Source organism: Chelatococcus sp. XZ-Ab1 (assembly GCF_029309855.1).
Taxonomy (GTDB): domain Bacteria; phylum Pseudomonadota; class Alphaproteobacteria; order Rhizobiales; family Beijerinckiaceae; genus Chelatococcus_A; species Chelatococcus_A sambhunathii.
The window spans coordinates 1-54,645 of record NZ_JARKII010000005.1; the positions used below are offsets into that span (position 1 = coordinate 1).

General features: G+C 68.2%; 58 protein-coding genes and 1 pseudogene (1 of these 59 only partly in view). 21 read left to right on the forward strand and 38 right to left on the reverse strand.

Going from position 1 to position 54,645, the window contains the following annotated elements; genetic code table 11:
- Positions 1-208: 208 nt before the first annotated feature.
- From P2T65_RS09190 to P2T65_RS09210, 5 genes are all read right to left on the reverse strand, one after another.
- Positions 209-2,512, reverse strand: coding sequence for an NADP-dependent malic enzyme (locus tag P2T65_RS09190; protein ID WP_276199642.1), 2,304 nt, complete (start codon positions 2,510-2,512; stop codon positions 209-211).
- A gap of 44 nt (positions 2,513-2,556) precedes the next feature.
- A complete protein-coding gene (locus P2T65_RS09195; RefSeq protein WP_055458121.1) occupies positions 2,557-3,201 on the reverse strand; it encodes a methyltransferase domain-containing protein in 645 nt (214 codons plus the stop codon).
- Positions 3,202-3,264: 63 nt separating this feature from the next.
- Positions 3,265-3,888: a CatB-related O-acetyltransferase gene (locus P2T65_RS09200; protein ID WP_276199643.1), complete on the reverse strand. Its 624-nt coding sequence runs from the start codon at positions 3,886-3,888 to the stop codon at positions 3,265-3,267.
- 10 nt (positions 3,889-3,898) lie between these two features.
- A complete protein-coding gene (locus P2T65_RS09205) occupies positions 3,899-4,777 on the reverse strand; it encodes a glycosyltransferase family 2 protein (RefSeq protein WP_276199644.1) in 879 nt (292 codons plus the stop codon).
- A gap of 140 nt (positions 4,778-4,917) precedes the next feature.
- Positions 4,918-5,178: a hypothetical protein gene (locus P2T65_RS09210; RefSeq protein WP_055458119.1), complete on the reverse strand. Its 261-nt coding sequence runs from the start codon at positions 5,176-5,178 to the stop codon at positions 4,918-4,920.
- 120 nt (positions 5,179-5,298) lie between these two features.
- On the opposite strand from P2T65_RS09210, the gene P2T65_RS09215 reads away from it, so the two are divergent.
- Entirely contained in the window at positions 5,299-6,000 is a 702-nt protein-coding gene (locus P2T65_RS09215) for a TetR/AcrR family transcriptional regulator (protein ID WP_157672571.1), read from the forward strand.
- 1 nt (position 6,001) lies between these two features.
- Here P2T65_RS09215 and P2T65_RS09220 read toward each other — a convergent pair whose 3' ends face one another.
- A complete protein-coding gene (locus tag P2T65_RS09220; RefSeq protein WP_055458118.1) occupies positions 6,002-6,415 on the reverse strand; it encodes a GFA family protein in 414 nt (137 codons plus the stop codon).
- Entirely contained in the window at positions 6,405-7,301 is an 897-nt protein-coding gene (locus tag P2T65_RS09225; RefSeq protein WP_276199645.1) for an NAD(P)-binding domain-containing protein, read from the reverse strand. The genes P2T65_RS09220 and P2T65_RS09225 overlap by 11 nt, the downstream gene beginning before the upstream one ends.
- A gap of 126 nt (positions 7,302-7,427) precedes the next feature.
- Between P2T65_RS09225 and P2T65_RS09230 the strand changes: the two genes are divergently transcribed.
- A complete protein-coding gene (locus tag P2T65_RS09230; RefSeq protein ID WP_276199646.1) occupies positions 7,428-7,769 on the forward strand; it encodes a helix-turn-helix domain-containing protein in 342 nt (113 codons plus the stop codon).
- A 74-nt stretch (positions 7,770-7,843) separates the two neighbouring features.
- Here P2T65_RS09230 and aspS read toward each other — a convergent pair whose 3' ends face one another.
- Positions 7,844-9,652 (reverse strand): aspartate--tRNA ligase, encoded by a 1,809-nt coding sequence (aspS, locus tag P2T65_RS09235; RefSeq protein ID WP_276199647.1) that lies wholly within the window; start codon positions 9,650-9,652, stop codon positions 7,844-7,846.
- Between the two features lie 151 nt (positions 9,653-9,803).
- On the opposite strand from aspS, the gene rnd reads away from it, so the two are divergent.
- The gene (rnd, locus tag P2T65_RS09240; protein ID WP_055458114.1) at positions 9,804-10,949 is read left to right on the forward strand and encodes a ribonuclease D; all 1,146 of its coding nucleotides are present in this window, start codon (positions 9,804-9,806) and stop codon (positions 10,947-10,949) included.
- Here the strand turns inward: rnd and P2T65_RS09245 are convergent, their stop codons facing one another.
- The 6 genes from P2T65_RS09245 to P2T65_RS09270 all read right to left on the reverse strand — a co-directional run bounded on the left by P2T65_RS09245 (position 10,950) and on the right by P2T65_RS09270 (position 17,510).
- The gene (locus P2T65_RS09245) at positions 10,950-11,114 is read right to left on the reverse strand and encodes a hypothetical protein (protein WP_157672315.1); all 165 of its coding nucleotides are present in this window, start codon (positions 11,112-11,114) and stop codon (positions 10,950-10,952) included.
- Positions 11,115-11,241: 127 nt separating this feature from the next.
- Positions 11,242-12,711, reverse strand: a complete 1,470-nt coding sequence (gene ppx, locus P2T65_RS09250) for an exopolyphosphatase (protein WP_096335163.1) — start codon at positions 12,709-12,711, stop codon at positions 11,242-11,244.
- Positions 12,712-12,748: 37 nt separating this feature from the next.
- A complete protein-coding gene (locus P2T65_RS09255; RefSeq protein WP_072249428.1) occupies positions 12,749-14,992 on the reverse strand; it encodes an RNA degradosome polyphosphate kinase in 2,244 nt (747 codons plus the stop codon).
- A 138-nt stretch (positions 14,993-15,130) separates the two neighbouring features.
- Positions 15,131-15,817 (reverse strand): DnaA/Hda family protein, encoded by a 687-nt coding sequence (locus P2T65_RS09260; protein ID WP_055458112.1) that lies wholly within the window; start codon positions 15,815-15,817, stop codon positions 15,131-15,133.
- An 8-nt stretch (positions 15,818-15,825) separates the two neighbouring features.
- On the reverse strand, positions 15,826-16,920 hold the full coding sequence (locus P2T65_RS09265; RefSeq protein WP_055458111.1) for an AI-2E family transporter: 1,095 nt from the start codon (positions 16,918-16,920) through the stop codon (positions 15,826-15,828).
- Between the two features lie 59 nt (positions 16,921-16,979).
- A complete protein-coding gene (locus P2T65_RS09270; protein ID WP_055458110.1) occupies positions 16,980-17,510 on the reverse strand; it encodes a CDP-alcohol phosphatidyltransferase family protein in 531 nt (176 codons plus the stop codon).
- Positions 17,511-17,673: 163 nt separating this feature from the next.
- On the opposite strand from P2T65_RS09270, the gene purM reads away from it, so the two are divergent.
- Both purM and purN read left to right on the forward strand, forming a co-directional pair.
- Complete coding sequence (gene purM, locus P2T65_RS09275; protein ID WP_055458109.1) at positions 17,674-18,747, forward strand: phosphoribosylformylglycinamidine cyclo-ligase; 1,074 nt, start codon at positions 17,674-17,676, stop codon at positions 18,745-18,747.
- Entirely contained in the window at positions 18,744-19,424 is a 681-nt protein-coding gene (purN, locus tag P2T65_RS09280) for a phosphoribosylglycinamide formyltransferase (RefSeq protein ID WP_055458108.1), read from the forward strand. Before purM ends, purN begins: the two co-directional genes overlap by 4 nt.
- A 237-nt stretch (positions 19,425-19,661) precedes the next feature.
- Here the strand turns inward: purN and P2T65_RS09285 are convergent, their stop codons facing one another.
- The 3 genes from P2T65_RS09285 to ndk all read right to left on the reverse strand — a co-directional run bounded on the left by P2T65_RS09285 (position 19,662) and on the right by ndk (position 22,705).
- Positions 19,662-20,021, reverse strand: coding sequence for a hypothetical protein (locus P2T65_RS09285; RefSeq protein WP_141659654.1), 360 nt, complete (start codon positions 20,019-20,021; stop codon positions 19,662-19,664).
- A gap of 25 nt (positions 20,022-20,046) precedes the next feature.
- Entirely contained in the window at positions 20,047-22,152 is a 2,106-nt protein-coding gene (locus P2T65_RS09290) for a molybdopterin oxidoreductase family protein (RefSeq protein WP_276199648.1), read from the reverse strand.
- 130 nt (positions 22,153-22,282) lie between these two features.
- Positions 22,283-22,705 (reverse strand): nucleoside-diphosphate kinase, encoded by a 423-nt coding sequence (ndk, locus tag P2T65_RS09295; protein WP_055458105.1) that lies wholly within the window; start codon positions 22,703-22,705, stop codon positions 22,283-22,285.
- Positions 22,706-22,876: 171 nt separating this feature from the next.
- Here ndk and P2T65_RS09300 point away from each other — a divergent pair, with 171 nt between their 5' ends.
- Positions 22,877-23,332, forward strand: a complete 456-nt coding sequence (locus P2T65_RS09300; protein WP_276199649.1) for a DUF2147 domain-containing protein — start codon at positions 22,877-22,879, stop codon at positions 23,330-23,332.
- 109 nt (positions 23,333-23,441) lie between these two features.
- Here P2T65_RS09300 and P2T65_RS09305 read toward each other — a convergent pair whose 3' ends face one another.
- Complete coding sequence (locus P2T65_RS09305; RefSeq protein ID WP_055458103.1) at positions 23,442-24,152, reverse strand: glutathione S-transferase N-terminal domain-containing protein; 711 nt, start codon at positions 24,150-24,152, stop codon at positions 23,442-23,444.
- A gap of 317 nt (positions 24,153-24,469) precedes the next feature.
- Here P2T65_RS09305 and P2T65_RS09310 point away from each other — a divergent pair, with 317 nt between their 5' ends.
- Positions 24,470-24,745: a hypothetical protein gene (locus P2T65_RS09310; protein ID WP_055458102.1), complete on the forward strand. Its 276-nt coding sequence runs from the start codon at positions 24,470-24,472 to the stop codon at positions 24,743-24,745.
- 10 nt (positions 24,746-24,755) lie between these two features.
- Here P2T65_RS09310 and P2T65_RS09315 read toward each other — a convergent pair whose 3' ends face one another.
- From P2T65_RS09315 to gatB, 3 genes are all read right to left on the reverse strand, one after another.
- Positions 24,756-25,214 (reverse strand): GNAT family N-acetyltransferase, encoded by a 459-nt coding sequence (locus tag P2T65_RS09315; protein WP_055458101.1) that lies wholly within the window; start codon positions 25,212-25,214, stop codon positions 24,756-24,758.
- 73 nt (positions 25,215-25,287) lie between these two features.
- Entirely contained in the window at positions 25,288-26,262 is a 975-nt protein-coding gene (locus P2T65_RS09320; RefSeq protein ID WP_276199650.1) for a GNAT family N-acetyltransferase, read from the reverse strand.
- A complete protein-coding gene (gene gatB / locus P2T65_RS09325) occupies positions 26,259-27,743 on the reverse strand; it encodes an Asp-tRNA(Asn)/Glu-tRNA(Gln) amidotransferase subunit GatB (protein WP_276199651.1) in 1,485 nt (494 codons plus the stop codon). The genes P2T65_RS09320 and gatB overlap by 4 nt, the downstream gene beginning before the upstream one ends.
- Before the next feature lie 405 nt (positions 27,744-28,148).
- On the opposite strand from gatB, the gene P2T65_RS09330 reads away from it, so the two are divergent.
- Positions 28,149-28,406, forward strand: a complete 258-nt coding sequence (locus tag P2T65_RS09330) for a YjhX family toxin (protein WP_055458098.1) — start codon at positions 28,149-28,151, stop codon at positions 28,404-28,406.
- A 39-nt stretch (positions 28,407-28,445) separates the two neighbouring features.
- On the opposite strand, the gene P2T65_RS09335 is transcribed toward P2T65_RS09330, so the two are convergent.
- The 5 genes from P2T65_RS09335 to P2T65_RS09355 all read right to left on the reverse strand — a co-directional run bounded on the left by P2T65_RS09335 (position 28,446) and on the right by P2T65_RS09355 (position 31,892).
- Entirely contained in the window at positions 28,446-28,745 is a 300-nt protein-coding gene (locus tag P2T65_RS09335; protein WP_055458468.1) for a chorismate mutase, read from the reverse strand.
- Between the two features lie 2 nt (positions 28,746-28,747).
- Positions 28,748-30,229, reverse strand: coding sequence for an Asp-tRNA(Asn)/Glu-tRNA(Gln) amidotransferase subunit GatA (gatA, locus tag P2T65_RS09340; protein ID WP_276199652.1), 1,482 nt, complete (start codon positions 30,227-30,229; stop codon positions 28,748-28,750).
- Positions 30,230-30,290: 61 nt separating this feature from the next.
- On the reverse strand, positions 30,291-30,578 hold the full coding sequence (gene gatC / locus P2T65_RS09345; protein ID WP_055458096.1) for an Asp-tRNA(Asn)/Glu-tRNA(Gln) amidotransferase subunit GatC: 288 nt from the start codon (positions 30,576-30,578) through the stop codon (positions 30,291-30,293).
- 104 nt (positions 30,579-30,682) lie between these two features.
- On the reverse strand, positions 30,683-31,045 hold the full coding sequence (locus tag P2T65_RS09350; protein WP_055458095.1) for a hypothetical protein: 363 nt from the start codon (positions 31,043-31,045) through the stop codon (positions 30,683-30,685).
- 148 nt (positions 31,046-31,193) lie between these two features.
- The gene (locus tag P2T65_RS09355; protein ID WP_276199653.1) at positions 31,194-31,892 is read right to left on the reverse strand and encodes a metal-dependent hydrolase; all 699 of its coding nucleotides are present in this window, start codon (positions 31,890-31,892) and stop codon (positions 31,194-31,196) included.
- Between the two features lie 125 nt (positions 31,893-32,017).
- Between P2T65_RS09355 and P2T65_RS09360 the strand changes: the two genes are divergently transcribed.
- From P2T65_RS09360 to P2T65_RS09370, 3 genes are all read left to right on the forward strand, one after another.
- Positions 32,018-32,482, forward strand: a complete 465-nt coding sequence (locus P2T65_RS09360) for a hypothetical protein (protein WP_055458093.1) — start codon at positions 32,018-32,020, stop codon at positions 32,480-32,482.
- A gap of 35 nt (positions 32,483-32,517) precedes the next feature.
- A complete protein-coding gene (ruvX, locus tag P2T65_RS09365; protein ID WP_063185126.1) occupies positions 32,518-33,021 on the forward strand; it encodes a Holliday junction resolvase RuvX in 504 nt (167 codons plus the stop codon).
- Positions 33,022-33,328: 307 nt separating this feature from the next.
- Positions 33,329-33,457, forward strand: a complete 129-nt coding sequence (locus P2T65_RS09370; protein ID WP_276199654.1) for a hypothetical protein — start codon at positions 33,329-33,331, stop codon at positions 33,455-33,457.
- A gap of 12 nt (positions 33,458-33,469) precedes the next feature.
- Here the strand turns inward: P2T65_RS09370 and dprA are convergent, their stop codons facing one another.
- The 4 genes from dprA to P2T65_RS09390 all read right to left on the reverse strand — a co-directional run bounded on the left by dprA (position 33,470) and on the right by P2T65_RS09390 (position 37,800).
- Positions 33,470-34,708 carry a DNA-processing protein DprA gene (dprA, locus tag P2T65_RS09375; protein ID WP_071923885.1) on the reverse strand — a complete coding sequence of 413 codons (1,239 nt, stop codon included), beginning with the start codon at positions 34,706-34,708 and terminating at the stop codon, positions 33,470-33,472.
- 105 nt (positions 34,709-34,813) lie between these two features.
- On the reverse strand, positions 34,814-35,428 hold the full coding sequence (plsY, locus tag P2T65_RS09380; RefSeq protein ID WP_063185132.1) for a glycerol-3-phosphate 1-O-acyltransferase PlsY: 615 nt from the start codon (positions 35,426-35,428) through the stop codon (positions 34,814-34,816).
- A gap of 85 nt (positions 35,429-35,513) precedes the next feature.
- The gene (locus P2T65_RS09385; RefSeq protein WP_071923886.1) at positions 35,514-36,833 is read right to left on the reverse strand and encodes a dihydroorotase; all 1,320 of its coding nucleotides are present in this window, start codon (positions 36,831-36,833) and stop codon (positions 35,514-35,516) included.
- Positions 36,834-36,846: 13 nt separating this feature from the next.
- Positions 36,847-37,800: an aspartate carbamoyltransferase catalytic subunit gene (locus P2T65_RS09390; protein ID WP_055458467.1), complete on the reverse strand. Its 954-nt coding sequence runs from the start codon at positions 37,798-37,800 to the stop codon at positions 36,847-36,849.
- A 147-nt stretch (positions 37,801-37,947) separates the two neighbouring features.
- Between P2T65_RS09390 and P2T65_RS09395 the strand changes: the two genes are divergently transcribed.
- Together P2T65_RS09395 and rpmG are read left to right on the forward strand one after the other, a co-directional pair.
- Positions 37,948-38,304: a DUF1236 domain-containing protein gene (locus P2T65_RS09395; protein WP_063185137.1), complete on the forward strand. Its 357-nt coding sequence runs from the start codon at positions 37,948-37,950 to the stop codon at positions 38,302-38,304.
- 232 nt (positions 38,305-38,536) lie between these two features.
- Positions 38,537-38,704 (forward strand): 50S ribosomal protein L33, encoded by a 168-nt coding sequence (gene rpmG, locus P2T65_RS09400; protein WP_055458087.1) that lies wholly within the window; start codon positions 38,537-38,539, stop codon positions 38,702-38,704.
- Positions 38,705-39,080: 376 nt separating this feature from the next.
- Here the strand turns inward: rpmG and P2T65_RS09405 are convergent, their stop codons facing one another.
- A complete protein-coding gene (locus tag P2T65_RS09405; protein WP_276199655.1) occupies positions 39,081-40,466 on the reverse strand; it encodes a PleD family two-component system response regulator in 1,386 nt (461 codons plus the stop codon).
- 18 nt (positions 40,467-40,484) lie between these two features.
- Positions 40,485-40,856: a response regulator gene (locus P2T65_RS09410; RefSeq protein WP_055458085.1), complete on the reverse strand. Its 372-nt coding sequence runs from the start codon at positions 40,854-40,856 to the stop codon at positions 40,485-40,487.
- A gap of 105 nt (positions 40,857-40,961) precedes the next feature.
- Between P2T65_RS09410 and P2T65_RS09415 the strand changes: the two genes are divergently transcribed.
- Positions 40,962-41,276, forward strand: a complete 315-nt coding sequence (locus P2T65_RS09415) for a DUF3572 domain-containing protein (protein WP_082464695.1) — start codon at positions 40,962-40,964, stop codon at positions 41,274-41,276.
- A 92-nt stretch (positions 41,277-41,368) separates the two neighbouring features.
- A complete protein-coding gene (locus P2T65_RS09420) occupies positions 41,369-42,679 on the forward strand; it encodes a DNA polymerase IV (RefSeq protein ID WP_186437978.1) in 1,311 nt (436 codons plus the stop codon).
- Between the two features lie 44 nt (positions 42,680-42,723).
- Here the strand turns inward: P2T65_RS09420 and P2T65_RS09425 are convergent, their stop codons facing one another.
- Positions 42,724-43,092, reverse strand: a complete 369-nt coding sequence (locus P2T65_RS09425) for a DUF1232 domain-containing protein (RefSeq protein WP_055458084.1) — start codon at positions 43,090-43,092, stop codon at positions 42,724-42,726.
- A gap of 8 nt (positions 43,093-43,100) precedes the next feature.
- Positions 43,101-43,934 carry a cell envelope integrity EipB family protein gene (locus tag P2T65_RS09430; protein ID WP_276199656.1) on the reverse strand — a complete coding sequence of 278 codons (834 nt, stop codon included), beginning with the start codon at positions 43,932-43,934 and terminating at the stop codon, positions 43,101-43,103.
- A 243-nt stretch (positions 43,935-44,177) separates the two neighbouring features.
- Between P2T65_RS09430 and P2T65_RS09435 the strand changes: the two genes are divergently transcribed.
- The 5 genes from P2T65_RS09435 to P2T65_RS09455 all read left to right on the forward strand — a co-directional run bounded on the left by P2T65_RS09435 (position 44,178) and on the right by P2T65_RS09455 (position 49,428).
- The gene (locus tag P2T65_RS09435) at positions 44,178-44,648 is read left to right on the forward strand and encodes a RidA family protein (RefSeq protein ID WP_055458082.1); all 471 of its coding nucleotides are present in this window, start codon (positions 44,178-44,180) and stop codon (positions 44,646-44,648) included.
- Between the two features lie 10 nt (positions 44,649-44,658).
- Positions 44,659-45,402 carry a glycerophosphodiester phosphodiesterase family protein gene (locus tag P2T65_RS09440; protein WP_055458081.1) on the forward strand — a complete coding sequence of 248 codons (744 nt, stop codon included), beginning with the start codon at positions 44,659-44,661 and terminating at the stop codon, positions 45,400-45,402.
- A 69-nt stretch (positions 45,403-45,471) separates the two neighbouring features.
- Positions 45,472-46,812 carry a GNAT family N-acetyltransferase gene (locus P2T65_RS09445; RefSeq protein WP_276199657.1) on the forward strand — a complete coding sequence of 447 codons (1,341 nt, stop codon included), beginning with the start codon at positions 45,472-45,474 and terminating at the stop codon, positions 46,810-46,812.
- A gap of 53 nt (positions 46,813-46,865) precedes the next feature.
- A complete protein-coding gene (locus P2T65_RS09450; protein WP_071924475.1) occupies positions 46,866-47,294 on the forward strand; it encodes an HIT family protein in 429 nt (142 codons plus the stop codon).
- A gap of 139 nt (positions 47,295-47,433) precedes the next feature.
- Positions 47,434-49,428 carry a methyl-accepting chemotaxis protein gene (locus P2T65_RS09455; RefSeq protein WP_055458079.1) on the forward strand — a complete coding sequence of 665 codons (1,995 nt, stop codon included), beginning with the start codon at positions 47,434-47,436 and terminating at the stop codon, positions 49,426-49,428.
- A gap of 20 nt (positions 49,429-49,448) precedes the next feature.
- Here P2T65_RS09455 and P2T65_RS09460 read toward each other — a convergent pair whose 3' ends face one another.
- From P2T65_RS09460 to P2T65_RS09475, 4 genes and pseudogenes are all read right to left on the reverse strand, one after another.
- Positions 49,449-49,577, reverse strand: coding sequence for a hypothetical protein (locus P2T65_RS09460; RefSeq protein WP_276199658.1), 129 nt, complete (start codon positions 49,575-49,577; stop codon positions 49,449-49,451).
- Between the two features lie 65 nt (positions 49,578-49,642).
- Positions 49,643-52,138: an ATP-dependent Clp protease ATP-binding subunit ClpA gene (gene clpA, locus P2T65_RS09465; RefSeq protein WP_071923890.1), complete on the reverse strand. Its 2,496-nt coding sequence runs from the start codon at positions 52,136-52,138 to the stop codon at positions 49,643-49,645.
- A 13-nt stretch (positions 52,139-52,151) separates the two neighbouring features.
- Positions 52,152-52,442, reverse strand: a pseudogene (gene clpS, locus P2T65_RS09470) (ATP-dependent Clp protease adapter ClpS); the annotation flags it as partial.
- Between the two features lie 355 nt (positions 52,443-52,797).
- Entirely contained in the window at positions 52,798-53,148 is a 351-nt protein-coding gene (locus tag P2T65_RS09475) for a phasin family protein (RefSeq protein ID WP_055458077.1), read from the reverse strand.
- Positions 53,149-53,527: 379 nt separating this feature from the next.
- Here P2T65_RS09475 and P2T65_RS09480 point away from each other — a divergent pair, with 379 nt between their 5' ends.
- Positions 53,528-54,645, forward strand: partial view of a D-alanyl-D-alanine carboxypeptidase gene (locus P2T65_RS09480; protein ID WP_245280466.1) — the 5' portion only. The gene runs 232 nt beyond the window's last position; only the first 1,118 of its 1,350 coding nucleotides appear in the window; it begins with the start codon at positions 53,528-53,530; its stop codon lies off the right edge, out of view.

Below are 54,645 nucleotides of genomic sequence, written 5' to 3' on the forward strand. Positions count from 1 at the left end.
TGTGTGGGGCCCCCTCGCCCCCGCGGGGGGGGGGGGGGGGGGGGGGGGGGCGCCCCCCCCCCCCCCCGCGGCGCTGCCGCGAGGCTGGAAACCCGGTGGTCCAGCAACTCACGCTTTAGCGGTGACGAGCCCCAGCCATAGCAGGGAGAGCCGTCGTCCCCTGCTGCGCTACGCGCTTCTCTCACGGCTGGCAGCAGGCACGCAACGACTACCCAACCACCACCTGCTCGCGGTGCGCCGCCTGGGCCTCGACGACGGCGACCGCCGTCATGTTGACGATGCCGCGCGCGGTTACCGTCGGCGTCAGCACATGCGCGGGCTTGGCCGGCCCGAGCAGAATGGGTCCGACGGGCAGCGCATCGGCCAGCACCTTGGTGAGCTGGAAGGCGATGTTGGCGGCGTCGAGGTTGGGCATGACGAGCACGTTGGCCTCGCCCTTCAGCCGCGAAGACGGCAGCTTGCGGTCGCGAACCATCTGCGAGATCGCCGTGTCCGCCTGCATCTCGCCGTCGACCTCGAGATGCGGCGCCCTGTCGCGCAGGAGGCCGAGGGCTTCACGCATCTTGAGCGCCGAGCGCGTATCCGCCGAGCCGAAATCCGAATGCGATAGCAAGGCGATGTGCGGCTCGATGCCGAAGCGCGTCACGTGCTCGGCGCACAGCATCGTCATCTCGGCGATCTCTTCGGCGCTCGGGTCCGGCCGCACATGCGTGTCGGCGAGGAAGTAGTGCCCCTTTGAGGTGATGACGAGGCTCATGGCCGAGAATTCGCGCACGCCGGGCGTCAGGCCGATGATGTCGCGGATGTGCTTGAGGCGGGACTGGAAGCGCCCCTCGAGCCCGCACAGCATGGCATCCGCATCGCCGCGCGCGAGCGCGACCGCCGCGATGACGGTGGTGTTGGTGCGCACCAGTGTTTTGGCCGCATCCGGCGTGATGCCCTTGCGCCCCGCGACGTCGAGATAGGTCGCGACATAGTCGCGGTAGCGCGGATCGTCCTCGGGGTTGATGAGCTCGAAATCCTTGCCGGGCCGGATCGAGAGGCCGAAGCGCTTCAGCCGCGTCTCGACGACGGCCGGGCGGCCGATGAGGATCGGCTGGGCGATGCCGTCCTCGATCACCGCCTGGGCCGCCCTGAGCATGCGCTCGTCCTCGCCCTCGGCATAGATGACGCGCTTGGGCTCGGCCTTCGCCTGGGTAAAGACCGGCTTCATGATGAAGCCCGAGCGGAAGACGAAACGCCCGAGCGATTCCCGATAGGCCTCAAGGTCCTCGATCGGCTTGCGCGCCACGCCCGTGTCCATGGCGGCCTTCGCCACGGCCGGCGCGATGCGCAGGATGAGCCGCGGATCGAACGGGCTCGGGATGAGCGAATCGGCGCCGAAGGTGCGCGCCTCCCCTCCATAGGCACGGGCGACGACCTCCGACGGGGCCTCGCGCGCGAGGGCGGCGATCGCTTCCACCGCCGCGGCCTTCATGGCCTCGTTGATGGTCGAGGCATGCACGTCGAGCGCGCCGCGGAAGATGTAGGGGAAGCACAGGACGTTGTTGACCTGGTTCGGATAGTCCGAGCGGCCGGTGCAGATCATGGCGTCCGGCCGCACCGCCACGGCGTCCTCCGGCATGATCTCCGGGTTCGGGTTGGCGAGCGCCAGGATGAGCGGCTTGTCCGCCATCTTCGCCACCATCTCCGGCTTCAGCACGCCGGCGGCGGACAGGCCGAGGAAAACATCCGCCCCGCCGATCACCTCGTCGAGCTTGCGCGCGTCGGTCTTCTGGGCATAGGCCGCCTTCCAGCGATCCATCAGCGCCTCGCGCCCCTCGTAGACGACGCCCTCGATGTCCGTGACCCAGATGTTCTCGCGCCGGGCGCCGAGCGAGACGAGCAGGTTGAGGCAGGCAAGCGCCGCCGCGCCCGCGCCGGAAGCCACGATCTTGACGTCGCCGATCGCCTTGCCCGCAAGCTCCAGCGCATTGGTCACGGCCGCGCCGACGATGATCGCCGTGCCGTGCTGGTCGTCGTGGAAGACGGGAATGCCCATGCGGGCCTTCAGCTGCTCCTCCACCTCGAAGCACTCGGGCGCCTTGATGTCCTCGAGGTTGATGCCGCCGAAGGTGGGCTCGAGCGCCGCCACGACGTCGACCAGCTTGTCGACCGCCGTCTCGGCGAGCTCGATGTCGAACACGTCGATGCCGGCGAACTTCTTGAAGAGGACCGCCTTGCCCTCCATCACAGGCTTCGAGGCGAGCGGCCCGATGTTGCCGAGGCCGAGCACCGCCGTGCCGTTGGAGACGACGGCGACGAGGTTCTGCCGTGCCGTGACGGTGGCGGCCTCGGCCGGGTCGGCGACGATCTCGAGGCAGGCGGCGGCAACGCCCGGCGAATAGGCGAGCGCGAGATCGCGCTGGTTGCCGAGGGGCTTGGTGGGCTGGATCTCGAGCTTACCGGGCCGTGGATTGCGGTGATAGAACAGCGCGCCCGATTTCAGATCCTGCGAGATATTGTCCGCCATACCGTCCCTCCCCGGACCGCCCCTTGCCGACGGTCCCGACCCCATCACGATTTCCGCTCGGCCACCACCAGCCATTGCTTGGCGAGCAGCGTCTCCAGCCGGCCGAAGCTCAGCGCCATCAGGAGCCAGCGCGCATCGGGAAAGCGGAAGCGCTGCACCGAATGCACGCCAACCAGCGTCAGGCCGCCGACCGTCGCCAGCTCCGCCGCCGTCTCCTTGACGAAGAAGCGCAGATGCGTGCGATCGAGCAGCCCTGCGTCGCGATAGCGGAAATCGCCCTTCATCAGCAACCGCCAGATGAATTTCCAGTGCCGGATATTGGGCACCGAGACGATAAGCCGTCCTCCCGGCGCAAGGAGTGCCGACAGGCGTTTCACCATCGTCCAGGGGTCGGCCATGTGCTCGAGCACGTCGAGGCACAGCACGAGGTCGAGCGAGCCGGGCGCGATCTCGGCCTCCAGCGCCGCCGCCTGGGCATCGCCGCGCCACAGCCGGTCGAAATGCGGCTCGGCCTGCGCCGCCACGGCATCGACATACTCGATGCCGCCCTTCCACACCACGGCATGGCGAGCCGCCACGGCCCGCGTGGTCGCGCCGGCGCCGCAGCCGACGTCGAGCAGGCGCGTGACGCGCGCGGGCAGGAAGGGCAGTACCTCGGTGCGGGCGGTGTCGTAATAGCGGTCGAGCATCGTCAGCCGGTCGATCAGGGCCTTCCGCCTAGCAGGTCGTGCCGCCGCAGGCCAGCCTCAATCTCAGCCTCGCCCCCCGTCTCCAGCGCCCCTGAGAGCGGCAAGGACGGCGGCCGTATCGCCGGACAGGAGGAGCGCCATGAGCGGCACCAGCTCGGCCCGCGGGCGCTCCCACCAACGGGCGGCGACGAGCGCCTCGACCGTCGCCTCGTCGAAGCGGCGGCGCACGACCCGCGCCGGATTGCCGACGACGACCGCATAGGCCGGCACGTCGCGCGCCACCACCGCCCGCGCGCCGATGACGGCGCCGGGCCCGATGGTGACGCCGGACAGGATGGTCGCGCCCGAGCCCACCCACACGTCCGCGCCGATGACGACATCGCCGCGCGTCGCCTCGGGCGTCGGCAACCCTCGCGCCTCCGGCCACAGCTCCGGCAGGCCCGAGAAGGGATAGGTCGTCACCCAGTCGGTGCGGTGGTTGCCGCCGAGGAAGACGGTGACGTCATCGGCGAAGGAACAGTAGGGGCCGATGACGAGGCACCCGCCCTCGCCCCAGCGTCGCACGCGCAGCCGGCCATAGCTGTAGTCGCCGATCTGCCAGCCGAAGCGGGCGGCCTCGCGCGCATGGAAGAGGCGCGTGAGGTTGTGGGGATTGGTCCAGCGCCGCCACAGCTTCTCGATCCACATGGCTGTCTCCCTAGTCCAGCCCTTCGCGCGCCAGCGCGCCGCGCCCCGTCAGCCATGCCCACGCCCCGGCGGCCGAGCCGCCGTAGCGCTCGATGAGCCGCCGGTTGAAGGTGAGGCAGGCACCCGCCGCCTTGAGCGCGTTGACGGCGAACATGCCAAACGCCGGATCCGGCAGGCCGTACTTGCGCGACACATAGGCGCGCGACCACGCCTGGTGCCAGCGGGACCGGAAGATGCGGCCCGGCTCCGGCGCGCTGGAGCGGCCGCGCCCGTGCATGGCCCGCGCCGCATCGACATGGATCAGTGCCCGGCCGGAATCGGCCATGCGCCGACACAGGTCGTCATCCTCGTAGAAGAGGAAGATCGTCTCGTCGAAGCCGCCGAGCGCGAGGAAGACGTCCCGCCGGCAGAACAGCGCCGCCCCGGACAGGAAAGGCGCGCAGCAGTCCCCCTCCGGCAGCACGAGGCGCCCGGAAGGATTGTGGAGATAGGGCGAGAGCAGCGAGCGCGGCTGGAAGAAGAAGCGCCCGTCCGCCTCCTCGATGCGCGGGGCGAGGAGCCCGGCATCGGGATAGCGCTCGGCCGCGGCGAGAAGCGCTTTGACCGCACCGGCATCGAGCACGAGGTCCGGATTGACGATGAGGACGAATTCGCTCGCGGCGGCCCGCACGCCGATGTTGCTGGCGCGGCCGTAGCCCTCGTTGCGGGCGCTGCGGATCACCCGCGCGCCGAGATGCTCGGCAAGCGCGGTCGAGCCGTCGCGGCTCGCATTATCGACGACGATCGCCGCGGCGCCGCAGGCCGCGACGGCCGCCAGGCAGGTCGGCAGGCAATGGGCCGAATCGTGGGTGACGACGACCGCCGTGACGGCCGAGGCATCGAGCGGCAAGACAGAACCCGTCGAAGAAGGGCCCGGAGCCCGGAAAACAGGCGAAGGGCCGGCGGCGGCCGGCCCTTCGTCGCTTTGACGCAAATCAGGCTGCAAGACAAGTCGAGCGGACGAATGGCCGGCGTGAGGGCCGACGCGCCTCAGCCGCCGCGCCGCCCGCTCATTGCCCGCCGCACGAGCGGGATGACGGCATAGACCATGCCGAAGACCATGAGCGGCACGATGGCGAGTGTGCGCAGGAAGACCGGCCAGTCCTCCATCAGCGGCCCGAGACCGTAGAGGATGGCGGTGATCAGCACATAGGCCCCGGGAATGAGGGCGAGCGAGAAGCGCAGGCGCGACGGCTGCGCTGCAGGAGAGGCGGCGGGGGAAGGAGAAGAAGGGGAAACAGCGGAAGGCATGGGGAACCGTCTCCGTAGAAAACGAAACGATCCGTATCGTTTCGGCCATGGATATAAACGGGCCGTTTCGTTATGTTAAGGGGCGGAGCGAAAAAACCTGCAGGAAACCGGAGGAGCCCCATGTCCCGCCCCCCTCGTCCGCCGGCGGGCGTCCCGCCGAGCGAGCCGGCCGACAGGTCGATCCCGCCCGACGCGGACGATGACGACGGAGCCCCCTCCCCGTCCGGCACGGCAGGCGGGCGCGGCCGCCGCACCTCCATCGGCGCGCGGCGCAACCCGGCGAGCGAGGCGGCGGTCATCGCCGCCGCACGATCCTTGTTGCAGGAAAAAGGTTACGCGGGCTTTTCCATCGACGAGGTGGCGCGCCGCGCGGGCGCCGGCAAGCCGACGATCTACCGCTGGTGGCCGACGAAGGCCGACCTCTTCATCGCCATCTACCAGGCGGACAAGGCGGCCGCCATCGCCATGCCCGACACGGGCTCGCTGGCGCGGGACCTGCGCACGCTCGTCAACGCGCTCTGGGCCTTCTGGCGCACGACGCCCTCGGGTGGCGCCTTCCGCGCCCTCATCGCCGAGGCGCAGACCAACCCCGTCTCCCTCGCCGCCTTGCGCGACCGCTTCGTCCCCCAGCACATGTGCCGCCTGCGGGAAGTCTTCGACCGGGCCGTGGAGCGCGGCGAGATCGCGCCCGACAATGTCGAGGCGCTCGTCGAGCTCTATTTCGGCTTCAACTGGTTCCGCCTCCTGATGAACCGCATCGACGACGACCCGGACCACGTGGCGCGGGCCGTGCAGATGATGGTCGAGGGGGCGCGGCGGTAGGCTATTCCACGAGCGGGATCGCCTCGCCGAGGGTCAGCCAGTCGGGCCGACGACCGGCATTGAAGAGGGCGGCCGGCGGGCCGACGTCCGCTTGCTCGAAACACCCGGCCGACACGACGAGCCCGTCAGAGATCACCTCCGCCTCCATGTAGAGCTGCGTCCCGCAGACTGGGCAGAAGATCTGCTCCACCCAGCGCCCCGCATCGCTGCCACGCCGGAAGCGGCGATGCTCGCCAGTGGTGCGCACCACGGCGCTCTTGCCGTAGCGCGCCCGCCAGCCGAAGGCCGAGCCCGTCGCCCGCTGGCATTCGCGGCAACCACAGGCATAGACCCGGTCCGGCGGCCCGGCGAGCGTGAGGCTCAGCTGCCCGCAGGTGCAGCGGGCGGTGCGCTCCCGCTCCGCTTCAGGCGGCATGGCGCACCCCGCCCCGCTCGATGAAACGCATCAGCGCCGCGAAATCGTCCGCCGCGTGGCCGGCCGCGAGCGCGGCCTTGAACAGCCCGTCGAGTGCCGCCGGAAGCGCGCGGTCCAGCCCGTGCTCGTCGCCGATGGCCAGGAGATGATGGAAGGCGCTGTAATGCGCCTCGATGGTCGCGAGCGTCGCGGCGTCGCCGCGCCAGCGCCCCTCGCCCACCCGCGCGATGAGATCGTCGGTCGCCGCATCGACCACCGGCTGGAAGTCCCGCATGTATCGGGCATAGGCCTCCAGGCCGATGCCCTCTGCGCGGACCACCGCCAGCGCCTGCAGGGTGCCGAAGAGCTTGCCCCACATCTGCGTCAGCAGCCCCGTGTCGAGCGCGGACGCATGGCCCGCATCCTCGCCGACGAACACGCCGTTGCCGCCGAACACGCGCAGCACGTCGCGATGGCGTTCGAACGCCTGCCGCATGCCGGAGTAGAGTATCGTCGTCTCCGCCCCGCCGATGAAGTTCGGCGTCGCCATGATGGCGCCGTCGAGATAGGCGATGCTCCGCTCCGCCGCCCATCGGCCGGCCTCGCGCGCCTGCCGGGGCGAACCGGACGTGAGCTGCACCACCACCTTGCCGGCGAGCGCGCGTTCCACCGCCAGCATGCGCAGCAGCGCGTCCGCCGCCGCATAATCGATGACATTGACGATGACGACATCCGATGCGGCCACCGCTTCTGCCAGTGATTCAGGGGCGTGCGCGCCCGCCGCGACGAGGGGAGCGACCTTCTCCGGCGAGCGGTTCCATACGCGCGTTTCGATGCCCTCTGCGAGCAAGGCTCTCGCGAACGCCGAGCCCATGCGGCCGGCGCCGACGACACAAGTCTTTGTCATGACGGGAAACCCCACCTATCTTGGCGAGCAGCACCCGCCGGGTTGCCGATTGATAGGCGCGGCCTGGCGACAGTGTAAATTACGCACTTTCAAGTAAGCGCTCACCCCAAGGTAAGTGGTTTTGCAATGAAACGCCTCGAAACCGACGAATGCGGCTTCGCCAGCGCCCTCAATGCCATCTCGGGCAAGTGGAAGATGGGCATCCTGTGGGAAGTGACGCTCCGGCCCCGCTGTTTCGGCGAGCTGCGCCGGCTGCTGCCGGGCGTGAGCGAGAAGGTTCTGGCGCAGCAACTGCGCGAGATGGAGGCCGACGACCTCATCCGCCGCGAGGTCTTCCCCGGCGCCGTGCAGAAGGTGGAATATTCCGCGACCGACTTCGGCCGCAGCCTCAACGAGGCCGTCGACGCGCTGTCGCGCTGGGGCAAGGAGTTCGAGAAGCGGCAGGAGCGCAAAGCGATGGTGGCCTGACGCCTCAAGGGACCGTCTCCGCCGCCGAAAAGGAAGGGCGCCCGCTGGGGCGCCCTCGACATTGCCGGTCCGGCTCACTTCTCCGGCAGGTTCAGCCGGATGTGCAGCTCCCTGAGCTGCTTCATCGTCACCTCGGACGGCGCGCCCATCATCAGGTCCTCCGCCCGCTGGTTCATGGGGAAGAGGACGACCTCGCGCAGGTTCTGCTCGTTGCAGAGCAGCATGACGATGCGGTCGACGCCCGGGGCGATGCCACCGTGCGGCGGGGCGCCGTAGCTGAGGGCGCGCAGCATGCCGCCGAACTTCGCCTCCAGCACGTCCTCGCCGTAGCCGGCGATGGCGAAGGCCTTGCGCATGATGTCCGGCCGGTGGTTACGGATGGCGCCCGACGACAGCTCCACGCCGTTGCAGACGATGTCGTACTGGAAGGCCGTGATGCCGAGGATCGTCTTCTCGTCCGCCGGGTCGAGCGCCAGGAAGGCGTCGTGGTCGAAGTTCGGCATGGAGAACGGGTTGTGGGAGAAGTCGATCTTCTTCTCCTCCTCGTTCCACTCGAACATCGGGAAGTCGGTGATCCAGCACAGGTCGAAGCGCTCACGGTCGATGAGGTCGAGCTCCTCGCCGATGCGCGTGCGCGCCTTGCCGGCGAGCCCGGCCGCCTTGGCCTCCTCCCCCGCCGAGAAGAACACGGCGTCTCCGGCGCGCACACCGGCGGCCAGGGCGATGGCGGCCTGCGCCTCGGCCGGCACGAACTTGGCGATCGGCCCCTTGCCGACGAGTTCGCCCCCCTCGTCCTCGAAGACGATGTAGCCGAGCCCCGGCGCGCCCTCGCCCCGCGCCCAGTCGTTGAGCTTGTCGAAGAACGAGCGCGGCTGGCCCGCCGCCCCCGGCGCGGGGATGGCACGCACCACGCCGCCGGCCTTGATGACGTTCTTGAAGGCGTTGAACGTCACGTCCTCGCGCAGGAACTCGGCGGTGACGTCGGCGATGATGATGGGGTTGCGCAGGTCCGGCTTGTCGACGCCGTATTTCAGCATCGCCTCGGCGTAGGGAATGCGCGGGAAGACGGGCGTCACCGGCCGGCCCTCGCCGAATTCCTCGAAGACGCCGCGCAGCACCGGCTCCACCGCCTGGAACACGTCCTCCTGCGTGACGAAGCTCATCTCGATATCGAGCTGGTAGAACTCGCCCGGCGAGCGGTCGGCACGCGCGTCCTCGTCGCGGAAGCAGGGCGCGATCTGGAAATAGCGGTCGAAGCCGGCGATCATCGTCAGCTGCTTGAACTGCTGCGGCGCCTGCGGAAGGGCGTAGAACTTGCCCGGATGCAGGCGGCTCGGCACCAGGAAGTCGCGCGCCCCCTCCGGCGAGGAGGCGGTGAGGATCGGCGTCTGGAACTCGAAGAAGCCGCCCTCCTTCATGCGCCGGCGCAGCGAATCGATGATCTGGCCGCGCTTGACGATGTTCTGGTGCAGCTTCTCGCGCCGAAGGTCGAGGAAGCGGTACTTGAGCCGCGTCTCCTCGGGGAAGTTCTGCTCGCCGAAGACCTGCATCGGCAGTTCGCCCGCCGGGCCCAGCACCTCGATCTCCGTGATGTAGAGCTCGACGTTGCCTGTCGGCAGCTCCGGGTTCTCGGTGCCGGCCGGGCGGTTGCGCACCTTGCCGTCGACGCGCACCACCCATTCCGAGCGCAGGGTGTCGGCCACCTTGAAGGCCGGCGAATCCGGATCGACGACGCATTGCGTCAGCCCGTAATGATCGCGCAGATCGATGAACAGCACGCCGCCGTGGTCGCGAATGCGATGGCACCAGCCCGAGAGGCGAACGGTCTCGCCGACATGGGTTTCGCGGAGCGCGCCGCAGGTATGTGAACGGTAGCGATGCATGGGCACGGTGTTCCGGCTCGACGATCGGACGAAGGGTGAATGAGCGCCCGCGCGCGGCAACGGCGCGGCCGCGGGAGAAGCCCACGAGACGGCACGAATGTCAAGGATAGGCCGCGACAAGCGGCCAAGTCTGAGTTATAGCGCGAATACCATGGACTTGATTGCTACGACCGACGCCCTCGCCGCCGCCTGTGCCCGCCTCGCCAAATTCCCCTTCGTCACCGTGGATACGGAATTTCTGCGGGAGACGACGTATTATGCCAAGCTCTGCCTGATCCAGATGGCGAGCCCGGCCGAGGCCGTGCTCGTCGATCCCCTGGCGGAGGACATGGACCTTGCGCCCTTCTATGCGCTGATGGCCGATACCAACGTGGTCAAGGTCTTCCACTCGGCGCGGCAGGACATCGAGATCATCTGGCAGGGCGGCAGCGTCATCCCGACCCCGCTCTTCGACACGCAGGTCGCCGCCATGGTCTGCGGCTATGGCGACTCGGTGTCCTACGAGCAACTGGTCAACGACCTCGCCAAGGCACGCATCGACAAGTCTTCCCGCTTCACGGACTGGTCGCGCCGCCCGCTCAGCGAGCAGCAGCTCGCCTATGCCCTCTCGGACGTGACGCATCTGCGCACCGTCTATGCGGCGCTGCATGCGGACCTGGCCGAGAGCGGGCGCGAAAGCTGGCTCGACGAGGAGATGGCGGTGCTCACCGCGCCCGCCACCTACGACACCCATCCCGAGGATGCCTGGCAGCGCCTCAAGGGGCGCATCAAGAAGCCGAAGGAAGCCGCGGTGCTGATGGAGATCGCGGCCTGGCGCGAGCGCGAGGCTCGCAGCCGCAACGTGCCGCGGTCGCGCATCATGAAGGACGACGCCCTCATCGACATCGCCGTGCACGCGCCGACGACGCCGGAGGCGCTCGGCGCGCTGCGCTCCGTCCCCAACGGCTTCGAGCGCTCGCGCCCGGCCGGCGACATCCTCGCCGCCGTCGCACGCGGCGTGGCGCGCGATCCGAAGTCCGTCAGCCTCGGCGAGCGCGGCCGCAAGGCCGGCACCAACGGCGCCACCATCGAGATGCTCAAGGTGCTGTTGAAGGCTGTGGCGGAGAACGAGCGGGTCGCCCCGAAGATCCTCGCCACGGTGGATGACCTCGAGGCCATCGCCCTCGACGACGAGGCGGACGTGCCGGCGCTCACCGGCTGGCGGCGCCAGCTCTTCGGCGAGAAGGCACTCGCCCTGAAGGCCGGGCGCCTGGCGCTCACCGTGGACCGCGGGCGCGTGCGCCTCATCGAATATTGATTAGGCCGCCTCGCTGAGGAACTCGTCGAGGGCACCGACGAGGAACTGGGCCGATGGGGTGAAGTCCTGCGACAGGGCGGCGAGGCTCTGCGCGGCATCGCGCGTTTTGGCCACCGTCCCACCCATGGCCGACAGGCTCTCGTTCAACAGCGACAACGTCGCCACGCCTGCCCCCGAATCCCTATTGTGCAACGCGCACGTTGTGGAGACCCGGCATTGCGGAACCGTTACCCTTGCGTGAAACTTCTGCGACAGACCTTTGTAGTAAAATCCGTTTCCAGTCCCACGAGGCCTACCTGCCATTCTGGATGAGGGGCTCGCGGCCGACGAGGCGTGCGAGCTGTTTGACCCGGTTCAAGAGCCGGTCGCTCGCGAGCGCAGCGAGGTCGCCGGGCAGCGCCAGCACCAGCTTGCCGCCGTGCCCCGTGATCGGCGCCCGCGGCAGGACCCCCGGCATGGCCGCCGAGACGAGATAGGCGACCCGCATGGCACCGCCGAGGATGCGCGCCCGGTCGATCATCCGGGTCGTCACCAGTTCCCGGATGCGCGGGCTGATGTCGTCCACCGACAGGCCGACATGGCGGAAGAAGACCGACAGGGCCAGGAAGGCGCGGCCGGGATGGTCGACGCCGACGAAGGCGGCATGGGCGATGATGTTGAGCCCCTGCTCGCCGCGATAGTCGGGATGCGCGCGCCAGCCGATGTCGGCGAGGAGGCACGCGGCATGGCGCAGGCGGCGTTCCTCCCCCGTCTCGTCGAGGTGGAGCGAGGCAACGAGCTTGTCCGTCCAGCCGATCAGTTCCTCGCCGTGCATCGGCGCGCGCGAGCGCAGCAGGTTGAGCTCGCGCGCCGCGGAGAGCAGCGGATCCGTCCGCCGCTCCTCGTTGGACAACTTCTCGTAGAGCAGCCCTTCGCGCACCCCCTGCGCCGAGATGACGACCTTCTTGGGTTTGCCCTTGCGGATGATCTCTTCCAGCAGCAGCGCCCCGTAGCCGAGCAAGGGCCGGCGGGCCGCCGAGACCGCCTCGATCGATTCGAGCGTGTCGGCATCGACGCGCTCGACGATCTTGGCGAAGTCCGTGACGTCCTTCGGCGCCACCGTATAGCCGTGCATCACGTGCAGCGGATAGCCTTTCTGCGTCATGTGCAGGCGCGCCAGGGCGCGCCACGTGCCGCCGACGGCATAGAAGGTGCGCCCCTTCAGGCGCTCCAGCGGCTCAGCCTTGGCGAAGGCGTCGCGCACCACCTTCGAGGCCTTGCGTATGTTGCCGCCGGTCGTGTCCTGCAGCGCGAGGCCCCCGAGCGGCAGCGAGACACCCTTGCCGAGTTCGAAACCGCGCACGTCGATGAGCTCGAGGCTGCCGCCACCCATGTCGCCGACGACGCCGTCGGCATCGTGGAAGCCGGACATGACGCCGAGCGCCGAGAGCTGCGCCTCCCGGCTGCCCGAGATGAGCTCGATGGGATGGCCGATCGCCGCCTCGGCCCGGGCGAGGAAGTCCGGCCCGTTCTCGGCGTCGCGCGCCGCCGCCGTCGCCAGCACGTGCACCGAGCCGACCTGCATGAGCCCGCACAGGACGCGAAAGCGCGCCAGCGCCCTGAGCGCCTTCTCGACGGCATCGTCGTGCAGCCGCTTCGTCGTCGCCACACTGCGGCCGAGGCCGCAGAGGACCTTTTCGTTGAAGATCGGCGTCGGCGCCCGCGTCATGCCCTCGTAGGCGACGAGGCGGACCGAGTTGGAGCCGATATCAACGATGGCCACCGGTGAGCCGACGTCGAGTCGGCCCGGGGCACGCAGTTCAGGCAGAGGATCCCTTGGCGAGGGTCCTGGGGCGCGAATCCTTGAGAGACTTTCCACGTCCAGACAGACTCGGGTTCGTCATGAAGTACTGATGAGCGTTGAAGGACTGCTCCCCCTTGCCCGGGATGATGCGCTTGCTCGTCCCATCGGGCAATACAGTCCAGCTCTGCTCGTTGTCCAGCAGATTGGCGAGCATGATCTGCTCGAGGATCTGCTCGTGCACGGTCGGATTAGAGATCGGCAGCAGCGCCTCGACCCGCCGATCGAGGTTTCGCTGCATCAGGTCGGCGGAGGAAATGTAGAGATGCGCCTTGGCATGCGGCAGCCCGTGCCCGTTGCCGAAGGCGTAGATGCGGCTGTGCTCGAGGAAGCGGCCGACGATGGACTTGACGCGGATGTTCTCCGACAGGCCCGGAATGCCGGGCCTGAGGCAGCAGATGCCGCGCACGATGAAGTCGACCTGCACGCCGGCTCGGCTCGCCTCGTAGAGCGCGTCGATGATCGTCGAATCGACCAGCGAGTTGCACTTGCCCCAGATCTGGGCCGGGCGGCCGGCCTTCGCATGGGCGATTTCCTCCTCAATATGCTTGAGGAGGCGCGCCTTCAGCGTCACGGGAGACACGGCCATGCGCTCAAGCTCGGCCGGCTCGGCATAGCCGGTGATGAAGTTGAAGATGCGCGCAACGTCCCGCGCGATGACGGGGTCGGCCGTGAAGAACGACAGGTCGGTGTAGATGCGCGCCGTGATCGGGTGGTAGTTGCCCGTGCCGACATGGCAATAGGTGACGAGTTGCCCGCCTTCGCGGCGCACCACCGACGACAGCTTGGCGTGGGTCTTGAGCTCGATGAAGCCGAAGACCACCTGCGCTCCTGCCCGTTCGAGGTCCCGCGCCCAGCGGATGTTGGCCTCCTCGTCGAATCGCGCCTTGAGCTCGACGAGCGCCGTCACGGACTTGCCGGCCTCGGCCGCCTCCGCGAGCGCCTTGACGATGGGCGAGTCCGACGAGGTGCGGTAGAGCGTCTGCTTGATGGCCACCACATTGGGATCGCGTGCCGCCTGCTGCAGGAACTGCACCACCACGTCGAAGGATTCGTAGGGGTGGTGGACGACGATGTCCTTCTGGCGGATGGCGGCGAAGCAATCGCCCCCGTGCTCGCGGATGCGTTCGGGAAAGCGCGGGTTGTAGGGCTTGAACTTGAGGTCGGGCCGGTCGAGCCCGACGAGCTGGCTGAGCTCGTTGAGCGCCAGCATGCCCTCGACCACGAAGATCTCGTCCGTTGTCACATTGAGTTCGTCGGCGACGAAGGCACGCAGCCCCTCGGGCATGGCCGCCTCGACCTCGAGTCGGATGACGCTGCCGCGGCGACGCTGTTTGAGGGCCGATTCGAACAGGCGCACCAGGTCTTCCGCCTCTTCCTCGATTTCGAGGTCGCTGTCGCGGATGACGCGGAAGCCCCCCTGTCCCTTCACCGTGTAGCCGGGGAAGAGCTTGGCCGTGAATAGGACGATGAGTTGTTCGAGCGCGATGAAGCGCTGGGCCCCCGTCTCGGCGAAATCCGGCAGGCGTACGAAGCGCTCCACCCGACTCGGCACGCGGATCAGCGCATTGAGCGAGCGGTTGTCGCTCTGGCGGAAGAGTGCCAGCGCCAGCGTGAAGCCGAGGTTGGAGATGAACGGGAACGGATGGGCCGGATCGACGGCGAGCGGTGTCAGCACCGGGAAAACGTGGTGAAGGAAATAATCGTCGAGCCACAGCCGCTCGGCCCTCGTCAGTTGTCCGGCATCGACGAGGACGATGCCGTTCTCGAGCAGTTCGTCCCTGAGCTCGCGCCAGCGGCGCTGCTGGTCGCTGGCGAGCACCGACACCTCGGCGCCGATGCGCATCAGCTGCTCGGCCGGCGTCAGCCCGTCCTGCGACTGGGTCATGACGCCCGAACGCACCTGGCCCCGCAGGCCCGCGACACGCACCATGAAGAACTCGTCGAGATTGTTGGCGGAGATCGACAGGAAACGCAGTTGCTCCAGCAGCGGATGGCGCTTGTTGGAGGCCTCCTCCAGCACCCGGCGGTTGAACTGCAGCCAGGATAGTTCGCGGTTGATGAAGCGTTCGGGCGACTGGCGCAGCGCCTCGACAGCGGCCGCCTCGGCCGCAACGGCCTCGCCCTGATCGAGCTTCACCGCCTCGCTCGGCCCGCCCGCCGGCTTGATCGCCTCGAGGTTCACCGTCCGCTCCCTTGTCATGTCGTTGCCGCCCTGGCTCGTCCTTGTGCGTCCATTCCAAGACAGACGCATGACGGCCCGGAAGCGGCGCCCGGCGGCTTACCACGCCGCACCTCAGCCTCCCACCGGCACGGCCGGGATGCAACCTTCGCGGAGGCGTCAGCTTTCGCCCATGGCGAGCGTGTCGAGGACAGCAAGGGCGAGCGGCCGCGTGATGCGCCGGCCGCGGCTCAAGGCCTCCCGGTCGAGGGCGGCAACGAGGCGCTGGGCAGCGGCGAGCGACCGCTCCATGCGCGGCAGGATGGACTCGACCACATTGGTATCGACGACGAGCTGCCGGTCGACGAAGAGCTTGACGAGGACGGCGCGCAGGAGCGCCTCGTCCGGCGCGCCGATGTCGACCGCCGGCGATTGCCGCAGGCGCGAGAGGAGGTCGGGCGTGGCAAGGCCCCAGGCCTCCGGCGCCGTCCGCGCTGTCAAGAGCAGGCTGCTGCCGGTGCTGCGCAGGGCGTTGAGGAGGTGGAAGAAGGCATGCTCGTCGAGCGGGCTGCGGTCGCAATCCTCCACTACCAGAGCCGGTGCGCCGGCAAGCTCCGGCACGGCCGGAAGCGTCACGGCGGCGGCATCGGCGACAGTCGCACCGGCGCGCTCGGCCCACATGACGGCAAGATGCGTCTTGCCCGCCCCCTCCGGTCCGACGAGGCGCAGGACGGGATGCGGCCAGTCGGGCCAACGCTCGATCAGGGCATAAGCGGCCTCGTTGCACGGGCTGACGAGGAAATCCTCCGCCCCGTAGCGTGGCATCAGCGCCAGATCGAGCGGCAGTTGCCGGGGCTTGTCCGCCATGGGCCGGCTCACGCGTCCGTCTCCGGCCGGGGCGGTGGCGGCAGGCCCTCGTCATAGAGCGAGCTTGCCAGATACTGCCGCACGGCAAAGCGCGCGAGGACGCCGAGCGCCGCGGCGATCGGCACGGCAAGGAGAAGGCCGACGAAGCCGAACAGCGAGCCGAAGGCGAAAAGCGCGAACATCAGCCAGACCGGGTGCAGCCCCACCGCATGACCGACGAGCTTGGGCGACAGGATGTTGCCCTCGAGGAACTGGCCGGCGAAGAAGATGGCGAGGGTCGCGCCGATCATGATGTAGTCGGGCCAGAACTGCACGATGGCGACGCCGACGGAGAGCACGAGGCCAGTCAGCGAGCCGACATAGGGGATGAAGCTGATGAGCCCGGCCCCAAGCCCGATGAGCGCCCCGAAGTTGAGGCCGATGAGCGAGAGGCCGACGGCATAGAACGTGCCGAGGATGATGCACACCAGCGCCTGGCCGCGGATGAAGCCGGCGATTGCCCCGTCCATCTCGCGGGCGAGCTGGCGGATGGTCGGCGCGTGCCGACGCGGCAACCAGTTGTCGAGGGTCGCGATCATCCGGTCCCAGTCGACGAGCAGGTAGAAGGCGACGACCGGCGTCACGACGAGCAGGGCGAAGACGTTGACGATGGCCTGCCCGCCCGACCACAGCGATTGCAGGAAGGCGCCGAGCCAGCGCGCCCCCTCCGAGACGACGTTGCCGAGGGACTGCTGCACGTCCTGCAGCACGGCAGGGCCGCCGAGCCGCTCCAGCAGCGTGCCCCCCTGCTCGGCGGCCAGCTGCTGCAGGCGCGACACCGTCTCCGGCAGCTTGCCGATGAAGGCAGCGAGCTGGTTGGCGACAATGGGGACGAGCAGGACGAGCGCGACAATGAAGAGGAGGATGAAGATGCCGAGGATGAGGAGCGTCGCCCACAACCGGCCGAGGCCGATCCGCTCCAGCCGGTCCGCCAGCGGATCGAGCAGATAGGCCAGCGCCAGACCCGCCACGAAGGGCAGCAACATGTCGCGCAGCACGTAGAGTCCCGTGACGACGAGGATCAGAGCCACCAACCAGAAGACGACCTGCCGCTGCGCGATCATGCGATATCCCGAGCTGCCGCCGGCAGCGCCTGTTCCTTGCGGACCCTTACCGGGCGCGGTTACGTGGCCATATGCCGCAGCCACAGAGCGAGATAGGCGCCCGCCGACAGCAGCGTCAAGAGCGCCACGGCCGCGAGCGCAAGATCGTGGACAACGGCGAGATCGAGCCCCAAGGCCCTTGCGCCGAGCACGAGGCCGGCAAAGCCGATCTGCGCGACGGTCGTCATCTTGCTGACCCACAGCGGCCGGATGGCGAGCGGCCGCGCCATGAGCCACGAGAGGACGATCGCCATCAGGATCATGATGTCGCGGAAGACGACGAGGATCGCAACCCACCCCGGCAGGACGCCGACGACGGCGAGGCTCACGTAGATCGAGATGAGCAGCGCCTTGTCGGCGAGCGGGTCGAGATAGGCGCCGAGTTCGCTCTGCAGGCCGAAGCGCCGCGCGAGGAAGCCGTCGACCGCGTCGGAAAGGCCGGCGACGGCGAAGAGCACGAAGGCCGCGAGCCACTGTCCCGAACCGATCATGGCGATGACGACGGGCACGAGGATGAGGCGGGCGATCGTGATGAGATTGGGCAGGGTCATGTCGGTGGGTCGGGACGAGGATGCCCCCAATCTAGGCAGCGCGGCCGCGCTGTGCGAGCCCCGGAAGCACCAAGGGCCCGTGTCGGGTCTTGCACAGCGGCGCCCGGCATCGTACTGCCCGGACTTAAAGAGCGTGCGGCGCGCGCCCCGGAGCCTGGTCACGATGCAGAAGCCCCCGAAGAACGGTCTCACCTATGCCCAGTCCGGCGTCGACATCGATGCCGGCAACGCCATGGTCGAGGCCATAAAGCCGCTCGTGCGCGCCACGAAGCGCCCCGGCGCCGACACCGAGATCGGCGGCTTCGGCGGCCTCTTCGATCTGAAGGCGGCAGGCTTTCGCGATCCGATCCTCGTTGCGGCCAACGACGGCGTCGGCACAAAGGTGAAGATCGCCATCGACACCGGCATCCACGACACCGTCGGCATCGATCTCGTCGCCATGTGCGTCAATGACCTCGTGGTGCAGGGTGCCGAACCGCTCTTCTTCCTCGACTATTACGCCACCGGCAAGCTCGAGCCGGAGGCGGGCGTCGCCATCGTCAAGGGCATCGCCGAGGGCTGCCGCATCGCCGGCTGCGCGCTGATCGGCGGCGAGACGGCCGAGATGCCCGGCCTCTATGCGCAGGGCGACTACGATCTTGCCGGCTTCGCCGTCGGCGCCGCCGAGCGCGGCATGCTCCTGCCCCGGCCCGATATCGGCGCGGGCGACGTCGTGCTCGGCCTCGCCTCCTCGGGCGTTCACTCGAACGGCTTCTCGCTGGTGCGCAAGGTGGTCGAGACCACTGGCCTCGGCTGGGAGGACGATGCCCCCTTCGCGCCCGGGACGCCGCTCGGCCGGGCGCTGCTGGCACCGACGCGCATCTATGTGCGCTCCGTCCTCGCCGCGCTGAAGGCCGGCGCCGCCGTCAAGGGTCTCGCCCACATCACCGGCGGCGGCTTTCCGGACAACATCCCGCGCGTCCTGCCCAAAGGGCTCGGCGTCAGGCTCGACCTCTCCGCCATCGCGGCTCCGCCGGTCTTCGGCTGGCTGGCCCACGCGGGCGGCATTGCCGAGGCGGAGATGCTGCGCACCTTCAACTGCGGTATCGGCATGGTCGTCATCGCCGCGGCGGACGAGGCCGATGCTGTCGTCGGCCACCTCGCCGACGCCGGCGAGACGGTCTGCCGGCTCGGCGAGGTCGTCATGGCCGCCGAGGGCACCGAGCGGGTGGCGACAACGGGACATCTCGTCCTGTGACCGCCGCCCCGACCAAGAAGCGCGTGGCCGTGCTCATCTCCGGTCGCGGCTCCAACATGACGGCGCTGATCGCGGCAGCCGCCGATCCGGCCTTTCCGGCGACGATCGCGCTCGTCCTGTCCAACCGGCCCGATGCAGCCGGGCTCGCCGTGGCCGTGGAGGCGAACGTCCCGACGGCGGTCGTCGACCATAAGCCACACGGCAAGGACCGGGCGGCCTTCGAGCGCATTCTGGACGAGACCCTGCGCGCGGCCGGCATCGACATCGTCTGCCTCGCCGGCTTCATGCGCGTGCTGACGCCGTGGTTCGTCGAGCGCTGGACGGGGCGGATGCTCAACATCCACCCTTCCCTGCTGCCCGCCTTCCGCGGCCTCGACACTCACGCCCGCGCGCTCGCCGAGGGCGTGCGCCTGCACGGCTGCACCGTGCATTTCGTGGTGCCGGAGCTTGACGCCGGCCCGGCCGTCATGCAGGCAGCCGTGCCGGTGGTGCCGGGCGACACGCCCACGAGCCTCGCCACGCGCGTTCTCACGCAGGAGCACCGCATCTACCCGGCCGCCCTCGCGCTCGTCGCCTCGGGCGCCGTCGCGCTCGACGCTGACGGCCGCATCGCCGGCCCGCCGGCAGCGGAATTCACCACCCACGAGGCGCTTGTCAGCCCGCCGATTCCGGGGTGAACTCCAGGAACGACGAGCGTGCCGGCCTTCCCCACGTCATGGCCGGGCACGCCCCGGCCATCCGCGCCTTCAGCGTCGCACGACGTCAGGGCGTGGATGCCCGCAACAGGCGCGGGCATGACGGCGAGGACGGTTGATCGTCGCAGTGCACGTCCGCATATCGGAACCTGAACAGAGTCCTGAACGATCCAAGACGGCCGGCTGCGGCGCCGGCGAGCCGGAGCGCACCGACCGGGATCAGATAGGCCGTCTGAGATTGCAGGCGTCGAGCGCTTCGAGCGCCTTTCCACGCGCGCTGTCGTTGAAGTAGCCGGTCTGGCGGAAAGCGGCGATTTCGTCCTGCGTCATCGCCGCGATGGTGCGGCGGGCATAGCAGCGGCAGGGCTCACGCAGCGTCTCGCGCGGCGTGGCCATGATCTTCGCCTGGGTGACGAGGCAGGCGTCATAGGCCCGTTCGCGGATCTGCGCCGGCGAGAGATTGGCGGCCGTCGGGTCGGGCGGCGGCAAGGGTGCCGTCGTTCCGGAAGCAAGCGCTGGCAAGGCGGCGGTCATCGCGACCGCGAACACGAATGCACCCGAAACAGTCGCAAGACGCACGATCAACCTCCTTCTAGTCGAGACCTTACGCCCGAATCTGCTCCGCCCGTCGGAGCCAGACGCGGTTGTCGTGGAAGGCCGCGCCGCCGTAGGGCGCCACCTGGTCGGCGCCGGTCAGCGTGTTGATGCCCCTGCCGTCCACGAAGCTGGCGTTGGGCCAGATCGATTCCGCGATGAGCACGCCGCGCCGCACCCCGTCATAGAGGCGCGCATGGAGCCGCACCGTGCCGCGCGAATTGCCGATCGCAACGAGCATGCCATCTTCGATGCCGCTCGCCGCCGCGTCCTGCGGATGAATGAACAGCTCCGGCCGGCCGCCCTCCTTCTGCGCCGAGGTCGGCGTCTCGGTGAAGGAGGAGTTGAGAAAGTTGCGCGCCGGGCTCGTGGCGAGGCGAAAGGGATGGCGCTCGTCCGCCGTCTCGATCGCGGTCCAGTGGTCCGGCAGGGCCGGCAGGTGCTCGTGCGGACCGAAGAGACCGCTGCGCGGCGCCGGCACCTTCGTCCAGTCCGGCTTGAAGCGGAACTTGCCGTCCGGCCAGTTGAAGCCGTCGAGGAAGTGCGCGTGCCGGAACGGCGGCTGGATGTCGATCCACTTGTTTTCCTCGAGCTCGGCGAGCCGGCCGCGCTTCGAGTTCTCCAGCGTCCAGTCGATCAATTCGCGCGGGCTCATCGCGAAGCCCGGATGCTCGGCGCCGAGCCGTTCGGCCAGCGCGGCAATGACCTCGTGGTTGGAGCGGCACTCGCCCGGCGGCTCGACCAGCTTCGGCCCGAGCAGGATGTGCTGCTGGCCGCCCGCCTGGTAGAGGTCGTCGTGCTCGAGGAACATCGTCGCCGGCAGCACGATGTCCGCCATCAGCGCCGTCTCGGTCATGAACTGCTCATGCACGCAGACGAACAGGTCCTCGCGGGCGAAGCCGCGCTTCACCAGCTCCTGCTCGGGCGCCACCGAGACAGGATTGGTGTTCTGGATGAGGAGCGCCTTCACCGGCCCGCCGCCGCGCAGCGCTTCCGCATCCCCCGTCAGCACGCGCCCGATCTGCGACTGGTCGAGCTGGCGCACCGAGCGATCGAGGGCATCGAGCCCCTCGATCATGGTCTTGCGCCACCCATAGACGCCGCTGTTGCTGTGGAAGGCGCCGCCGCCCTCGTACTGCCAGGCGCCGAGCACCGCGGGCACCGAGAGCGCGGCATGCATGTTGACCGAGCCGTTGCGCTGGCGCGCGAAGCCGTAGCCGAGGCGGAAATAGGCCCGCGGCCGCTCGCCGAGGAGCCTGGCGAAGGCCTCGATCTCCTCGACCGCAAGGCCCGTGACGGCCGCGGCCCATTCGGGCGTGCGCGTCTTGAGATGCGCCTCGAGCTCCTCGGGGCAGTCGGTATATTGCGCGAGATAGGCTCGGTCCGCATGACCGTCGCGGAAGAGCACGTGCATGACGGCGCAGGCGAGCGCCCCGTCCGTGCCGGGCTTGACCAGCAGCGCCATGTCGGCCTGCTTCATCGTCGCATTCATGTAGATGTCGATGGCGACGATCTTCGCCCCCCGCTCCTTGCGGGCGCGCAGGGCGTGGGTCATCACGTTGACCTGGGTGTGCACCGCATTGGTGCCCCAGATGACGACGCAGTCGGACTTCGCCATCTCACGCGGATCGGCGCCGGCGAGCAGCCCCGTGCCGGCGATGTAGCCCGTCCAGGCCGAGGTGGTGCAGATGGTCGAGAACTGGCCGGAGTATTTCTTGACGTGGCGCAGGCGGTTGATGCCGTCCCGCATCACGAGGCCCATGGTGCCGGCGTAGTAATAGGGCCAAACGGCTTCCGCGCCATATTCGGCCTCTACGGCGCGGAAGCGCTCGGCCACCGTGTCGAGGGCCTCGTCCCAGGAGATGCGCTCGAACCGGCCTGATCCTTTCGGGCCGGTGCGCTTCAAAGGGTAAAGCAGCCGGTCGGGATGGTGGATGCGCTCGGCATAGCGGGCCACCTTGGCGCAGATGACACCGGCCGTGTAGCTGTTGTCGCGCGAGCCATGGATGCGGCCGATTGTCTTGCCGTCGATCACCTCCACGTCGAGCGCGCAGGTGGAGGGGCAGTCGTGCGGACAGGCGGAATGCCCGCGGGTGATCTTCGGCTGGACGGTCATCGTTCCACGAAAGCTGCGTTACGGCCTGCGATCATGCCGGGAGCACCCCGGCCCTGTCGAGTGCGCGCCCCATGAAAAAAGGCGAGCCGAGGCCCGCCCTTTCGTCATGGCATCACGCGCGACTGAGGTGTCAGCCGACGATCTCGTTGCCGGCGAAGAACTGGGCGATCTCCACCGCCGCCGTCTCCGGCGCATCCGAGCCATGCACCGAGTTCTCGCCTACGGACTTGGCGAAGAGCTTGCGGATGGTGCCCTCGGCGGCGTTGGCCGGGTTGGTTGCACCCATCACCTCGCGGTACTTGGCGATGGCGCCCTCCCCCTCGAGCACCTGCACGACGACCGGGCCGGAGACCATGAAGTCGACGAGTTCGCCGAAGAAGGGGCGCTCCCTGTGCACGGCGTAGAAGGTCTCGGCCTGCTCCCGGGTCATGCGGATGCGCTTCTGGGCGACGATGCGCAGGCCCGCCTTCTCGATGACGGCGTTGATGGCGCCGGTCAGGTTGCGCTCGGTCGCGTCGGGCTTGATGATGGAAAAGGTACGCTCGAGGGCCATCGGTCGCTCGTTTCGCTCGCTGGAGGTTGAATGAGGTGCGGGGCTTATAGCCGCCGACGCCGCAGTGCACAAGCCGCCCCACGGTTGCGCTGCCTGCGTCAATAGAGCGAAAGGCGCACTTGGCCGGAGCGGCCGACTGTCCGTAAGCTCGCCTTCCCCAGGGAGGACAGAATGAAGCACGCAGCAAGGAGCCTCGGAACGAACGTTGCGTCTCTCGCCGGCCTGATCGGCCTCACCCTCGCTGCGCCTGCCGCATCGGCGCAGGAGGTCAACGGCCAGTGGCTCACCCAAGGCGGCAAGGCGCGTGTCAACATCGCCAGTTGCGGCGCCAAGCTGTGCGGCACCATCGTCTGGCTGCGCGAGCCGAACGACGAAGCCGGCCAGCCGAAGCGCGACGAGCGCAACGTCGATGCGAGCAAGCGCAACCGCCCGCTCATCGGCGTGCCGGTCCTGCTCGGCATGAGCCGTGAGGACTCCGGCCGCTGGAAGGGCGAGATCTACAACGCCGAGGACGGCAAGACCTACACCGCCTTCCTCACCCCCGTGAGCGCCACCGAGGTCAAGGTGGAAGGCTGCGTCATGGGCGGCCTCATCTGCAAGGAGCAGCGCTGGACCCGCGCGCGCTGACGCCCCCAATGAGGAGCATGGCGGAAGCAGCACCCGCTTCCGCCTCCCGCCATCGTGCGGTGCCCTCCGCGCCGCGGCGTAGTCCGGAAGAAAAAAGGGATGTCGCGCCTCAGCGCGCGCGCTGGCCGAAAAGGATGGCCTGCGCCTCCTTGTCCTTGGATAGGTCGACCTTGCCACGATCCTCGGAATTGACGGCGAGGCCCTTCTGCACGGCAGGACGGGCCAGCACCGTATCGAGCCAGCGCTTCAGGTGCGGGAACTCGGCGATGTCCTGTCCCTGCCGGTCCCAGAGCTTCGCCCATCCGACGCAAGCGATGTCAGCGATCGAATACTCGCCGGCAAGGAATTCGCGGTCCGCGAGGCGCTTGTTCATGACGCCGTAGAGACGGTTGGTCTCGTTGGTGTAGCGATCGATGGCGTAGGGGATCTTCTCCGGCGCATAGATGCGGAAATGGTGCGTCTGCCCGGCCATGGGCCCGAGGCCTGCCATCTGCCAGAACAGCCACTGCTCCACCTCGACGCGCTTGCGCTCGTCGGTTGGATAGAACTGGCCGGTCTTGCGCCCGAGATATTGCAGGATTGCGCCGGACTCGAAGACCGATATGGGCTCGCCGCCGGGCCCGTCGTGATCGACAATGGCGGGCATCTTGTTGTTCGGCGAAATGGCGAGGAACTCCGGCTTGAACTGGTCGCCCTTGCCGATGTTCACGGAATGCACGACATAGGGCAACCCGCATTCCTCGAGCATGATCGAAATCTTCCAGCCGTTCGGCGTCGGCCAGTAGTAGAGGTCAATCGGCTTGCTCTGTGCGATGGTCATCAGACCCAGGCTCCTCTTTCGTGAACGAGCGTTCCATTATTCGTCTAGGCCGACGCTGCGGCCAGGCCAAGTGCGCTGGCGCACATCAGAGTCGATAAGGCGCTGGCGCACATCCGTGTCAAGGCTCCACCGCGGAAGCGAGCGGCGCCGCCGCCTGGGCCGGCGTCAATGGCGTGCCGCGGAAAATCGATCGATCCGGGCTCATCGGGGCTTGCATAAATCGCGGCTCTGGTGCGCAATCTGGCATGCGGCCGTTTGGCCGTAACGTTGTCAGCCTTCCGATTGTTTCCGACCCTCTTTTTCAGGAGTTCATTGCCATGGCGACCTTCGCCCGCCTTGCCCGTGCCTGCCTTGCCGCCACTTGCCTCGCGCTGTCGATCGTCATCGTTGCCACCCCCTCGCCCGCCGGCGCCGTCGAGGCGAAGGAGACCGCGACGAAGGAAAAGCGTGCGCCCACGCCCGGCCAGCTCGCCGCACGCGAGCGCATGAAGACCTGCGGCGCCGAGTGGCGCGCTCTGAAGGCCGCCGGCAATACCGGCAGCCGCACGTGGCGGGAGTTCTCCAGCGCCTGCATGAAGCAGGCCAAGCGCTGACGCGGCGCGCCTATAGGATCTTCTTGAAACCCTCGTGGCTTCGCTTGTAGCCGAGCCGCTCGTAAAAGCGGTGGGCGTCGAGCCGCCGCTTGTTGGAGGTGAGCTGCACGATGCCGGCGCCGCGCGCCCGCGCGCGGCCCTCGGCGAAGGCGACCATCATGGCGCCGACGCCACGCGAGCGCTGGTCACCCCTGACCTGCACGGCCTCGAGCACACAACGCAAGGTGCCGCGGTTGGTGATCGCCGGCACGAAGGTCAGCTGGAAGGAGCCGATGACCTCGGCATCGCTCACTGTGACGTAGAGCTCGTTGTCGGGGCTGTCGGCGATGCGACGCAGCGCCTCGCGATAGGCCGGTTGCGTCGCCGCCGTCCACTGGTCCCCATGGCCGCCGAGTTCGTCGGCCGCGTGCAAGCCCACGATCGCCTCGAGGTCGGCCTCCGAAGCCCGGCGAATCAGGATCTCAGACACGATTGCGTCTCCGCATTGACGCGAGCGGGGCCGTCCTTCCCGCTCGACGGGGAAGAAAGGGACGGGATCCGTCTCAGACAAGGGGTTTCTCGAAGAAAAATTCGCTGCTGTTGGAGATGTCGCCCAGCGCACGGATCTCGCCGGCCCGCCGGTAGCCGAGCCGCTCGTAGAGCCGATGTGCAGTGGTGAAGCGCGTGTCGGACCATAGCATCATCCGCTGAGCGCCGAGCGCGGCCGCATGGGCCTCGACATGGTCCACGAGCCGGCGGCCGAGGCCACTGCCGCGCAAATCGGGCCGCACGTAGAGCCGGTGCAGCTCGGCGGTTCCGGCGGCCGGGAAATCGACGCCCACGCAGGCGCCGACACGCCCGGCGGGGTCTTCGACCACCCAGTAGGCGCCGCCCTTGTCGGCGAAGCTGCGGGCCGGATGGACGAGATCCGGCAGGTCCCCGTGCGGATCGACGAAACAGCCCGGATATTCGGCGAAGCACAGGGAGAGCAGCCCGAAAAGGTCCTGCGCATCCCCGTCGCGCACCGGCCGCAGCACGAGCCCGCCACGCAATGCGGCGACGCCGCGGCCCTCATAGACGACGGCGTTGCCGCAGCCGCCGCAGTCGGCGCGATGACCTATCGCGGACAGGCCACGCTTTTCATAGAACCGGCAAGCCCTTGCGTTATTCTCCTCAACCTCCAGCCGAATGACGGAAGCTTTGGGGAAGGCCCGCACGGCGGCGCTGAAGAGCGCCCGCCCGATGCCCTGGCCCTGCGCTTCCGGGGCGACGTAGAGCCGGTCGATCGAGACGATCCCGTCGCCGCGATCCGTGACGCTCGCCGTGCCGGCGAGCGCCCCGGCCGTCTCGGCGACGAAGAAGGCGTGGCCGGGCCGGCCGATCTCGTCCGCCAGCCGGTCTGGCGCATGCCACTCGCGGGTGATGGCCGCGACGCTGTCCGCGCCGAGGATCGCGTCGTAGGTGTCGTGCCACGTCCGCGCCAGGAGCGCGCTGACGGCCGCGATGTCGCCGCGGCTGGCAGGACGGACGAGGATCACTCCGCAATCCCGAGCTTGGCCTTGAGGATGTCGTTCACCGCCTGCGGGTTGGCCTTGCCGCCGGTTGCGCGCATCACCTGGCCGACGAACCAGCCGAGCATGGTGGGCTTGGCCTTGACCTGCTCCACCTTGTCCGGATTGGCGGCGATCACGGCGTCGATCGCCGCCTCGATGGCGGCGGTGTCGGTCACCTGCTTCAGGCCGCGCTCCTCGACGATCTTACGCGGGTCGCCACCCTCGCTCCAGACGATCTCGAAGAGGTCCTTGGCGATCTTGCCGGAGATGACGCCCTCGCCGATGAGCTCCACGATGGCGCCGAGCTGCTCGGCCGAGACCGGCGAGCGCGCCACGTCGAGCCCCTCCTTGTTGAGGCGGCCGAAGAGCTCGTTGATCACCCAGTTGGCGGCCGTCTTGCCGTCGCGCCCCCTGGCCACCGCCTCGAAGAAATCGGCCGTCTCCCGCTCGGCCACGAGCACGCCCGCATCATAGGCCGACAGGCCGTAGTCCTTGATGAAGCGGGCCTTCTTCTCGTCGGGCAGTTCAGGCAGGTGCTGCGCGAGATCATCCACGTAGGGCCGGTCGAAGGAGAGCGGCAGCAGGTCCGGATCGGGGAAATAGCGGTAGTCGTGCGCCTCCTCCTTCGAGCGCATGGACCGCGTCTCGCCCTTGTTCGCGTCGAAAAGGCGCGTCTCCTGGTCGATGACGCCGCCATCCTCGAGGATGGCGATCTGGCGGCGCGCCTCATATTCGATGGCCTGGCCGATGAAGCGGATGGAATTGACGTTCTTGATCTCGCAGCGCGTGCCGAAGGGCTCGCCCGGCCGGCGCACGGAGACGTTGACATCCGCCCGGAGCGAGCCCTTCTCCATGTCGCCGTCGCAAGTGCCCAGATAGCGCAGGATGGTCCTGAGCTTCGTCACATAGGCCTTGGCTTCCTCGGACGAGCGCAGGTCGGGCTTCGACACGATCTCCATCAGCGCCACCCCCGAGCGGTTGAGATCGACGAAGCTCATGCTCGGATGCTGATCGTGCAGCGACTTGCCGGCATCCTGCTCGAGATGAAGGCGCTCAATGCCGACGCTGATCTGCTCGCCGTCGGGCATATCCACCAAGACCTCGCCCTCGCCCACGATGGGGCTCTTGTACTGGCTGATCTGATAGCCCTGCGGCAGGTCGGGATAGAAGTAGTTCTTGCGGTCGAAGACAGATGTCAGGTTGATCCGCGCCTTCAGGCCGAGGCCGGTGCGGATCGCCTGCTTGACGCATTCCTCGTTGATGACCGGCAGCATGCCGGGCATCGCCGCATCGACGAGCGAGACGTGATCGTTGGGCTCACCGCCGAACGCGGTCGAGGCGCCGGAGAAGAGCTTAGACTGCGATGACACCTGCGCATGGATCTCCATGCCGATGATGACCTCCCAGTCGCCGGTGGCGCCCTTGATCAGCTTCTTCGCATCTGCCGGTCGCGCGTGCGCGTTCATCGCGTCGTAAACCTCGTCCTGACTTCTCGCCCTTCGCTTGGCCCGCCGCAGCCGCCACGTCAAGTGCCGAAGCCGCGCCAAACGCCTGCATCGTTGACCCGACGCCTCCCGGCGGCTAAGAACCGGCCGTCACTGGAGAGTGTATGCGCAGGAACGCCGAGACCCGCTGAGGCCCGCTCCACGAGAGCGGGCGACCGGTCAACCGACCGGATGCCGACGTGCGTCCGGTTCCCTGCTGTCCTGCCGACGGCCCTCATCTGCCCCTCATGCCCCGTGCTTGTCGCGGGCATCCACGCCTTGAAAAGTTCTCGCAACATCAAAGACGTGGATGGCCGGGACAAGCCCGGCCATGACGACGGGGAGCATTAGCCCGAAGGGCCGCCGGCATCACGCCAGAGTTTTCCAGTGAACGTCTCACGCACCGAGCAGCGCGTGCTGCATACGCTCGCACAGGGCGGCCAGATCCGCCATTACAAGGACGACGACGGGCGGCTCGTCGAGATCGAATGTCTCACCCGCGAGGGCTGGCTGATGAGCGCCTGCACGCTCGACATGTTCAAGAGCCTGCGACGGCGGCGCCTCATCGCGTCGGCCGGCGGCGGTCCCTACCGCATCACGCGGCTCGGCCTTACGGCTGTGCGCAGCCGCCCCGACAACAGATGAAGAAGCCCCGGGACGGATCACGGCGGTCCTGGGGCAGCCTCATTGTCCGAGCTTCTCGTCTTCGTAGGTGATGATCCAGTCCATCATCGCGCGCCAAACGGTCTCGGCGAGGTCCGGCGGGGCGCCGAGCGCCGCGGCCCTGTGGCGCACGTGGGCAGCCACCTCCTCCACCCGGTCGTTGAGCAGCGCCGGGATGCCCGCGGCGCGCTTGACGGCGATGACGCGCTCGACGACTGCCATGCGCTTGGCGATGAGCGCCACGAGATCGGCGTCGATGGCATCGATCTCGGCCCTGAGCGGGGCAAGCGCCGTTGCGGCCCGTGCCTCGTCCGCAGCCATGCTCACGCCCACCACGCCTCCGGCAGCGCCATGCGGCCGGCCGCATCCTCGATCACCTGGCCGGCGGCGAAGAGCGTCTCCTCGTCGAAGGGCCGGCCGATCAGTTGCAGCCCGAGTGGCAAGCCCTGCGCGCCCAGCCCCGCCGGCACGGCGATGCCCGGCAGGCCGGCCATGTTCACCGTCACGGTGAAGACGTCGTTGAGATACATCTCCACGGGCGAAGCATCCGCCTTCTCACCGAGGCCGAAGGCCGATGAGGGTGTTGCCGGCGCGAGGATGGCGTCAACGCCGCTGGCATAGGCCTGCTCGAAGTCGCGCTTGATCAGCGTGCGCACCTTCTGGGCGCGCAGGTAATAGGCGTCGTAATAGCCGGCCGAGAGCACGTAGGTGCCGATCATGATGCGGCGCTTGACCTCGCGGCCGAAGCCGGCGGCGCGGGTCTTCTCGTACATCTCGACGATATCCTTGCCCGGCACGCGCAGGCCGTAGCGCACGCCGTCGTAGCGGGCTAGGTTCGACGAGGCCTCCGCCGGCGCCACGATGTAATAGGCCGGCAGCGCATATTTCGTATGCGGCAGCGACACCTCGACGATCTCCGCGCCGGCCGCCTTCAGCCACTCGGCGCCATTCTGCCAAAGCGCCTCAATCTCCGTCGGCATGCCGTCGAGGCGATATTCCTTCGGGATGCCGATCCTGAGGCCCTTGACGCCGCGCGTCACCGCCGCCTCAAAATCCGGCACCGGCAGGTCGGCGGAGGTCGTATCCTTCGGGTCGTGGCCGGCCATGGAGCGCAGCAGAATGGCGCTGTCGCGCACCGTCTTGGCGATCGGGCCCGCCTGGTCGAGCGACGAGGCGAAGGCAACGATGCCCCAGCGCGAGCAGCGGCCGTAGGTCGGCTTGATACCGACGGTGCCGGTGAAGGCTGCCGGCTGGCGGATGGAGCCACCCGTATCGGTTGCCGTGGCACCCAGGCACAGGCGCGCCGCAACGGCCGCTGCCGATCCGCCGGAGGAGCCGCCGGGCACGAGCTTCACGTTCGATCCCTTGCGGCGCCATGGGTTTACCACCGGGCCGAAGGCCGATGTCTCGTTCGACGAGCCCATGGCGAACTCGTCGTTGTTGAGCTTGCCGAGCATCACCGCGCCGTCGCGCCAGAGCTGGTGCGTCACCGTCGATTCGTACGGTGGGTGGAAGTTGTCGAGGATCGCGCTGCAGGCTGTCGTGCGCACGCCCTCGGTGGCGAACAGATCCTTGACGCCGAGCGGAATGCCCTCGAGCGGCCCTGCCTCGCCGGCCGCGATGCGCCGGTCGCTCTCGGCCGCCATGGCGAGCGCCTTGTCCGGCGTTGCCAGCACATAGGCGTTGAGCGCCTCGGCCTTCTCCATGGCGGCAAGATGCGCCCGGGTCAGCTCGGTGGCGGAAAAGCGCCTGCCCTTAAGCCCCTCGCGCGCCTCGGCGAGGGAAAGATCGGTGAGATCGGTCACGTTATCGCTCTCTCGTCGTCGTGGCCACGCGGCGGCCACCCGCTCAACATTCGGCTGCGGCCTATTCGACCACCTTCGGCACCATGAAGAAGTTGTCTTCACTCATGGGCGCATTGGCCACGATCTTCTCCGGATAGCCGCCGTCGGTCACGGCATCGGCCCGCTTCTTCATGACCATCGGCGTCACCGATGTCATCGGCTCGACACCCTCGACATCGACCTCGCCGAGTTGCTCGACGAAAGCGAGGATGGCGTTGAGTTCGCCCTGCAGATGAGGCACCTCCGCGTCGGTGACGGCGATGCGTGCAAGGTGCGCGATGCGGCGCACGGTCTTCTCGTCGACGGACATGGGACCGGACCTGAATGGATTGCGGGAGGACGGTGCGGAACACCGCCATTGCGCCGGGCTATAGCACCCTGCCCTTCGCCCCGGCAACCCGCTGCCCGGCGGGCTCAGGGCCTCGCGAACATCTCCGCGAAGCCCGACCAGCCGGAGGCATGGAGCCGAGCCACCAGGGCGCCGACGCCAAGGACCGCGATGGCGCCGATGGCGAGACTCGTCCAGTCGCGCCGGCCGAAATAAGGCGGCCGCCGGCGCGGTTCGAGATGGGTGACGTTGTCGTCCCGCCGGTCCTTGTCGCTAAGCGTCCCGGCCGCAATGGCGTGCGGTGTGTCTCGCTCGCCGGGTGGGACGACAACGGCAGGTGCCGGATCGGCGACGGGCATTTGGGACACAGGCACTGACACCATCGGTTGCAGCAGGCTGCGCGGCAGACGCACCACCGCCTCTGCCGGAATCGGCTCAAAACCGCTCATCGCACGATCATCGGGCATCGCTTGCGACCGCCTCTTCATCGCCTGCGGCGTGGCGGCACCCGACCTTGACGGGCACCGCGAACCGCTTTGCCACCATAGCCGAATGCCGTTCGTCACGCGACTGCCGCATCAAGGCGAACCCGAGCCCCTACACTGCGAAGGCCACGTTGCGCTCCGGCACGACGACGCGCGTCGCGTGCCCCTGCATCGCCGCGACGAACTTGTCCGCCGTCTGTTCGATGATCGGGAAGGAGCCGTAGTGGCAGGGAATGACGGCGTCGAGCTTGAAGAAGCGGCGCACGGCGAGCGCGGCGGTCGTGGGCGACATGGTGAAACGGTCGCCGATCGGCACCATGGCGATCTTCGGCGCGTGGATCTCGGCGATGAGTTGCATGTCACCGAAGATGTCCGTGTCGCCCATGTGATAGACGACCGGCCCGCCCTCCGGCTTAACGATGAGGCCGTTGGGGTTGCCAAGCGGAACGTTGACGCCCGCCTCGCCCATGCCTGCCGAATGGTCGGCGCGCACGAGGGTGACGGAAAATCCCGGCTGGTGGGTGGTGCCGCCTGTGTTCATCGGATCGAACTTCTCGAGTCCCTGCGAGGCAAGCCACATGCACAGGTCATAGTTCGTGACGACCGTCGCGCCCGTGCGCTTGGCGATGTCGAGCGCGTCACCCACATGATCACCGTGCCCGTGGGTGAGCAGGATGTGCGACACGCCCGCGACGATCTCGTCGACGTTGCCGGTGAAGGCCGGGTTGCCCGTGAAGAAGGGATCGATGAGCACGCCCCTGCCGCCGAAGTCGAGGCGGAAGGCCGAATGCCCGTACCAGGTGATCTTCATCGTCTGCTCCGTTGTCCTTCAGTTGCTTTTCCCATCCCGTGGCGCATTCTCGGCACCTCCTGGCGGAACATGCGCATCTGCCCCCTGTTGTGGAAGGACTGCCGGCCGCCGGACGGGAGAATCCAATGCGATATCCAACAGCTCATGATGTCGTCTTCTTCGTTGCGATGCTAGCGACGGCGCTCGCCCTCGGCCCCGCCATGGCGCATCTCCTCGAGCTGCCCAACAAGATCGGTCTGCCGGCCGCGGACTATTTCGTCGTGCAGCAGGCTTACAGGGGCTGGAGCCTCCTGGGCTTCCTGATCCTCGTCGAACTGCTCTCCATGGCGGCCCTCGCCGTCATGGCGCGCCGCGAGCCGCGTGTCCTGTCGCCGGTGCTGGTCGCGATCGCCTCTGTCATCGGCGCTCAGGCCGTCTTCTGGACCTGGACCTATCCGGCCAATGCAGCGACGCGGAACTGGACATTCGTGCCAGAGAACTGGGAAATCCTGCGCCGCCAGTGGGAATTCTCCCACGCTGCCGGCGCGTTCCTCCAGGTGCTCGCCATGGCTGCGCTCATCCTCGCCGTCCTGCGGCGCTCGCGGGCCTGATGACCCCGTGTCCCTGCCATGCTACCAGACCGGCGATGAGCACCCTGATCGTTCCCCTGGCCGACCTCGACGCCCTCCCGCGCGGGCAGCGCCTCATCGGCGTCGACCTCGGCACCCGGACGATCGGCCTCGCGCTGTCCGACGTCGGCCGCAGCATCGCCTCGCCCCTCGAGACGATCAAGCGCACCAAGTTCTCCACGGACGTGAAGCGGCTCGTGGAACTCGCCACCAGGCACGGCGTCGGCGGATTCGTCATCGGCCTGCCGCTCAACATGGACGGATCGGAAGGACCGCGCGCCCAGGCGACGCGCGCCTTCGTCCGCAACCTCGCGGCACATCTTCCCCTGCCCGTCGCCCTGTGGGACGAGCGCCTGACGACCGCCGCCGTCACCCGCACCTTGCTCGAGGCCGATGCCTCACGCGCCCGTCGCTCCGATCTCGTCGACAAGATGGCGGCGAGCTACATCCTGCAGGGCGCGCTCGATCGGTTGGCGATGGCGCGCCGCACGGCCATGACGGAACGCGACGGCGACGCCTGAACGACCCTCGCGCGCTGCAGCGGCTGCCCCGGCCGCTGCGTGAAAGGCGAGCATGCGCAGCGTTTTACCCATCGCCTTCGTATATCAGCTGTGGTAAGGATGCATTCACTGGTTGCATATAATCAATTCATGCTAACGTCGGTTGCAGATCGTGCATATGACAAGCGATATCAAACGCAACAGGTCCGAACTTTCCATCGTCCACACCGGCGGCCGGCGCCAGCCGGAACGGTCTGGCACTGTAAGTCGCGCGTCTCGGCCCGCCGCCCAGCCGCTCCGGGATGACCGTCAGGAGCTTCTAAGCTACGTGGCACAACTCAGTGGCGAACTGGCGATGATGTCGCGCGCGGCACGGCTCGACACCCTGGGCTATTTTCTCGAAATGGCCCGGATCGAGGCACTCGGCGCGCTGAGCCGGCTGGAAGCTGTCGACTGACTGGTATCGCCTTCAGGCGAGCGATACGGCGTTGCCGCCGTGGCGCACGAGCTTGCCGGCAAGCTCGAGCTCGAACAGCACGAGCTGGACCGAGCGGATCGACAGCCCGGATGCCCGCACGAGGTCGTCGACCGAGACGGGCGTGGCGCCCAGGAGCCCGACGACGCGCCCCATGTCGTCCCTCGCCGTCTCGCCGCCATTGAACGACGCGGCATAGTTGCCGGCCGGCCGATCCGCGGTCATGTCCAAGACTATCTCCCCCTCCGGACGGAGAGGTTCGCCATCCAGCGCGTCGAGGTCCAGTTCGTCCCACAGCGGATCCTGATCCGCCCGCTCGCGAGTCGCGTCCATCAGCCCTAGGTCGCCCGAGGGTGGCTTCGCGACGAGCGGCGCAAGCCCCCGCACAACATCCTCAGCGCTCGCGCAGAGCGTCGCCCCCTCGCGGATGAGATCATTGGTACCCTCGGCTCGCAGGTCGAGCGGCGAGCCGGGGACGGCGAACACCTCCCGCCCCTGCTCCAGCGCGAACCGGGCGGTGATGAGCGAGCCGGAGCGCCGCGCCGCCTCGACCACGACGACGCCGAGCGACAGGCCCGAAACGATCCGGTTGCGGCGCGGAAAATCCCGCCCGCGCGGCTCCCACCCCATCGGCATTTCCGACACGACGACGCCGCGCGCGACGATCTCGTCGAGCAGTGATGCGTTCTCGGCCGGGTAGAGCCGGTCATGCCCACCGGCGAGGACGGCGACCGTGCCCGTGGCGAGGCTCGCGTTATGGGCGCTCGTGTCGATGCCGCGGGCAAGCCCCGACACCACGACGAACCCCGCCTCCCCCAGTTCGCGCGCAAGGCGCTGGGTGAACTTGAGGCCGGCCGCGGAGGCATTGCGCGAGCCGACGATGGAGACCATCGGCCGCGCGAACAGGGCAGCGTTGCCGCGCAGGCCGATGAGCGGCGGCGCCGTGTCGATGGCCCTCAGCGTCAGCGGATAATCCGGCTCGGACGGCGCCACGAAACGCACGCCCAACCGCTGCGCCTGCGCCATCTCCCGCTCGGCTTCGGCGCGCGACGCCATGCGGATGGGACGACCGCGGCGGCGGCCGAGCTCCGGCAGGGCCTGAAGAACGGCGGCGGCAGTGCCATAGCGGCCGATGAGCGTGCGGAAGGTGCGCGGCCCGATGCCCTCGCTGCGCAGCAGCTGCAGCCAGTCGAGGCGCTGCTCGTCGTCGAGGCGAAATCCGCTCATGCCCATCTCCTTGAGGCCACGCCGGCACGCGGCGCCGCTGAACGGAGTGAGACTGCCCGGCGGCTGCGCCGGACGCAAGCCAAGGTTGCAGCGCCCGGGGCGATGCAGCCTTCAGCCCTTCTGACCGATCTTGCCCTCGGTGCCCTTGACCAGCCGCACGATGTTGCCCCGGTGCGCCCACCACAGCAGCAGCACGAGGACGACCGCGAGTTCGCCCATCTGCCGCTCGCCGAGCAGGAAGAAGGCCGCGACGGTCGCGAGGCTCGCCAGCAGCGCGGACAGCGAGGAATAGCGGGTCAAAAAGGCGCTCGCCAGCCACACGAGTGCGAAGACGAGCGCCACGAGCGGCTTGAGGCCGAGCGCGCAGCCGAGAAAGGTGGCGACCCCCTTGCCGCCGCGAAAACGCAGCCAGACGGGATAGAGATGGCCGAGGAAGGCGCCGAGCGCGGCGAGGAGCGCCGTGTTAGGCCCCCATTGCGCGGCCACTACCACGGCGGCGGTGCCCTTGAGCATGTCGCCGAGGAGCGTCGCCGCCGCAAGGCCCTTGCGCCCCGTGCGCAGCACGTTGGTCGCGCCGATATTGCCCGAGCCGATGCTGCGCAGGTCACCGGCGCCGGTCAGGCGCGTGAGCAGGATACCGAACGGGATCGATCCCAGCAGGTAGCCGAAGACGAGCGCAGCGAGAAAATAGGGCCAGGCGAGCGACCAGTTCATCGCTTCGGGCATGGGGCAGCCTCGGTTGTGGTTCCGTCGATTCCGATGTTGCACGCGGGCGGGCAGCGCGAAAAGGCCGCAAGCCCTGCCGCGGACATCAGGAAGCGGGCGATGCGTCGTGGACCTTGCGACCGGCGACGAAGGTCTGCAGCACGCGCCCCTCGAGCCTCGCCTCGTCGAAGGGCGAGTTCTTGGAGCGCGAGTGCAGGGCCGCCTTGTCGAGCACATAGGGCTCGTCGGGGTCGATGAGGATGAGATCGGCCGGCGCCCCTGCCGCGAGGTGCCCGGCCGGCAAGCCGAGCAGCGCGGCTGGCTGGCTCGCCATGGCCGCGAGCAGGCGGGCAAGGCCGATATGGCCGGCATGGACGAGCCTCAGCCCCGCCGACAGCATGGTCTCGAGGCCGATCGCCCCGTCCGCCGCCTCGGCGAAGGGTAGCCGCTTCGTCTCCACGTCCTGCGGGTTGTGGTCGGAGACGACGACGTCGATGACGCCGCGTGCCAGCGCGTCGACCACGGCGAGCCTGTCCTCCTCCGAGCGCAGCGGCGGCGAGAGCTTGAGGAAGGTGCGGTAGTCGCCGATGTCGCTCTCGTTGAGGGTGAGATTGTTGATCGACACGCCGCAGGTGACGGGCAGGCCGTCGGCCTTCGCCCGCTCGATGAGCGCGATGGAGGTGGCGCAGGACACCATGGCGGCGTGATAGCGCGCGCCTGTCAGCTGCACGAGCCTCAGGTCCCGCTCCAGCATGATGATCTCGGCCTCGCGCGGCACGCCCGGCAAGCCCAGGCGGCTCGCGAGCTCGCCCTCGTTCATGACGCCGCTACCGACGAGGTCGGGATCCTCCGTGTGGTGCAGGATGAGCGCGCCGAAATCCCGCGCATAGGTGAGCGCCCGGCGCATCACCTGGGCATTGGTGACGGAGCGCGCCCCGTCCGTGAAGGCCACGGCTCCCGCCTCCATGAGGAGGCCGAACTCGGTCATCTCCCGCCCTTCGAGGCCCTTCGTCAGGGCGGCCGCGGGGTGAATGTTGACGACGGCCGTGTCGCGCGCGCGGCGCAGCAGGAAATCGACGATCGACGGCTCGTCGACCACGGGGTCCGTATCGGGCATGCAGACGACAGTGGTGACGCCGCCGGCCGCCGCAGCCTCGCTCGCCGTCTTCAGCGTCTCGCGGTGCTCGGCCCCCGGCTCGCCGACGAAGGCGCGCATGTCGACGAGGCCCGGCGCCAGCACACGCCCGCCGCAGTCGACCACCTCGGCCTCCGCCGGGCCGGCGCGGCCGGGCTCGTCCCAGGCGACGTCCGCGATGACGCCGTTCTCGACGAGAAGCGCCCCTGCCGCCTCGCGCCCGCTCGCGGGATCGACGAGGCGGGCATTGGTGAAAACGAGGGCCCGCGCTTGTGTCGTGGGGGTCTTCATCGGTCCTGCCCCCTCATCCGTTCGGAAGGTTGCGCGCCAGCGCCTCGAGCGTCGCCATGCGCACGGCGACCCCCATCTCCACCTGCTCGCGGATGAGCGACTGGGCGCCGTCGGCCACCTCCGAATCGATTTCGACGCCCCGGTTCATGGGCCCCGGATGCATGACAAGGGCGTCGGGCTTCGCATAGGCGAGCTTCTCGCGGTCGAGGCCGAAGAAGCGGAAATATTCCTTCACCGACGGCACGAAGGAGCCGTTCATGCGCTCCCGCTGCAGGCGCAGCATCATCACGATGTCGGCATCCGCCAGCCCCTTGCGCATGTCCGTGAAGACCTCGACGCCGAAGCGTTCGAGCCCGGACGGCAGCAGCGTCGAGGGCCCGACGCAGCGCACGCGCGCGCCGAGCGCCTGCAGCAGGATGATGTTGGAGCGCGCCACGCGCGAATGCAGCACGTCCCCGCAGATGGCGACGATCAGCCCCTCGATCCGCCCCTTGTTGCGGCGGATGGTGAGCGCGTCGAGCAGCGCCTGCGTCGGATGTTCATGGGCGCCGTCGCCGGCATTGATGACGGCGCAGTCGACCTTGCGCGCGAGGAGATGCACCGCCCCCGCGGCATGGTGGCGCACGACGATGATGTCCGGCCGCATGGCATTCAGCGTCGCGGCCGTGTCGATCAGCGTCTCGCCCTTCTTCACCGAGGAGGAGGAGACCGACATGTTCATCACGTCGGCGCCGAGGCGCTTGCCCGCGAGCTCGAAGGACGACTGCGTGCGCGTCGAGGGCTCGAAGAAGAGGTTGATCTGCGTGCGCCCGCGCAAGGTGGTGCGCTTCTTCTCGACCTGCCGGCTCACCTCCACGGCCTCATCGGCCATGTCGAGCAGGGCGGTGATGTCGAGCGGCGAAAGACCCTCGATCCCCAGCAGATGCCGGTGGGGAAAGCTCGGGCGGGGAGCGGCTGTGGCTGTCATCTTGAAGCCACCGCTATAGGCGGAGTCGGGCCATTCGGCAACACGCTCTCGCCACACCCTCATCCTGCGCCTCGCCCGCACCCGAGCGGCCCGGGAACCAGCCGCGGCCCGGGGCGTTTGTTCACGGGGCGAAAAGGAGAGTTAAGAATGACACGCCTACCTTATCTGCTCGCGTCCGCACTCCTTGCTGCGGGCATGACAGCAGCCATGGCGCAGACGACCGTCATCGAGACGACAGGACCGACGATCGAGATCGCGCCGGAACAGGAGACAGTCGTTCGCCGCTACGTGATCGAGCGCCGTCCGGCGCCGATCGTTCTTGAGCGTCAGATCACCGTTGGTGCCGAATTGCCGCCGGACGTCGTGCTCCACGACTTCTCACCCGAGATTATTGAGACGGCTCCCAGCCTGCGCGACTACGAGTACGTGACCACTGAGAACGAGATTCTCGTGGTCGACCCCTCGACCCGTCGGGTCGTGCGCGTCCTGGAAGCGGCCGACTGACACGCCGGCCTGCGTCGGATGACACCCGATGCCCCGGCTGCCCGCCAGGAACGCCGCAACGCGAGAGAGGACCGGCGACCCCTGTCGCCGGTCCCATCGTTTGCGGCAGCCGGCAGCCTTGACTTCCGCTGCGGAATGCTGCATCTCCCGAGCCGAACGGCCGGGCGACTCCGGCCCTTTTGGTTTTTCGCGACGGGCTTGCCACAGCAGCCCCGCCTGAAGAGGTGCCGCCATGGCCAAGGCTACGACGATCAAGATCAAGCTCGTCTCGACCGCCGACACGGGCTATTTCTACGTGACGAAGAAGAATACCCGCACGATGACCGACAAGTTCGCCATCAAGAAGTACGACCCGGTGGCGCGCAAGCACGTCGAGTTCAAGGAACACAAGATCAAGTGAACCGGGCGAGGCCGGCGCCGGAGGCGGCAGGGCTCGCCCCGCCTGCGGCGCCACGAAAGTCTGCTCCTGATAAAAAGGCGCCCGTCGGGCGCCTTTCTGATTCCGGCCGGCACGACCGCAAAACCGGCATGCAAGTCCGGAGCAATCAGGTGGCCGGCCGGAAGCGGGTTCGAGGAGGCCACGTAACCGCTTCCGTGCCGGCCGAACCCCACGGGACCCAGGAGATGCGGCGGACCTGAGCATCCGTAGGGAAACTTTCTGCGGGCCAGCGGCCTCGCATGCCGACAACCTACATCCGCGGCGCCAGAATGCAATCGCGGAATTGGCTCAACGGGTGCAAACCTGCGCGCACGGTTAAGCGCTCCGAGCGAGCGTCCTACGCTGCCTCTCCCGCAGCGGCCACCACGCGGTTGCGGCCTGCGGCCTTCGCCCGGTAGAGGGCCATGTCGGCCCGCTTGAAGAGCGCCTGGATCGAGCCGTCGCCGGGCAGAAGGCTGGCGACACCGATGGAGACGGTCACGTCGAGCGCGATCTTGCCGCGCTGCACGATGAAGGGCTCTCCCTCGACCCGTATCCGGACCCGCTCGGCGACGGCCTCGGCAGCTTCGAGCGGCGTTCCCGGCACGATGACGACGATCTCCTCGCCTCCGAAGCGGCAGACCGTATCGATGCCGCGGGTATGGGTCTGCACACGCCGGGCGAATTCGCGCAGGACCTCGTCGCCGACGTCGTGGCCGAAGCCGTCGTTGATCAGCTTGAAGCGGTCGATGTCGAGCAGCAGCAGCGACAGGTCGTCGCCACTCTCCCGCGCCTGGGTGAAAGCGGTGCGCAGCTTCCCGTCGAGATACCGGCGATTGTACAGACCCGTCAGCGGATCGAGCACCGCCAGCGCGAGCGAAGCCTGCACGCTGGCCCGCAGGCTGTCGGCATAGCGCTTGCGGCGCACCTGGGTGCGCACGCGCGCCACGAGTTCGCTGTGCTCCACCGGCCGCAGCAGATAGTCGTGCACTCCAATGTCGAGCCCGCGCAGGATAGCAGGTCGCTGGCTCTCGTCGGCCACCATCAGGACAACCGCGTTGCGTGAACGCTCCATCGCCCGCAGGTTGCTGCACAGGCGAAGCCCGTCTGCCCCGGCCAGGCCGAGGCTGACGATGAAGACGTCGAAATCCTCCTCCGCCACCCGCGCGAGCGCCTCCGCCGGCGTTGCGACGACACAGACGGCGTGATCAACGGCGAGCGCCGCCTCCATCCGTACCGCCGTCTCCGGCCGGTCCTCGACGACGAGGACCTGTGCATCGCGCCCGGTCTCGAGCGTGGCTCCCCCCAACGGATCGTCGACGATGCCGAGCCCGCGCGAGGCCAGCACCCGGTTGCGCAATTCGTCGGTGAGGGTCTTCAGGCGCACGAGGCTACGCACGCGCGCGATGAGGGCGAGATCGTCGACCGGCTTCGTGAGGAAGTCGTCGGCGCCGGCCTCAAGGCCGCTCAGACGGTCGCTCGGCTCATCGAGCGCCGTCACCATGACGACGGGGATATGGGCCGTTGCCGGGTCGTGCTTGAGCCGGCGGCAGACCTCAAGCCCGTCCATGCCGGGCATCATGACGTCGAGCAGCACGATATCGCACAGGCCCTCGGCGCAGAGGGCGAGCGCCTGCGGCCCGCTCGAGGCGGTGAGGACCTCGAAATATTCTGCCGTCAACCGCGCTTCAAGCAGCTTCACGTTGGTCGGCGTATCGTCAACTACGAGGATCCGGGCGGACATGGCGCGATATGGCTCGTCTCAGGCGGCGTCGAGATAGTTTCTGACGGTTTCCAGAAATTTTGCGACCGAAATCGGCTTGGAGAGATAAGCCTCGCAGCCCCCCTCCCGGATGCGCTCCTCGTCGCCCTTCATGGCGAAGGCAGTGACGGCAATGACGGGGATTGCCTTCAGCTCCGCGTCCTGCTTCAGCCATTTCGTCACCTCAAGACCGGAGACTTCAGGCAGCTGAATGTCCATGAGAATGAGGTCCGGCCGGTTCGCGCGGGCGATTTCCATCGCCTCCACGCCGCTGGCGGTCTTGAGGGTCGCATAGCCGTGGGCCTCGAGGAGATCGCTGAACAGCTTCATGTTCAGGTCGTTGTCTTCGACGATGAGAACGGTCTTCGGCATATGCGACGCCTCTTGCGCGGCGGGCCCGCTCCATCCGCGAAGGACAGGCGGGCTCTCACTTCCCTGTGCGATCGATGCTAGAGATAGCAGCCCACCCGTTGATGAATGGCAAATCTGATCCACGAAATGCGGCCGAACAAGTCATTGTCCGCAGCGCAGGCGGAAAACTGCGCCATCACCGCCCTTTCCTTCTTGGCGGCCGATCCCGAGCGGCTGGGACGCTTCCTCGCCCTCACCGGGCTCGGTCCGGAGAACATCCGCGCCGCGGCGGCCGAACCGCGCTTTCTCCTGTCGGTCCTTGACCATCTGCTCGCCGACGAATCGCTGCTGCTCGCCTTCGCGGCCAACAACAACCTCGCTCCCGAGGAGGTTGCACGCGCCCGGGCCACCCTCGATCCGGACACAGCCAGAGAGCAGTGAAGGGCAGTGGCAGCCTGTTGCCGATTGCCGACGGGGCAGGGCCGGTGGATGATGCTCTCCCGCCGGATTCGGGCGGGCACGGGGCTTGCATCATGGCCGACGCGCCGAACATCTTCTGCCGCGACTGCCTGAGCGCGACGGCGCCGCCGCGCCCGCGCTGCCCCGCTTGCGGCAGCCCGCGCGTCATCGCCCATCCCGAGCGTGACCGGCTCTCCATCGCCCATGTCGACTGCGACGCCTTCTACGCCACCATCGAGAAGCGCGATGCGCCGGAGCTGCGCGACAAACCGGTCATCATCGGCGGCGGCAAGCGCGGCGTCGTCTCGACCGCCTGCTATATCGCGCGCACCTACGGGGTGCGCTCCGCGATGCCCATGTTCAAGGCGCTGCAGGCCTGCCCCGATGCGGTGGTGGTCAAGCCGGACATGGAGAAATACGTCCGCGTCGGGCGCGAGGTGCGCCGCCTGATGCTGGAGATGACGCCGCTCGTCGAGCCGTTGTCGATCGACGAGGCCTTCCTCGACCTCACCGGCACCGAGCGCCTGCACAAGGCGAGCCCGGCCGTCACGCTCGCGCGTTTCGCCCGGCGCGTGGAGGACGAGCTCGGCATCACCATCTCCGTCGGCCTGTCGGTCAACAAGTTCCTCGCCAAGATCGCGTCGGACCTCGACAAGCCGCGCGGCTTCTCCATCATCGGCGAGGCGGATGTCGCGCCCTTCCTCGCCGGCAAGCCGGTCTCCATCATCTACGGCATCGGGGCGGCGACACAGGAGCGCCTGGCACGCGCCGGCCTCAGGACCATCGACGACGTCCGGGCCCGGGACGCGGGCGAGATCGTCGCCCTCGTCGGCAAGGACGGCCTGAGGCTGCACCGCCTCGCCCACGGCATCGACACGCGCAAGGTCGACCCGGTGCGCGAGACCAAGAGCATCTCCGCCGAAACGACCTTCGACCGCGACATCAGGGATGTGGAGACGCTGGCGCCGATCCTCTGGCGCCTGTCGGAGAAGCTGTCGCTCAGGCTGAAGAAGGCCGGCTTCGCCGGGCGCAGCGTGACGCTGAAGCTCAAGACCGCGGACTTCCGCACCAGGACGCGCTCGCGCTCCGGCATCGCGCCGACCCAGCTCGCCCGCCGGCTCTTCGACATCGCGGCGCCCATGCTGACGAGCGAGTGCGACGGCACCGCCTTTCGCCTCATCGGCATCGGCACGACGGACCTGTGCGATTCCGCCCTGGCGGATGTGGGCGACCTCGCCGACACGGAATCGGTGCGCCTCGCCCGGATGGAGAAGGCGGTAGACAGTCTGCGCGAGCGCTTTGGCAGGACTGCCGTCGTGCGCGGCATCGGCTTTGCCGTCGAAACCGGCAGGCCGGCGGACAAGAGGGGTGACAGCCGGCGCTGACGCGCCGCAGGGAGCGCCGGAGCAGGCGCGTCCGGCGATTGGGGCTAACGCCACACCAGCCAAACCACCAGCGCTGCGGACGCGATCCACAGGCAGACGATGGCGACCGCTGCGACGTGGCTCACCGGCCGCTCCAGGGCCGCAGCCGCCAGTTCCCGGTGCTCGGCCATGATTCCCGGCGGGATCAGCCTCACGACCGCGAGGATGCCGAGCGGCACCAGAATGACATCGTCGAGATAGCCCAGGACCGGGATGAAGTCCGGGATCAGGTCGATCGGCGACAGCGCATAGGCCGCAACGAGGAGCGCGAGAGCCTTGGCGCACCACGGCACGCGCGGGTCGCGGCCGGCGAGATGAAGCGCATGCACATCCCGCTTGATGACGCGTGCCCACTGCCGCAGCCCGCCGGCCATTCGAGGTCTCAGGGCACCCCGCAGGGGTGCGTTTCGAGCATTTCCAGGGTCTTCATCTCGCCCTTGAGGGAGAAGTCGCCGTAGTCGAGCACGAGGTCGCGGCTGATGCCATTTTCGTAGAGCTCGAAGGAGAGCTGGTAGCGCGGCGTGCGCTCCCCCTCCCCCTCCTTGGTGAAGTAGCTGATCTTCACGGGCCAGCGGGAGATGTCCTTCAGCGCCGCATGCCGTGCCGCCTCCTCAAGGCTCGCGGTGTTGTCCGCCCCCTTCTGCCGGCCGATGATGGCGAGCGTGTCGTAGATCTGCCGGCCGTCATCGGAGCCGTCGAACACCCGTGCCTCGATCAGCGTATCGCCGGCCTTGGCAGCGGCGATGATGCGCCGCAGGTGTTCGGTCGGGAAGATCACCTCGCCATCGAGCGAAAAGCGGTCGCGTTTCGGTGCGCGGGTGCGCACAACGAGGCCATCCGCCGCCTCCCGTTCCGCCTGGCCGTCGACGAGCTTGGCCGGCGCGCCGCTGAAGGTCGATTCGGTCTTGAAGGTGAAGCTCGCCCCCTTGCCGTCCTCGAAGGTCGTGGTCCGCAGGTCGGATGTGCGCTGGCCAATGTCCCCGCCTTCGAGCACCGTCACCTGTCGGTATGTCAGGGCGTAGCCCTCGCAGGTGTTGCCGGTGAAGGAGAAGGCGACGCGCCCGCGGGCGGCCTCCACGCCGCGCGATCCCTTGCTTGCGAGCAAGGTAAGATCATAGACGACGCGGTGCGGCGCCAGCGGCATCACCGTCGAGGCGGCCGCGACCGGACCGAGGCTCACGCCGAGGGCCAGCAGCGTGCCGAGACAAACCTTCATGCAATTCTCCACTGCCGCGTCTTGCCGGCATCGTTCCGTCGTGGCGTCCTGATTAGACGGCTGCGGCCCCCACCGGTCAAGGCAACAGAGGCCGAGAATGCCGCGTGATCGGGATCGCGCACGGACGACGGCGTTCGGCCGGCGCTTGCCACACGTCGGACTTGCGACATGACGGCGGATCGGCAACAACCTTGCCCGGTCGACGCCCGGGCCGGGCGAGGCATTCACATTCGGAGACAGATGATGAGCACCATCGACGCCGTCCTCGCCGAGCTCGGCATCACGCTGCCGACGCCGGCGGCCCCCGTCGCGAACTACCTGCCCTATGTGCGCACGGGCAATCTCCTCGTCATCTCCGGCCAGCTCTGCCTCGGTCTCGACGGCAAGCTCGCCGACGCCCACAAGGGCAAGCTCGGCGCTGGCATCTCGCCCGAGACCGGCAAGGAGGCGGCGCGGCTGTGCGCCATCAATCTGCTCGCGCAGGCCCGCGCCGCCCTCGGCGACCTCTCGAAGATCAAGCGCTGCGTGCGCCTTGGCGGCTTCATCAATGCAACGCCCGATTTCGCCGGCCTCGCCGGGGTCATGAACGGCGCCTCCGACCTCATGGTCGAGGTGCTGGGCGAGGCCGGGCGCCATGCTCGCTCGACGGTCGGCGTCGCGGAACTGCCGCTCGACGCCTGCGTCGAGGTCGAGGCCATCTTCGAAGTCGCCTGAGGAACGACACATGCCCGCTCCCTCCTGGCTCACGGCGCAGCCCGTGGCGCACCGTGGGCTGCACGTGGTCGCCGACCGCGTGCTCGAGAACACGCCCGGCGCGGCCCTTGCCGCCGTCGCGCGCGGCTTTGCCATTGAATGCGATGTGCAATTGACGGCGGACGGCGAGGCCGTCGTCTTCCATGACTTCACGCTCGACCGCCTCACCGGCGAGAGCGGCCGCATCGACACCCGCACGGCCGCAGCGCTCGCGGGCATCGTCTTCCGCGACAGCGACGACCGTATTCCGACCCTGGGTGACTTTCTCGATCTCGTCGGCGGCCGCGTGCCCGTGGTCGTCGAGATCAAGAGCGGCTTCGACGGTAACCTCGCCCTGACGCGGCGGGTCGCGGAGGTGGTTGCCGGCCGGGACGACCCGATTGCGCTCATGTCCTTCGATCCGGCCATCGTCGAGGCGCTCGCCGAGCTTGCGCCGGGGCGCCCGCGCGGCATCACGGCGGAGGCGAACTACGACCACGGCGAATGGGCACGCCTGCCGGCCGCCATGCAGAAGAGCCTAGGCCATCTGCTGCACATGGAACACTCGCGACCCGACTTCATTGCCTGGCACGTGAAGGACCTGCCGCATGCTGCTCCCAACATGGCGCGCTATTTCGGCATGCCGGTGCTGACCTGGACCGTGCGCACGCCCGAGGACAGGGAAACAGCCATGCAATATGCCGACCAGATGATCTTCGAGGGTTTCGTACCCTGAGACCCTACCGGCCGGCGGCTGGCGCACATAACTTAGCGGCATGACCCCATTCGCGAGCCGCCGCAGCCGATGACGACGAAAGCCGACGACGACGCGGGCCTCATCGTCCGCGTCGCTCCCTCGATCTCCGCCATCGCCGCTGCGGACTGGGACGCCTGCGCCAACCCGCAGGGCGCCGCACAGGAACCTCAACCGGCAGATCAATCAGCACCGGCAACCGATTTCCGCAACGCGACTTTTCGTACCCCTGACGACGACCGGACCTGCGCCGGCCGCGGCACCGCCACTCTTGAATCGGTTTCTCAGCACGATTCAGATAACCCTTTCATTTCGCATGCCTTCCTGTCCGCCCTCGAAGAATCCGGCGCTGTCGGCGGGCGCACGGGCTGGACGCCGCTTCACCTCGCGGTCGAAGGACCGGACGGCACCGTGCGGGCCGTGGCGCCCTGCTACGGCAAGTCGCACTCGCTCGGCGAATATGTCTTCGACCACGGCTGGGCCGATGCCTTCGAGCGCGCCGGCGGGCAATATTACCCGAAGCTCCAGCTGTCCGTGCCCTTCACGCCGGCAACCGGCCGGCGCCTTCTCGCGCGGCCCGGCCCCGGCGCGGACGCCGCGCGCCAGGGCCTCGTCGCCGGCCTCAGGGCATTGCGACGCGAGATCGGTGCCTCGTCCGCGCACGTGACCTTCCTGCCGCAGGAGGAGTGGCGCTTCCTCGGTGAAGAGGGCTTCCTCCTGCGCACCGACCGGCAGTTCCACTGGCCCAACGAAGGCTATCATTCGTTCGAGGATTTTCTCGGCGCCCTGTCCGCCCGCAAGCGCAAGGCTATCCGCCGCGAGCGGCGCGATGCGCTCGGCCCCGGCATCGCCGTCGAGCCGCTCACGGGCAGCGACATCACGGAAGCCCACTGGGACGCTTTCTTCGACTTCTACCAGGACACCGGTTCGCGCAAATGGGGCCGGCCCTACCTGCCGCGCGCCTTCTTCTCCCTCGTCGGGGAGCACATGGCGGACAGGATCCTCCTCGTCATGGCCCGGCGGGGCGGCCGCTACATCGCCGGGGCGCTCAACTTCATCGGCGCCAACACCCTCTATGGCCGCAACTGGGGCGCCATCGAGCATCACCCCTTCCTGCACTTCGAGCTCTGCTATTATCAGGCGATCGACTTTGCCATTCGGCGCGGCCTCACGCGCGTGGAGGCCGGGGCGCAGGGCGAGCACAAGCTCGCCCGCGGCTACAAGCCCACCTTCACCTATTCGGCGCACGACATCGGCCATCCCGGCCTGCGCCGGGCGGTGGCCGACTATCTGGCGCGCGAGCGGATCGCCATCGAAGCGGAGATGGAGGCCCTCGCCGAGGAACTGCCGTACCGGCACGAAGGTCGAGGGGCACGCGCGCTCGGTGCTTGACGTTGGAGGCGGTGCTCGCCAAACCTGCACCGTCGATGACCCATGAGGATGGCATGAGCAGCTACGACCCCAACAACATCTTCGCCAGGATCCTCCGCGGCGAACTGCCGTGCGAGCGCGTCTACGAGGACGAGCACACGCTTGCCTTCATGGACATCATGCCGCGGGCCGACGGTCACGTGCTCGTCATCCCCAAGGTCGAGGCCCGCAACATCTTCGACATCCCCGCCGAGGATCTCGGCCGGCTCGCGATCAGTGTGCAGAAGGTGGCACGGGCGGTGAAGGCCGGCATGGACGCAGAGGGCCTCACCATTCAGCAGTTCAACGAGAGCGCCGGCGGCCAGGTCGTGTTTCACATCCACGTCCACGTCCTGCCGCGCTGGAAGGACGTGCCCCTCAGGCCGCACACCGGCGAGATGGCGCCGCCTGAGACGCTGAAGGCCCACGCCGAGCGCATCCGCAGGGCCCTCGCCGCTGGCTGATTCCCTCCCGACGAACCGCACGAACGGTGGCCGCTGTCGGGCAGAGGCCACCCGTCTCTCGCAGGACAAGCCTCGCGCCAGCCAGCCACTCGAGAATGGCAGCCACGCCCCGTGTGCCGACCATTCGACGAGGTGACGCGTGCTGCCCCGAACCTGGCTCCACAGCTTTTCGATCCGCATGCGGATCGCCGCCCTCAGCCTCACGGCCCTCATCGGCTTTGCCACCATCGGCGCCATCTACGCCGCGAGCAACGCGCAGATCGAGGCGGCACTCGCCGAAAAGGACGCCTATGCCGATCTTGCCCACGCTGCCGAGAGCTTCCGCGCCGCGACGCTGCGGGTCGAAGGCGACGTCAAGGACTACCTGCGCGTGCGCACCGATGTCGTCGCGCGCAAGTTCGACGAGGGGGCGCGTCAGGCAACCGAAGCCCTCGCCACCCTGCGCTCCCTGCCAATGGCCGGCGACCTTGGCGCGAGGATCGACGAACTCGGCAAGGCGCTTACCGCCGTCCAGACCTCCTTTCGAACCGTCACAGGCCTCGTGAACGATCTCGGCACGAGCCCGGACAGCGGGCTCGGCGGCAACCTCCAGGCAGCCGCCAAGGCAATGGAGCAGTCGCTCGTCGATTTCGCGCGCGACAATCCGGATCCCGAGCTCAACCGGCTGATCGTCGCCTTCGACCAGTTGCGCAGGGCGGAGCGCGAGTATCTGCTGACAGGCGGCGACACAGAGCGCGGCCGGATGGAAGTTGCGCTCGGCCGCGTCGAGCGCCTCCTCGCCCGGGCGGAGACGCTGACGCCGGAGCTGCGCGCCGGGCTCGTAGATGGCCTGAAGACCTACCGCGCCACGGTGGACAGCTGGCAGGAGAAGCGCGATCTCTTCGTGCGCGTCGGCGATCAGCTCGCCCTCTCCACCGACGTCATCGACCCGGCCGTCGCCGCCATCGTACAGACGGCGTTGGGTGGATCGGCCGCCGCGACGCAGCGCCTCCAGCGCATCGCAGATGCGACGACCAATGTCGTCCTCGCGACGATCGCCGCCTCGGCGGTGATCGGCCTCGCCCTCTCCTGGCTGATCGGCCGCAGCATCAGCCGGCCGCTCGACGGGCTGGCGATGACCATGCAGCGCCTCGCCGCGGGCGACACCGGAATCGCTATCCCCGCCGTGCCCGGGCGCAACGAGATCGCCCGCATGGCGGCAGCCGTCGCCGTCTTCCGCGACAATGCTCTGGAGCGTGACGCCCTGACGGCGCGGGAAGCGGCGGAACAGGCAAGGCGTGACGAGCGCGCCGCCCAGATCGAGGCGATGATCGCCCGCTTCGAGGCCACCGCCAAGGCAGGCCTCGTCGAGGTGCGCCGTGCCGCGGCCGAACTGCGGACGGCCTCGGATGCGCTTGACGCCACAGCACGCGAGGCGGCCGGACGCATCAGCGAGGCAGACAGCGCGGTCGCGGTGGCCTCCGACAACGTGTCCTCGGCCGCCACGGCAACGGGCACGCTCGCTCAGTCGATCGATCGCATCACCGAGGAGGCCGCCCGCTCGACAACCGTTGCCGGGCGCGCCCGCGATGAGGTTGCCGAGACCGTCGAGACCGTCCAGAACCTCGCCACGGCTGCCGATCGCATCGGCGAGGTGGTGAAGCTGATCCTCGCCATCGCCAACCAGACGAACCTGCTCGCGCTCAACGCCACGATCGAGGCGGCTCGCGCGGGCGAAGCCGGCAAGGGGTTCGCCGTTGTCGCTTCCGAGGTGAAGACCCTCGCCAGCCAGACCGCATCCGCGACCGAGGAGATCCGCAGCCAGATCGCCGCCATCCAGGCCGTATCCGACACGGCGGTGGACGCTATCGGCCATGTCAACGCGATCATCGTGGAGATGGCCGCCATGGCGGGAACCGTGTCGGACGCCGTGCGTGAGCAGGAAAGGGTCGTTCGCGCACTCGCCGACAACGTCGATCGCGCCTCGGGCGAGGCGGCCACCGGCGCAGGGGCCATGAGAAGCGTTGCCGAAGCCGCCGAGGCGACCCGCACGGCCGCGCGCGACGTGGACGCCCTCGCCGACCGCCTGGCGGACCAGACGGAAACGATCGAGCGCGCGATCTCGGCCTTTCTGGAGGATGTGCGCGCCGCCTGACGCGGCGCGAGGAGGACGCTTCAGCGCAGCAGGTCGCCGCTCGCTACGGCCTTGATCAGGGCCTGTGCGGGATCGCTGACCTGGTCCCAGACGAGCGAGCCAAGGAAGAAGCTGATCAGCACGATGATCGGCAGGAAGAACCAGGACATCACTTCTTCGGTGCGCTGGCGGCGACGCCGGCGCTCCCGTCTACGCTGAAACCAGCTTGCCACCTTCAACCCCTGACGAGCGGGACCTTGGGTACGGTGCTGACCGGCGCCGGCAGGCCGCCCTTGCCGCCCCGCCCTCCTGTCTCACCACCACCCGGCTTGCGGCCTTTCTGCACCTTCCGGACCGGCTTTGTCGAGCCCCGCTTCACCTTGCGGCGCTTGGCGGCATCGGCCACGTCCTTTTCGGGCTTCGGCGTCACCGGCCCTTCCGGATACTCGAAGCCAAGGCTGCGCGTGCCAGTCTCGTCGGTGACGACGACGACGCGCACGGCGCCGCCATTTTTCAGGCGCCCGAACAACACCTCGTCGGCGAGAGGCGTCTTGATCGTCGTCTGGATGAGCCGTGCCATCGGGCGAGCGCCCAGCGCCTCGTCGTAGCCGTTGTCCACCAGCCACTCGCGCGCCTCGTCGCTGAGCTCGATGGTGACGTTGCGGTCGGCGAGCTGCGCCTCGAGCTGCAGGACGAACTTGTCCACCACCTTCGCCACCACCTCCTTCGGCAGATGGCCGAAGGAGATGATCGCGTCGAGGCGGTTGCGGAACTCCGGCGCGAAGAGGCGGTTGACGGCCTCCTGGTCGTCTCCCTCGCGCTTGGTGCGCGTGAAGCCGTAGGCCGGACGGGCGAGATCCGCGGCGCCGGCATTCGTCGTCATGATGAGGATGACGTTGCGGAAATCGACCTGCTTGCCGTTGTGGTCCGTCAGCTTGCCGTGGTCCATGACCTGCAACAGGATGTTGAACAGGTCGGGATGGGCCTTCTCGATCTCGTCGAGCAGCAGCACGCAGTGTGGGTGCTGGTCGACACCGTCGGTCAGCAGCCCGCCCTGGTCGAAGCCGACATAGCCGGGCGGCGCGCCGATGAGCCGCGAGACCGTGTGCCGCTCCATATACTCGGACATGTCGAAGCGAAGCAGCTCGACGCCGAGCGTCGCCGCCAGCTGGCGCGCCACCTCGGTCTTGCCGACGCCCGTCGGGCCGGCGAAGAGATAGCAGCCGATGGGCTTCTCGGCGTCGCGCAGCCCCGCGCGGGCGAGCTTGATGGAGGCCGACAGCGCCTCGATGGGCCGCTCCTGCCCGTAGACGACGCGCTTTAGGGTCTCCTCGAGGTGCTGCAGCACCTCGGCATCGTCCTTCGACACCGTCTTGGGCGGAATGCGCGCCATGGTGGCGATGGTCGTCTCGATTTCCTTGACGCCGATCGTCTTCTTGCGCCGGCTCTCGGGCACCAGCATCTGCGAGGCGCCGGTCTCGTCGATGACGTCGATCGCCTTGTCCGGCAGCTTGCGGTCGTGGATGTAGCGGCTCGACAGCTCCACCGCCGCCTTGATGGCGTCGTTGGTGTAGCGCAGCTTGTGGAACTCCTCGAAATAGGGCTTCAGCCCCTTGAGGATGGCGATGGTGTCAGGGACGCTCGGCTCGTTGACGTCGATCTTCTGGAAGCGGCGCACCAGGGCCCGGTCCTTCTCGAAGTACTGGCGGTACTCCTTGTAGGTGGTCGAGCCGATGCAGCGCAGCGTGCCGGAGGCGAGCGCAGGTTTCAGCAGATTCGACGCATCCATCGCGCCGCCGGAGGTCGCCCCGGCGCCGATCACCGTGTGGATCTCGTCGATGAAGAGGATCGCGTCGGGATGCTGCTCGATCTCCTTCATCACCTGCTTGAGGCGCTCCTCGAAGTCGCCGCGGTAGCGCGTGCCGGCGAGCAGCGTGCCCATGTCGAGGGCGAAGACCGTCGCATCGGCCAGCACCTCCGGCACCTCGCCCATCACGATCTTGCGGGCGAGCCCCTCGGCGATGGCCGTCTTGCCGACGCCGGGATCGCCGACGAGCAACGGATTGTTTTTGTGCCGGCGGCACAGCACCTGGATGGTGCGCTGGATCTCACCCTCTCGGCCGATGAGCGGGTCGATACGTCCCTCGCGTGCCTTCTTGTTGAGGTTGACGCAGTAGGCCTCGAGCGCATCGCCCTTCTTCTTGCGCTGCCCCTCCGCCTCGTCGGTGCTCGACGAGCGCCCTTCGCCTTCCTCGTCGGCACCGCGCGGCGCGCGCGTCTCCGACAGACCGGCTCGCTTGGCGATACCATGGCTGATGTAGTTGACCGCATCGTAGCGCGTCATGTCCTGCTCCTGCAGGAAATAGGCCGCGTGGCTCTCGCGCTCGGCGAAAATGGCGACGAGCACGTTCGCACCCGTGACCTCCTCCCGGCCCGAGGACTGCACATGGATGACGGCGCGCTGGATGACCCGCTGGAAACCCGCGGTCGGCTTCGATTCCTCGCGCCCGTCGGCGACGAGGTTGGTCAACTCGGTATCGACATATTCGACGAGATTGCGGCGCAGCATCTCGAGATCGACATTGCAGGCACGCATCACCGCAGCCGCATCCTGGTCGTCGACCAGGGCAAGCAGCAGATGCTCGAGCGTCGCGTACTCGTGGTGGCGCTCGTTGGCGAAGGCCAGCGCCCTGTGAAGCGCCTGTTCGAGACTGCGGGAGAAGGTGGGCAAAAGGATCTCTCCCCTATTTCTTTTCCATGACGCATTGCAGCGGGTGCTGGTGCTGCCTTGCAAAATCCATCACTTGGGTCACTTTGGTCTCGGCAACCTCATAGGTGAAGATGCCGCATTCCCCGACGCCGTTCTGATGCACGTGCAGCATGATCCGGGTAGCGTCCTCCCGGGCCTTGTTGAAGAAGCGCTCCAGGACGTGCACCACGAACTCCATCGGCGTGTAATCGTCGTTGAGCAGCAGCACGCGATACATGCTGGGCCGCTTCGTCCGCGGCTTGGTTTTCGTTAGAAGCGCCGAACCCGGACCATCGTTCCCTTGTGAGGGACGCAATCCGCCACGCCGGCGCTCCGTCATGCCCGTCGTCGGCCTCACGGCCCGCTCGTCCAGCTTCCCAGTCCCTGTCGGCATCGTGTCCGCAAATGATCCCGCGCTCGATCCGTTCTCGCGTGCCCCGACGGCGCGCCAGACTAATCTAATGCCCGGCGAGATGCTTCGCCAGTGCGTCCGGCGCCGTGTGCGGATCAAAAAACAACGACGGCGGCAGCAGGTCCTGCACCTGCGGTCGCCCGGGCAACGCGCACGAAAAAGGCCCGGCACGCGGCCGGGCCTCGAGGTGGGAGGATAAATCGATCGGCGGCGCCGGCCGCCGCCGGTATCACTTGCCGGTGGTCGCGACGGTCTGCGCGCGGGCGTAGAGCCCCTCGTAGGGCTTCACCGCTTCCTTGGCGAGGTCGGCATAGAGCTCGCCGAGCTTGCTCGTCTGGGCGACGAGGCCTTCGTAGGCGCTCTTGAGATAAGCCGACTGGATCTCGAAGGCCTTGTCCAGCGTCTTGGCGCCGGCGAGCTTCTCGACCGTGGCGCTGCCCTGCTCGAAGCTCTTCTTCGAATAGTCGGCAACCTCCACGGCAATCGCCTGGGCGCCCTTGGAGACAGCGCCGAAAGCCTTCATGGCAACGTCCATCTGTTCCTTGCCGAATTTCTGCAGATCGTCAAACTGAGCGAACATGTCCTCTTCGGCGCCACGAGACGCCGCCCCTGAGCTGGCCGGAGACACGTCCGGCGTGACCAAAAAACCGCCTGCCTGAAGCCGGTTCGCTTTATATATGTGCAACGCACAATCGTTGTCAATGCATTTTGTTGCATCGCACAATGGCCGTCGCTGCCCCGTTTAACGCATCCGTAACCGCGTCGACTTAGCGTCGTTGACAGTGGCGCGCCGGTGACTGGCTCGAAGGATCCGGCGCAGAAAGACAATTCAGGCGTCTGATGTCGGGGACGGACAAATGAACATGGGTTGCGTATCAGCCCGGTGGCGGCGTTGGGGCGCCGCCCTGGGCGCCGTCGGGCTTGCCGCGTCGCTCAGCCTCGTGCCATCGGCCCCGGCCATGGCCAGGAAGAAGGATTCAGGCGGGTACAACCCGCCCTATGCGGCCATCGTCGTCGACGTGAAGAGCGGCAAGACCCTGCATGCCGTCAATGCCGACGCTCCGCGCATTCCCGCATCCATCACCAAGGTGATGACGCTCTATCTGCTGTTCGAGCAGCTCGAGGCCGGACGGGTGCGTCTCGACACGCCGCTCAGGGTCTCGGCAAACGCTGCCGCCCAGGCCCCTTCCAAGCTCGGGCTCAAGGCCGGCTCCAGCATCTCTGTGGAGAATGCCATTCTGGCCATGGTGACGAAATCGGCCAACGACGTCGCCATGGTGGTAGCCGAGAACATCGGCGGCTCCGAGCGCGCCTTCGCCCAGCTCATGACGCGCAAGGCACGCGCGCTTGGCATGAGCCGCACCACCTTCTACAACCCACACGGCCTACCCTCGTCGCCCGCCAACGTCTCCACGGCGCGCGACCTCGCCATCCTGGGCCAAGCGATCCAGGATCGTTTTCCCCGCTACTACGGCTATTTCGAGCGGCGCAGCTTCACCTACGCCGGCCGCACCCACGGCAATCACAACAAGCTGCTCGGTCGCGTCGAGGGCGTCGACGGCATCAAGACGGGCTTTACCCGCGCTTCCGGCTTCAACCTCCTGACCTCGGCCAAGACGAGTACCCGCCACATCGTTGCCGTCGTCCTCGGCGGTCGCTCCGGCGCGTCCCGCGATCAGATCATGGCCAACCTCGTCTCGGATAACCTGCCCCGTGCCTATGCCGGCGCGCGGCAGACGCCGGCCATCGCCGACCGTGCGCCGACACCGGTCGCCGTCGCCCGCGCGGAGGAGGTGGAGACCACGGCCGCCATTCCGCTTCCCGCGCCACGCCCCGAGCCGGCCGGCGCCCCGCTCGACCTGTCCAGCATCCGGCCGGTCGTCGCATCGGCCTCCGGATCGACCGCGACGCCCTCGTCCATGCAGTGGTCGGCAGGCCCGCAGCCGGCGCCCCGCGCCGGGACCCAGGTGGCCTCCGCCGCACCGGTTGCCGTCTCCGCCATCGCCGATCTCGAGAAGAAACAGGCAGTCGAGGAGCCCGTAAAGCAGGACGCCCCCTCCCGCTCGGCCGGCTGGGT

Coding starts and splice junctions, on each gene's coding strand:
- P2T65_RS09190 (WP_276199642.1), bottom strand. CDS start 2,512: ATGGCGGACAATATCTCGCAGGATCTGAAATCGGGCGCGCTGTTCTAT.
- P2T65_RS09195 (WP_055458121.1), bottom strand. CDS start 3,201: ATGCTCGACCGCTATTACGACACCGCCCGCACCGAGGTACTGCCCTTC.
- P2T65_RS09200 (WP_276199643.1), bottom strand. CDS start 3,888: ATGTGGATCGAGAAGCTGTGGCGGCGCTGGACCAATCCCCACAACCTC.
- P2T65_RS09210 (WP_055458119.1), bottom strand. CDS start 5,178: ATGCCTTCCGCTGTTTCCCCTTCTTCTCCTTCCCCCGCCGCCTCTCCT.
- P2T65_RS09215 (WP_157672571.1), top strand. CDS start 5,299: ATGTCCCGCCCCCCTCGTCCGCCGGCGGGCGTCCCGCCGAGCGAGCCG.
- P2T65_RS09220 (WP_055458118.1), bottom strand. CDS start 6,415: ATGCCGCCTGAAGCGGAGCGGGAGCGCACCGCCCGCTGCACCTGCGGG.
- P2T65_RS09225 (WP_276199645.1), bottom strand. CDS start 7,301: ATGACAAAGACTTGTGTCGTCGGCGCCGGCCGCATGGGCTCGGCGTTC.
- P2T65_RS09230 (WP_276199646.1), top strand. CDS start 7,428: ATGAAACGCCTCGAAACCGACGAATGCGGCTTCGCCAGCGCCCTCAAT.
- aspS (WP_276199647.1), bottom strand. CDS start 9,652: ATGCATCGCTACCGTTCACATACCTGCGGCGCGCTCCGCGAAACCCAT.
- rnd (WP_055458114.1), top strand. CDS start 9,804: ATGGACTTGATTGCTACGACCGACGCCCTCGCCGCCGCCTGTGCCCGC.
- P2T65_RS09255 (WP_072249428.1), bottom strand. CDS start 14,992: ATGACAAGGGAGCGGACGGTGAACCTCGAGGCGATCAAGCCGGCGGGC.
- P2T65_RS09260 (WP_055458112.1), bottom strand. CDS start 15,817: ATGGCGGACAAGCCCCGGCAACTGCCGCTCGATCTGGCGCTGATGCCA.
- P2T65_RS09265 (WP_055458111.1), bottom strand. CDS start 16,920: ATGATCGCGCAGCGGCAGGTCGTCTTCTGGTTGGTGGCTCTGATCCTC.
- P2T65_RS09270 (WP_055458110.1), bottom strand. CDS start 17,510: ATGACCCTGCCCAATCTCATCACGATCGCCCGCCTCATCCTCGTGCCC.
- purM (WP_055458109.1), top strand. CDS start 17,674: ATGCAGAAGCCCCCGAAGAACGGTCTCACCTATGCCCAGTCCGGCGTC.
- P2T65_RS09290 (WP_276199648.1), bottom strand. CDS start 22,152: ATGACCGTCCAGCCGAAGATCACCCGCGGGCATTCCGCCTGTCCGCAC.
- ndk (WP_055458105.1), bottom strand. CDS start 22,705: ATGGCCCTCGAGCGTACCTTTTCCATCATCAAGCCCGACGCGACCGAG.
- P2T65_RS09300 (WP_276199649.1), top strand. CDS start 22,877: ATGAAGCACGCAGCAAGGAGCCTCGGAACGAACGTTGCGTCTCTCGCC.
- P2T65_RS09305 (WP_055458103.1), bottom strand. CDS start 24,152: ATGACCATCGCACAGAGCAAGCCGATTGACCTCTACTACTGGCCGACG.
- P2T65_RS09310 (WP_055458102.1), top strand. CDS start 24,470: ATGGCGACCTTCGCCCGCCTTGCCCGTGCCTGCCTTGCCGCCACTTGC.
- gatB (WP_276199651.1), bottom strand. CDS start 27,743: ATGAACGCGCACGCGCGACCGGCAGATGCGAAGAAGCTGATCAAGGGC.
- P2T65_RS09335 (WP_055458468.1), bottom strand. CDS start 28,745: ATGGCTGCGGACGAGGCACGGGCCGCAACGGCGCTTGCCCCGCTCAGG.
- gatC (WP_055458096.1), bottom strand. CDS start 30,578: ATGTCCGTCGACGAGAAGACCGTGCGCCGCATCGCGCACCTTGCACGC.
- P2T65_RS09350 (WP_055458095.1), bottom strand. CDS start 31,045: ATGAGCGGTTTTGAGCCGATTCCGGCAGAGGCGGTGGTGCGTCTGCCG.
- P2T65_RS09355 (WP_276199653.1), bottom strand. CDS start 31,892: ATGAAGATCACCTGGTACGGGCATTCGGCCTTCCGCCTCGACTTCGGC.
- P2T65_RS09360 (WP_055458093.1), top strand. CDS start 32,018: ATGCGATATCCAACAGCTCATGATGTCGTCTTCTTCGTTGCGATGCTA.
- ruvX (WP_063185126.1), top strand. CDS start 32,518: ATGAGCACCCTGATCGTTCCCCTGGCCGACCTCGACGCCCTCCCGCGC.
- dprA (WP_071923885.1), bottom strand. CDS start 34,708: ATGGGCATGAGCGGATTTCGCCTCGACGACGAGCAGCGCCTCGACTGG.
- plsY (WP_063185132.1), bottom strand. CDS start 35,428: ATGCCCGAAGCGATGAACTGGTCGCTCGCCTGGCCCTATTTTCTCGCT.
- P2T65_RS09385 (WP_071923886.1), bottom strand. CDS start 36,833: ATGAAGACCCCCACGACACAAGCGCGGGCCCTCGTTTTCACCAATGCC.
- P2T65_RS09390 (WP_055458467.1), bottom strand. CDS start 37,800: ATGACAGCCACAGCCGCTCCCCGCCCGAGCTTTCCCCACCGGCATCTG.
- P2T65_RS09395 (WP_063185137.1), top strand. CDS start 37,948: ATGACACGCCTACCTTATCTGCTCGCGTCCGCACTCCTTGCTGCGGGC.
- rpmG (WP_055458087.1), top strand. CDS start 38,537: ATGGCCAAGGCTACGACGATCAAGATCAAGCTCGTCTCGACCGCCGAC.
- P2T65_RS09405 (WP_276199655.1), bottom strand. CDS start 40,466: ATGTCCGCCCGGATCCTCGTAGTTGACGATACGCCGACCAACGTGAAG.
- P2T65_RS09410 (WP_055458085.1), bottom strand. CDS start 40,856: ATGCCGAAGACCGTTCTCATCGTCGAAGACAACGACCTGAACATGAAG.
- P2T65_RS09415 (WP_082464695.1), top strand. CDS start 40,962: ATGGCAAATCTGATCCACGAAATGCGGCCGAACAAGTCATTGTCCGCA.
- P2T65_RS09420 (WP_186437978.1), top strand. CDS start 41,369: ATGGCCGACGCGCCGAACATCTTCTGCCGCGACTGCCTGAGCGCGACG.
- P2T65_RS09425 (WP_055458084.1), bottom strand. CDS start 43,092: ATGGCCGGCGGGCTGCGGCAGTGGGCACGCGTCATCAAGCGGGATGTG.
- P2T65_RS09430 (WP_276199656.1), bottom strand. CDS start 43,934: ATGAAGGTTTGTCTCGGCACGCTGCTGGCCCTCGGCGTGAGCCTCGGT.
- P2T65_RS09435 (WP_055458082.1), top strand. CDS start 44,178: ATGAGCACCATCGACGCCGTCCTCGCCGAGCTCGGCATCACGCTGCCG.
- P2T65_RS09440 (WP_055458081.1), top strand. CDS start 44,659: ATGCCCGCTCCCTCCTGGCTCACGGCGCAGCCCGTGGCGCACCGTGGG.
- P2T65_RS09445 (WP_276199657.1), top strand. CDS start 45,472: ATGACGACGAAAGCCGACGACGACGCGGGCCTCATCGTCCGCGTCGCT.
- P2T65_RS09450 (WP_071924475.1), top strand. CDS start 46,866: ATGAGCAGCTACGACCCCAACAACATCTTCGCCAGGATCCTCCGCGGC.
- P2T65_RS09460 (WP_276199658.1), bottom strand. CDS start 49,577: ATGTCCTGGTTCTTCCTGCCGATCATCGTGCTGATCAGCTTCTTCCTT.
- P2T65_RS09475 (WP_055458077.1), bottom strand. CDS start 53,148: ATGTTCGCTCAGTTTGACGATCTGCAGAAATTCGGCAAGGAACAGATG.